Genomic DNA, 42,911 nt, shown 5'->3' on the forward strand with positions numbered 1-42,911 from the left:
CGGTCTCGTGGGCTCGGAGATGTTTATAAGAGACAGCTCCCTGAGGAGCGACCGAGCTTGCGAGGGAGCGTCACGAAGGGCCGCACCTCCACCCGCTGGTCGATTAGCCAGCGAGCCGCCAGGCGAGCCGGCGTATCGAGACCACCCCCGCACCATCTCCACGTCGAGCGCCTCACCCCCGAACACCACCGTCCGCACCGACGACAACGCATCCGGATCGACGAGCGTCGGATCAGTGAGCGCGGCGAAAGCCGTGGGGGTCTGCGACAACACGGTCACACCGTGTCGATCGATCACCTCGGCGAGGCGTCGCGGATCACGCACCGTCGCCTTGTCGACGGCGACAACGCTGCCGCCCGAGGCGAGTGCCGCGAAGATCTCCCACACCGAGAAGTCGAAGGTGTAGGAGTGCACCCAGCTCCACACGTCCTCCGGTGCGGTGTCCACCACCGCGAGGCCTGCGCCCAGCAGTGCCGCGAGGTTGTCGCGTGTGACGACGACGCCCTTCGGCTGTCCGGTCGAGCCCGAGGTGTGAATGATGTAGGCCCCGCCGGGAATCGGATCGGCGACACCGAGACCCGGGCCTGCCGACACCAGCAGCCCGTCCTCGACCACTGCGGCCGGTTCGGTGGCATCGATCAGCAAATCGATGCGTGACTGAGGATTTTCCGGGTCGATCGGGACGTAGACACCGTCGATCAGGAAAGTCGCGACCATCGCAACGACAGCGTCGGAGCCCTCCCGCACCAGCAAGGCCACCCGGTCGCCAGGACGTACGCCGACCTCCCGCAGATGGTCTCCCAGGAGTCGAGCGCGACTCACCAAATCTGAGTAGGTGATCTCCTTGACGCCGCCGACGACCGCCGTCGCATCCGGCCGGGTATCGGCGTACCGGAGGATCTCGGTGATGGGATCGATCAGCGGGGTGGTCCGCGGACGACGCTGCGGCGCGGCGGTCTTGGGTGCCAGGTCGACGACCAATGCATCGTCGTCGGCGTCGGCCATCGTCGCCACCACGGCGACGAACCGGTCGAGAAGATGCTCGGCTGCAACGACATCGACGTGGTGCTCGGCGACGGTGAGGGTGATCGCCAGACCCTCGGGTCCGTCGACGATGCTGAACTCGAGTGCGGTCCGCGCCCGATACGTCGGAAGTGTCTCGCCCGAGTCGATCACGTCCGCCCCGGACACGTCGGGTTGGTCGGCGTGGTAGGCGACGATGACGTCGGCGAGTCCGGTCGGCGCCGACGCCGCGTGCTTCATCGCGTCGGAGACGGACTTGCCGACGCGCGAGAGCGCGCCCGCGACCGGCAGATTCCGCACACCCTTGATGCGCAACGGCACGGTCTGCACATACATGCCGACCTGGTGCAGTTCGTCACTCGTCTCGCGGCCGGCGACGGGCATCGAGACCATGATGTCGTCGGAGCCGGTGTAGTCGCCCAGCGTCGTCGAGAGGGCAAGGCAGAGCGCGGAGTTGATGGTGGTGTCGGCAACGCGAGCTCGCGCCGCTGCCGCGTCGCGGGTGGCTGCGTCGACGGTGCGGCGCAGGTACACGGCTGAACCGCGGGTCAGCCCCGGGGTGTGCGGGTCGGCGGGCGCCGGCAGGGGCAGTTGCTCGGGAGCTCGACGCAGAGCGCGTGTCCAGTACAGCTTGCCGCCCGACGCTTGTGACTGGTCACGCGCGGCGAGGGTCGCGCTGAATTCGATCGGCTCGGTGTCCCAGGCGGGCGCGTGACCGGCGGCGCGGGCCTGTACGGCCTCCGAGAAGTCGTGCAGAATGATCGGCGTCGACCACTCATCGATGGCGATGTGGTGCGCGACGAGTACGAGTTCGACGGTGTCATCCGACGAGTCGATGACGGCACGCCACGGTGCGGCGACCGTGAGGTCGAAAGGCGTTGCGACAGCCCGTTCGATCCCGGCGGCGTCGAGCGTCGCGCCGGTGATAGGCGCTGTCGCACTTGCCTCGGCAACACTGCGCACGACCGCGATCGGTTCGCCGCCGTCATCGGGATAGATCGTCCGCAGCGCTTCATGCCGCGTCGCGACGTCCACCAGCGCAGCGCGCACCACCTCGGCGGTGATGCCGGCGGAGAGCGTGAGGTGGATGGGCAGGTGGTAGACGATGTCGACTTGCTCATCCCCCGCCCGCTGAGAACCTAGCCCAACCGATCCCTGAGGAGCGAGCTCGCGAGCGTCACGAAGGGTCCCCTGCGCCGCCCGATTGATCACCCAGAGTTCCCGCTGCGCCTGCGTCGGCTGATACCGAACAACCCCGTTCGACGACACGCGACTCGGTGCGGACTTCTCGATCACCGACGCGAGGTCACGCAGGGTGATGACGTCATGAAGATCCTGCATCCCGATCGTCACGTGATGCGATGACCCGAGGTGAGCAGCCAGCTGCATGAAAGCCAGTGAGGTGGTGCCCAATTGCACCAGTTCGTCGTCCATCGAGGGCCGTTCGACTCCGACGACCGCGGTGACCGCCTCGGCCACCGCCTTCTCGGTCGGTGTGTTCGGCGCGCTGTAGGGCTTGGGGGTCGACCGCGTGGTGGCGAGCAGGAGCGCTGTGGCGTCCCGGTCAGCGGCACCGTCGGCGGTGGACGGAATGGTGTCGAGAACGGCGATCTTGTCGGGCCAGATGACCTGCGGTACGACCGAATTGGCACGACGACGCACCGCGGCGGGCAGGCGTTCGCGATCTGCGTTGTCGTCGGCGAGGATTCCGATTCCGAGCCCCGTCGCCCCCGTCACCGCGACTGCCGCTTTCACACCCTCGACTTCACGGGCCGCCCGTTCGAGGTCGGCGAGATCAACCTTCACGCCATCGACGACGACCTGGTCGATGAGTCGGTGATCGACGACGAGTTCCCCAGTGGTGCCGTCGATGTGCCCGAGATCGCCCGTGTCCACACCGTCGACGAAGATATGGCCGGTCATCCAGGCCGGCACACGGTGTCCACGTGCATCCCGCACCTCGACGACGCTGGTCGAGTAGGCCGACCCGCCAGGCGACGTCCCCCCGCTGGTCGAGTAGTCCGAGCCGCTAGGCGAGGACGTATCGAGACCACCACCCCCCTCCGCAAACTCCAGATCCCCCACGAGCCGATCCGGCTCCTCCAGCAACGCCCGCGAGAACGTCCCGATCATCGCCAGGAACTGGCGGTGGTGCTCCTCGACTTCGGCCTGGGTGTACCGGTTCGGGTTGGCTTCGAAGCCCACCATGAGCGAGTCCGAGCCTGACTCGCCTGCCGAAGGATAGATATTGACGATCAGATCGTCGGCGAGTCCGGCGGTGAGGAAGTGAAAGGTCGCTTTGGCGTCGCCACATGCAACCTCGCGATCGAAGAGCATCAGGTTCAGCATCGGCCCAGAGCGCTCCTGCCCAGATGTCCTTGAGGCTCTACCACTCGTTTCGTCGGCTGCGACGTCGGCCCAAACGTCCTCACCGCGGAAGCGCTGATGCCGCAGCGCACCCATCAGAGCGGACTGCGTTGTGCGAAGCGCCTCCCGAATGCTCGCTTCGGCCGTCACGTGAGTCCGCAACGGGACGGTGTTGGCCATCGGAAGTGGTGTTGCTCGCAGTTCGCCGGTCGTCCTGGCGGCGACGGGGAACTGAAAGATGACCTCGTCGCCGACGGCGACACGGCTGAGGTAAGCGGCGAAGGACGCAGTCAGCACCGTGGGCAGTATCGTCGAGCATCGTTCTGCGGCCACCCGCATTGACTTCATCGTGACATCAGGCACTGCCGCAACAACTTCGCGACCAATCGCCACCGGTACACCGTGACGGTGTGCCAGGCTCTTTCCCAGCCCCACGCCGGCCATCGCATCCCGCCAGTAATCACGATCGATCCGAAATCGTCGCGATCGCCGGTACTCCGCGTCAGCTCGGGCAGGCAGCTCGAAATCGACTGGTGCGACCTCGGGTAGCGGCTCGCCACGAACACACGCCGTGTACGCCGCCAGTGCCTCGGCCAGCCGTTCTTTACCACTGAACCCATCGGTCGCCAGGTGATGTGCTCGGTTGTACACGATGAACTTCTCGTCTCCGAGAAGAAACAAGATGCCGCGAACAGTGCGGTCAACGCGCGGATCCAGCGCTCGCGCGTAGTCCTTGCGCATCATCTGGTGTGCGGTCGCCCACGGATCAGCTTCTTGCCGCACATCGACAACGTCTGCGACGTGGTGCAGCGATGGATCCCAGACACCCACAGGTCCGGTATCCGTCTCCTCGAACCTCAGTTGACTGAACTTCGCACGGCGCACCATTTCGCCTGTTACGCGTACGAATTCAGAAACATCGACGGGTCCATCGATCTCGACGAACTGCGCAACGTTGATCGGCACCCCTGGAGCCGTTTGCTGCATCGTCCAGAGCGATCGCTGGGCCGCGTCGAGCCCGAACCGGTATACGGGTCCTGAACCGCTCATGTTTTCACCTCGAAGTCACGCCGCGCCCCGCTCGTGGCGGACCGCAGTCCTCTACCGCCTGACGTTCCCCGCTCCGCTCGATTCCGCGATGTCGGTGAAGGATTCGGATGTCGAGGATGACGGCAATTCGGCTCCTTGATGCACCGGCTCGGCGGGCCGCACACTGTCCTGGCTCGCTGACGTAGACCCGTAGTACGCGTACGTGGCGGAACGCGCGTACTTGGTATCCGTCAATACAATCCCCGCCAGCCTGGCCTGGGCTCGCGCGAGACTCTCAATCGCGGACGACACGTACTTCGTCTTGCTTCGTCCCACACGGGCGACAACCAGCACCGCATCGACCGACTTGGACAAAATGACAGCATCGACAACAGGGAGAATTGGAGGCGAGTCGAGGACGACATGGTCGAACTCAGCGGCCAGTTCGGTCAGGCCCCGGATCATTCGCTCGGAATCGAGCAGTTCCGCAGGGTTGGGTGGCTGCGGGCCCGAGGTCATGACTGAAAGGTTGTCCACTGGACCTACCTGTAACAGATCACCCAGGGGTGCATCTCCGCGAAGCCAATTGGTCAATCCGATTGACACGGGAAGCTTCATCCTCGATGCAACCTGTGGTCGCCGAAGGTCCGCGTCGACGAGCAACACCGAGTTTCCTGCCTCCGCCAAACTTGCTGCCAAGTTCATCGCTGTGGTCGTCTTGCCTTCGCTACCAACAGCGCTGGTCACCAGAACAGTGTGAGGAGGATTATCGACATCGATGAACGAAAGGTTCGTCCGCAATTTTCTGTAGCTCTCGGCCGCAAGCGATGCACCGGCAGCGAAGTCGACCAGCTTGCCACCCTCGATATTCGAGTCGGTGGGCACCGTCGCGACAACAGGGAGGTCGGTGACGATCTCCAGATCGGCTTCACCCTTCACCTTGTCACTCAGACGGTTACGAGCAAACACAACAATCAGTCCCACCACGGCCCCGATCACCACACCCAGCAGCACGGTCCGAACCGTGTTCGGACTCACGGGTATCGACGGTTCCGCTGCGGGACTCACCATACTCAGTTTCACCAGAGGTTCCTGCGAACCCGCTGGCGTCTCGAGCTGCGCCACATAGCGCGTCAAAGCCGCACCCACACCATTCGCCAGGCGCGCGGCGAGCTCTCTATCGGAACTTCGGGCGCGAACATTGAGCAACACCGTATTCGGAGTCGTGCTGGCAGACACCGCGGTACGCGCGACCGCGACGTCGACTGGTAGATTTCCGCTGCCGATGGCCTCCCGCAGAACGACATCGGAGTTCGCCAGTTTCGTGTATGAGGCCACACGTTGTTCAGAAGCCAGCGATCCCTGATACGCGGCAGCAGTCGAGCTGTCATTGACTGTCGAAGAGATGTACATCGTTGCGGACGCTTGGTAGATCGGTGTCGCCAGAAGGCAATAGACCAGACCGGCGAGCGCAAACACCAGGGTGGAGATGGCAATGACCAACCACCCATCCCTCAAGACCCGCAGCCACGATGGAAGGCCTTGCCGGGCGTCTACTGTTGAAGTCTCATTCATTTCGAAGAACCGATCAGTCTCGTGGCGGCCGGGGTCGGCCGCGCAGATTTACATGTCGTCAGAGGGGATCGGACGGCCACAACACTCAGCAACCAACCGGACTCGGCAAACACACCTGGTAGCGACAAGCTGTCGCGTGACGTGCACCTCCAATCAATCAAGAGCCGACCAGACAGTTTCGAACCACAGTTGCGAACCTGCAGCATTGGGATGTACGCCTAACCCATCCGGAACGATCAGCGCTCCGAGGTCAGGACTTTTCGCGAATGCCGAGTAGACATCGATCACCGGCAGTCCACGACCCAACGCCCAGAACCTGATCTCTTCGACATTTCGGGCGGATCGATCTGATCGAGGTACGGTCGCAGCGTTCTGCAGCATCACGGCGATGGCGACATCGCTGCCCCATCGATTTCTGATCGTCTCGACGAGATCCTCCGAGTCGCTGGCGGCGGTACCGGGGTGTTGATTGTGCCCGAATGACAGCAGGACTATGTCAGGTCGTGTCGGCTGCAACGAGTTCAGATCGGGGATCGCCTGGCCGGCAGACGAACCCGCCACCGAGCCGTTCCAGATGGACACCTTCGGTCCGTTCGCTCCGTAGGTGTACGGCTGAAAGAAGAACCTCGAACGCTCTTTGTCCCAGAGGTGCAGATCCACCACCCGGTGAGCCGCGAGCGCCCTCGCCCACAGACCCACCCATTCGTCGGAGGTGTTACCGGTCGAATCCCCCAGCACGCTTACGGTGAGGCCGGAAGAGGACGCCATCATCGCACGTATATCGGTCAGGGACGCCTCTGCGCGCGGCGCCACCTCAGAATTGCCAGACGTACGGCCGGCGAGGACCACACACCCGGCCACCACACACGCCAGCAGCGCCAAGACAATGCCGATCACGATTCCTTGCCGCCCCGATCGCCGAGATGACAATCGGGCACCGAGCTCGGACGCGAACTGTGCAGGTGAAATCAACGCGCTGCCCTTTCAACGCCCTCTTCGCGGCGATCTCGCTCCGCTTCAGCCGCGACGTGCGGCTCGGGAATGGCGATGGACTCGTCGATGAGCCGAGCAGCAGTATTCACAGCACTGGCGTGTGCCTGGTGCGCCTCTGACAGCCGATCGGCGGAGATGCCGGCACCCGAGGGAGTCAACGGACGTGTTGGGATCACCCACGCTAGTGCGTCGGTGAGTTTGGTGTCGCCCGAGGACTGGTAGACAACCGGGATCGCGCCTTCACGCGCAGCCAAGATGGCCACGTGCAGCCGGTCGGTGACGCACACAGCGCCATGCGCATAGGCCGCAACGAGCGCGGTCTCCTGTTCGCGATGCGACACGCCGCGCTTCCACTCAATATGGTCGGCGCCGAGCCTGCGCGCGAGTCGAGCGTTGGCCGCTGCATCCGACTTGACCTGCGTTGCGACAACTATCTGCAAGTTTGCCTGTGACGCAACGGACTGAATAGCTGATGCGAACCAGGCCGGCAGTTCTCTGTCTCCCCGAACCGAAACAATCAGCGTGCCGCTTCCTGTGCCGCCATGAGTCACCTTTGCCCGACGAAACGCCAGATCGGGAACAAGCCGAGCCCGACGGCCCAGCCGCCGTTCTGTCCGGACATCGCGGGTCGTGTATCGCGTTGCCGCACGGCACAAAGCTCTCTCGACACCCAAGTCAAACCGAGATCCGCCGACCACAGCGCGACCCAGGACGAGAACCGTACCCCCGCGAACGTTGATCACGCCTGCGAAGGCTGCGAGCAACAAGTGCTTCAGCCTACGTCCGATCGACTGCCCGAGGAACGCCGGCCCGGGTGCGACGACAAAGACAGTTCGATGCGAGCTCACGACCGATGCCGCCAGTGTCCGCACGAAATGGATTGGGTCAGCGATTGTTTGCGCATCGGGGGTGTCTGTGAGCACCGACGCGATGTAGTCCTCGGACATGTGCCCCACGTAGACGCACAGTCGGGCGTCCGGGTATCGCGCGGACAACATGGCCAGGCATTCACGCCGGATGACTACGTCACCGATGTTCCCATCGGCTGCCGAAATGCTGACGAATATCGTCGCTTCAGGCATTGACGCCCCCTTCCTTGAAGATCGACCCGACAAAGAGCGCCAAGAGCAGAGCCTGGACCGCGAAGGCGATGCAAAGAACGACGGCCGCTGTGACAGCTCCCAGACCGAACCCACCTACGAATCCGAGACCCACAAAGGTGGCCGCACAAGAGATCACCGCGACGGTTGCAACCAGATTTGTGTGTCCCCAACCCTGCAACAGGGAACTGAACTGCGATGCCATACTGGCGAAAACCAGTCCAACACATATTATCTGAATGCAGGGGACCGCGTCGACATAGCTGTCACCCAGGAACATCGGTATCACAAACGGACTCAACGCTGCGATGGAGGCGAAGACAATCGAGCTTAGTGCGACGACCAACAGCACAGGAGCGAGCAACGCTCGGGCACCAGATCGGCCTACCCGACTGGCGTGGGGCATCAGCACCAGTGCGAACGACGTCGGGATGATCCGGAAAGGTGAGACCAACCGGCTCGCGGCACCGTACATGCCCACGGCCAACGCGCTGGCACCGGTGACTGCAAGTATGGCCACGTCGAAGTTCCTGAGTTGAACTGCCAGCGAATTGATCCAGAAACCGCGACTGGAACGATAGGTCGCGACGCTCCATGACAAACCGAGAGCACCTGGCATGTGGCGCTTGTTGCGCCAGATCACGAGCGGCAGGACGATCGCCGAGCCGGCGAGCAGGCCGACTGCTGCACACAACGCGGTGTTCCCCGATTCGGCCACTGCCACTACGACGACGAGCAGGGCAACCGATCTACGCGCAATCGTCGCGATCGCGTTCTCGTATACCCGTCCGTCCGCCAGAGACAGACCAAGCCATGACTCCACATAGTTGTCCACGAGGCCCCACGCCACGAGAACTCCCACGAAGGCCGGAACGCCGAAGATCATTCCGAGCGAAAGTGCCGCAACGGTTGTCAGCATGAGCGCGGCAACGGTCACACACAGACTCATTCGGAGCGCGACTCTGGCGATGCCGTCGTCCACGACTCGCTCGGCCGGATCACGATCTCTTCCTGCTGCTCGCCTCGACACGATCGTCTGGACGAGGCCGAAACCGAACAGCGCTTGCAGCACAACGACGACTCCGTAGACGGCGGCGAAGGAGCCGAACGCTGCAGGCCCGCTGAGTCGCGCCACCAACGCGAACGTCACGGCTTGGAGAGCTGCGCCCCCAAGTCTGCCGACGCCGACGATCGCAGCCTGCCCGAAGACCCTTGAGCCCTCTGAACGTGGAGTTGCGGTATCGACCGCGGAAGGAGCTGTCATGACGCTCTGGTGCTTCGCTCGTTCGATGCGGCAGTCACCAACTCATGTGGGCCGACGTCGCGTGCGACGACGGCATTGGCTCCCACCACTGCGTTGTCACCGATGCAGACCCCGCGCAGGACGATACTGCGCGCGGCGATCCACACCCGGTCGCCGATGTGGATCGGTGCGTTGTCGAATTCAAAACTGGGCGAATGCCTTTGGTGACTCCCGCTGCACAGCAGGACTTGCTGAGAGATACAACAGTCCCGGCCGATTCGAACGGCCTCGAGATTGAGAATCCACGCTCCCTCACCGATCCAGCTGTTGTCCCCAACAGTCAGTTTCCACGGCCAGTGGATTCGCACATCGTGTCGGATCAGCACTCCGTTGCCTATAGAAGCGCCGAATGACCGGAGCACCCGGACCCGTACGTCCGAGGGCACCCACCACAGCGACAAAGGCGTGCGAATCGCCATCCACAGCGCCTGGATCAACACGTTCCGACCCTTGTCGTATCCGGTTCCCGCGAAGTCACCGAGGCTCAGTTCGGGGTGGGTCATGACTGGACCTCGGTCAACTGGCTCACGCTCAGATCCTTTGTCGGCCGGCGGAAAGCGCTGATGAGGGTCTCGAACCGAGCGATCGCCGACCCTTCGGACAATTCTGATCTGAAGTATTCGCGGCCTCGGTCGCCGAGGTCTCGCTGGGTCCTCGGCGAGGCGTGAAGGTCTCTCAGAGCTGCGACCAGACCCTCGGGATCACCTGGCGCAACGCGAATACCAGCTGCAGAGCGCGAAATCTCGTCGGCTGCCGGGGTGTCCTCGGACGTCGCGGCGACGACCGGGCGACCGGCGAAAAAGTACGACGTGAGCTTGCTCGGCACGGCCATGCCCCTCAAACCTGGCGCCTCGTTCAGCAACAGCGCATCTGCCGATGCGAGCAAAGCAGGAAACTCGTCAGTCGGGACAGGGTCGTGGAACTCGATATTGATCGCGCCTGCGGCTGCCCTTTCGATCGCTGAGCGCTCGGATCCGTCACCAACGAACACGAACTTCATATCGTCGTAGCCGGCCTCCCGCGCAGCCTCCGCCGCTCGGACCACATTCTGCAGGTCTTGCTTCTTGCCCATATTGCCCGCGTGGACGACGACGAAGTCGTCGTCCACCCACCCTTGGCTCGCCCGATACTCCGCTGCGTCTCCGGCGCGATCGCAGCCGTCTACATGCGTCCAGTTCTTGACGACCGACACACGACCGCGGTCGACCGCGAGTTCGCTGACCAGATGCGCTTCGAACGAGTCATGAATAGCCACTACCGCGTCACTACCGCGCAGTCCCCAACTCTCAACGGCGGAGACGAGGCGCTGCAGGCGCGACGAGTTCGAGACCCCGGTCTCCCGAATACCGAGTCCGTAGAAGTCCTGAACCCACGCGACGATCGGTGTCGGTTGTCGGGTGAGTCGACCGCGCGCCACACACGCCAAGAGCGACGTCAGAGCGGGACTGATCACGATGACGACGTCCGCCTTGCTGATCTCCGACGACATCATCGCGCGCACAGCGAAAATCGCTTCCATCACTATGCGCGTAGTAAATCGTGGGGTGGAGGGAACATAAGTCCGCAAGCGCTTGACGCGGACGCCAGAGACCCGCTGATCGAGGGTCACCCCCTCGTAGCCCTCGTACACCCGCCACTGCGGGTAGTGCGGGTAGGTCGTCACCACAGACACCTCATGGCCGGCCCCCTGCAGACCGCGCGCCAGCGATTCCGCATACGGCGCGATCCCCGTGGGTTCCGGACTGTAGTTGAGCGCCACCAGACACGTTCTCATCTCAGCGCCCCCAGCTTCTTGCCCTCAGCAACGGCCACTGGCGGATATCGGGTTGCGCGCAGCTCGTCGAGAGCCACCGAATGCTGTATTCGAGTAGCGTCGTCATCGAATCGTTCACCGATCTTCCGCGCCGGCACACCGACATTCATCGAGTAGTCGTCGGTGTCGGTGGTCACCACCGATCCCGCAGCGATCACGCTCCCGCGCCCGACGGTCACACCGCTGAGGATCACCGCCGAAGCCCCGACCCAGACGTCGTCACCGATCGTGACCTTGTCCCGAGGCATCTCTTCGCGGTCACCCACCCAGGTGGACAGCAACATCGGCACACCGACCTGATCGATAGCGTGATCATCACGGCCGACGATGTGCACATTCATGCCGATCATGACGAAGTCGCCGATTGACCCGTCCACCTGCACAACCGATCTCGGTCCGATGCTGACGCAGTTGCCGATACGCAAAGCGTGCGGCGCCGAGATTATCGCGCCACGCCCGGCGTTGAAGTCGGCGCCCAGCGTGACATTCGTCGAATCAACGGCAAGTCCGTTCATCACCCCCTTGAGCGACCGACGAACGAATCCCGGGAGTCGCGACCGGCTGCTCATTGTTCGAACCAATCAACGACGCCTGACTCCCGGGCCGACAAGTGAGTGTTCGGGCTTTCGGTGAGTGCGGCGGCAATGCCACCTGCCATTGCCTCAGCTGAGTAGAACGATCTCATGTACTCGACGAGTTGGCCTCGAGCAGTCTCGGTGATCGATTCGGCCTCTTCCAGTACGACGTTCATGGCGAGGCTCAAACCGTCTATCGTGTTGTCCTCATATGCTTTCATCGCGCCGGTCCTCACGAGTTCGATCTCCGGTGCATGAGGCTCATTCCGCGAGAACAGAATCGGTACGCCGAAGCTGAGACTCTGCGTGGCATTCAGACCGATGTATCCCGGAGACAGAGCGCACAGAGCTCCGGCGTAGATCCGGCGAACTGCAGCTGTGCCGGTGACCGTCCCGTGCAGAGTGACCGACGCCCTTACCTCGTCAGCCAATCCGGATAGTTGTGCGGCCAGTACATCCGCCAGTTCACCGGCACCGACGATCTCGAGTGTGTAACCCCTGCGCCACAGTCCAGATTGCTCAAACGCCGGGACAAGCTGATCCACGTTCTTATCCGCCACCAGCCGACCGATATAGACAAACGATGTCCGCTTCGTCAGCGCATCGAGCACCATATCGGCGCTGCCGTAGAGAGCGTTTGGCGCAGTCCATACAGGTTGTGTGGGAATCTCCGCACGAGCCGCGTCGGCGCCATCGTAGTCGTAGGCGATGACGCCGTCGGCCAGTCGACGCATGAACCGACGCAATGCGGCGGTGCGTGCTCCGGCTCCCGCTCGGGGGTGAAGGTGACCCCACACGAGGACCCGGGCGCCTTGCAATCGTCGGACGATCAGAACGAGCCAAGCGCTCAGACTCCGCGGATTGAGATCGATGACGCACACGTCGGCGCCCAGGACGGCACCCTTGATTCCTGTTGCGAGAAAGCGGCCGCCGACAAGCTCTCGACGTTTCACCTCTGAGTAGAGCTCACGGGGAATCCCAGTCCGTACCGTCGGGTCGAGCGCGTAGGCCGCGGCGACGATCTGCACACGGTCGCCGAAACGCCGATTGAGGATGTGCATGCACTCAGTCCGGTACCACGGCACGACTGCCAGGTAGAGCACGATGGCACCGCGGGAATCGACACCGGTCCGGTTCATCTCATGTGACACAGTCATGTCCGGACGACCGCCTTATGCTGCCGGAACCATTCGACAGTCTCGGCGATGCCATCGACGATGGATGTGGACGGCCGCCAGCCGCTGTTCTTGAGTGTGCTGACGTCGAGGACCTTCCGCGGTGTACCGTCCGGTCGTTCGTTGTCCCATCGCGTCTCACCGCTGTAGCCGACGGCATCTGCGACCATCTGGGCCAGCTCCGCAACAGTGTGATCCTCACCTGTCCCGACGTTCACCTGCTGGGGTCCGTCGAACCTCTCCAGGAGGTGTAGACAAGCTCGAGCCATGTCGTCGACGTGAAGCAGCTCACGCCGTGGGGTGCCAGAGCCCCAGTTGATTACGTACGGGTCGCCGTTTTCCGCGGCCGTCGTGTACCGACGAATCAGGGCCGGCAGCAGGTGTGAGCCGTCCGCCGAGAAGTTGTCCTCGGGGCCATACAGGTTCGTGGGCATCGCCGAGATCCAGGGAAGACCGTACTGTCGGCGCACCGCCTGCACGTGCAGGATGCCGGCGATCTTTGCGATTGCATAGGCATCGTTTGTGGGCTCCAGAAGCCCGGTCAGCAGCGAGTCCTCGCGAATGGGCTGCTCCGCAAACTTCGGATAGATGCACGAGGAGCCCAAGAAAAGAACTCTGGGAACGCGTATCTCGAGCGCAGCGTCCAGAACATTGGTTTGAATCTGCAGATTCTGCGACAGGAAGTCCGCTGGATATGTGCTGTTGGCCATGATGCCGCCGACCTTGGCCGCCGCTAGAACCACAACGTCAGGAGCGGTCGACTCGAAGAAGTCGAAGACTTGTCCGCGGTTCGTCAGGTCCAGCTGGTCGTGCGTCCTACCGATGAGGCGAGTGAACCCTTCGCCCGCCAGCAGCCGCCAGATGGCAGAGCCGACCAGGCCCCGATGTCCGGCAACATACACCTTTGCATCTGGATCGAGAATCGGCGTCGCGCGCATGGAATCGTCCCGGTTGTCACTCACGGTCACACCCAGTTCGTCAGGGCCGGCTGATCGATCCACGCCTTGCCTTCGCACTCAAGAGCAGCGATGTCGGCTTCCACCATGATCTTTGCCAGGTCGTCAGCCATCACCGACGGCATCCAACCGAGCTGGCGTGCAGCCTTTCCCGGGTCCCCGATGAGAGCGTCGACCTCTGTCGGACGGAGGTACCTGGGGTCAAACCGCACATGCTCCTCCCAGTCCAACCCGGCATGCTCGAACGCGGTCGCAAGGAAGTCCCGAACAGAACAGCGTCCGCCGGTGGCCAGCACGTAGTCGTCAGGCGCGTCGGCCTGGAGCATGCGCCACATCCCCTCCACATACTCCGGGGCGTAGCCCCAATCACGGATCGCGTCCAGATTTCCCATGTACAGGTGCTGCTCGATACCGGCTTTGATGCGAGCTGCCGCACGGGTGATCTTTCTCGTCACGAAGGTCTCACCGCGTCGGGGTGACTCGTGATTGAACAGAATCCCGTTCACCGCGAACATCCCGTACGCCTCGCGGTAGTTGCGCGTAACCCAGTACGAGTACACCTTGGCCGCCCCATAGGGCGATCGCGGATAAAAGAGAGTGTCCTCGTTCTGCGGTGGCGGCGACGCACCGAACATCTCAGAACTCGACGCTTGATAGAACCGGCACTTGACTCCGGCCAGCCGGACTGCTTCCAGCAACCTGATCGACCCGATACCTGTTGTGTCGCCTGTGTGTTCCGGTTCGTCGAAGCTGACCCGAACATGCGATTGAGCAGCCAGGTTGTACACCTCGTCAGGGTCGATTGACGAGACAAGGGTGACCAAGCGGGCGCCGTCACTCAAATCGCCGTAGTGCAGGAACAACCGGGCCCCCGCCTCATGCGGATCGACGTACAGATGGTTGATTCGCGACGTGTTGAACGTCGATGATCGCCGGATCAGACCGTGGACTTCATATCCCTTGGACAGTAAGAGTTCCGCGAGGTACGACCCGTCCTGGCCGGTGATGCCGGTGATGAGAGCTTTCTTCATGATTCTCCTCGAGTAAGCCTCGTGACAGCAAGGCGCACAGCTGAATTGTCAGGCCGGGGCGCTCAGACTCGGTACTGCCATCCGGCATCTGACCATCGCGCCGGATCGAGACACATCCGCCCGTCAACGACGATTCGTTGTCTCACCTGTTCACCCAGCTCGATCGGATCCAGCGCGAGGAACTCTCTCCATTCAGTGAGGACCAGGACGACATCGGCCTTTTCGCACGCATCGAACGCAGTGATGGCGTAATCGAGTGTTGGGAACAGTTTGCGCGAGTTGTCCATCGCTTTCGGGTCGTACACGGTGACGGATGCGCCTTGGAGCTGGATCTGACCCGCGACATTCAGGGCGGGCGAGTCCCGAACGTCGTCGGACTCGGGTTTGAATGCCGAACCCAGAATGGCGATACGCTTGCCCAGAAGCGAACCGCCACAGACCTCGCGGGTCAACTCCACCATCCGCGTTCTGCGTCGCATGTTCACGTTGTCGACCTCGCGGAGGAAGCTCAAAGCCTCAGCCGCCCCGAGTTCGCCGGCCCGGGCCATGAAGGCGCGAATGTCCTTGGGCAGGCAACCCCCTCCGAACCCCAGTCCGGCATTCAGGAACTTTCGTCCAATACGTGCATCGAAACCGATCGCATCCGCGATCGATTTGACGTCTGCACCTGCGGCATCACACACCTCCGCGATCGCGTTGATGAATGAGATCTTGGTGGCAAGAAAAGCGTTGGCCGAGGTCTTCACCAGTTCGGCGGTCGGCGGGTCGGTGACGATCAGCGGGGTCCCCTCATCGAGGATCGGACCGTAGATCTCACGACAGGCGGTCTCAGATGCGCCTCCGGCGAACATCCCGAGTACAAGACGATCTGGATGCAAGGTGTCCTGTACCGCGAATCCTTCTCGCAGAAACTCTGGGTTCCAGGCGATTTCGACGTCGACGTCCTTTGCCAGTTCATCGGCTCGTTCGGACAGTCGCTGAGCCGTACCGACCGGAACCGTCGACTTGCCCAGGATGATGGCGTCACGCGTGAGCAGCGGGACCAACTCTTCGATCGCAGCGTCGACGTACTGTAGGTCCGCGCTGTATTCACCCTTCTTCTGGGGTGTGCCCACCGCGATGAAGAAAATATCGGCGAAGTCGGCCGCCTCAGCGTAGGACCCGCTGACGGTGAGACGTCCGGAGTCGATGTGCCGCTTCAGCAGTTCCGGTAGTCCCGGCTCGTAGAAGGGGACCTCTCCGGCCGCCAACTGCGCGCGCTTCTCCGGGACGATCTCTACGCCCAGCACATCATGTCCGAGTTCCGCCATGCAGGCAGCGTGGGTGGCGCCGAGATACCCGAGACCAAGAACGACCATTCTCATCAGTAAGCCCCGTCCTTCGCCACGACTGCTCGCACCGTCTTCCAGAGGATCAATGCGTCCTGCATGATCGACCAGTTCTCCACATAGGAGAGGTCAAGCCGTACGGACTCCTCCCAGGAGAGATCAGAACGTCCCGACACCTGCCATAGGCCGGTCATGCCCGGCTTCACCAACATTCGACGCGCGACGCGCCCGTCGTAGCGTTCGACCTCATCGGGCAATGGGGGCCTGGGGCCGACCAAACTCATCGTGCCGCCCAACACATTGAAAAGCTGAGGCAGTTCATCAATCGAGTAACGGCGGATGAAGGCACCCACGCGGGTCACACGCGGATCGTCACGCATTTTGAAGAGCACGCCCGCACCGTCGTTCAGGCTTCGCAGATTGTCCTTGAGGGAGTCCGCATCCTGCACCATGGACCGGAATTTCCACATGGCGAAAGGTCTGTTGTTGATGCCGACGCGGGTGGCCCGGTAGAAGACAGGCCCGCGTGAATCGAGCTTGATCGCCAGCGCGACAGCAGCCAACACTGGAGCAATCGTCAGCAGTATCAACGCGGCGCCGACACGGTCGACAATTGCTTTGCGCAGCCTGTTGGCGCCTTCATAGCGTGGCTTGTCGATGTGCAGCAGGGGCAAGCCGGCGACCGGACGAAGCATCATCCTTGGACCAGCCACATCCGTCACACCAGGAGACACAAGCATGTCGACATCCAAACCTTCGAGATCCCACGACAGACTCTGCATGGCGTGATGGCCCAGCGCCTCCGCGGAGGTGACCGCGACTGTTGTAGCGCCGCATTCGGAAACCGCTCCGCACACGTCGTCGAATGTGCCCAGCACAGGGACATCGATCCCACCGGCAGCTATCGACTTGCGAGGACCGGCGTATGCCTGCGTACATATGCCCACCACTCGATAGCCGAGCGTCGGCTGCTGAATCAGTCGTTCCATGACAGGCACAGCCGATCTGGGTTCCCCGACCACCAATACCTGCTCGAGGTTCTGCGCCCTGGCACGCTGTCGGCCCAATCGTTCACGCCAGACCCATCGCGACAACACGAGGCCCACAGTTCCGATCGGAAGGGCGAGTGCCAGGAATCCACGCGCAATGTTCAAGCGGAACAACAGATCCAGCATTGCGAGCACTCCGAATACCGACAGGCAGGCCGTGGCGACACGGCTATACTCCTGCGAACCGGAGCCCACGACGCGACGATCCAAAGTGTGGAACGCCCTTAGGGTCAACACCCAAGACACACCCAGCACCAGCGATACCAGCGCCGCCGGCGCTTGGATCGCCCCGTTCGGTGTCGTCGCGCTATCTGCCCCGAACCGAACCACTTGAGCGGTGGTCAGTGCGACGGCCACCACGGCGATATCCGACCACGCAAGCCGCACAATGTACCCGTGCATCCAGTTGCGCGAACGCATCTGGGTGCGACCGGCGAACCGCAGCCGTGAGGTGGCTCGGCCCGCCACACCGTGCTGTGGAGCATCTATAGCCCGACTGTTGACCACAGCTCTACCTCCCGACGTGATGCCTGCAATCGAATTACTAGCCAGAGAACGCGCTACAAAACCGAAGATGTGAACTCGACATTCGCAATTCATTGGCGTTTCGAGGCCGCTTCGTGACCTGAACAGACACTGAGAGACTAAGTCAGGTTGAGTGCTTTGACAACTTGAAAATGCCGCCGCCACCAGCGGCAACTCCTAACAGACGTTGAGTTCACAACCATTGTTGCGAAAGTTCGTCTGCGCAATTCTCGAGCGCACGCATGCCGCGGGCCGCCGCTCACTCGGCCACCCGAAATCGATGTAGGTCGTTCTGCAGGATCGCCGACATAGGTTGCGCAACAACATCATTTGAGACCTCCGAGTATCCCGACCACCTCGTCGACGCGTTACCTAAAGCCGCACCTGCGCAGAGGCCGCGCCAGTGATTCAATTCGGAACGTTGCAACAGGCCTTGAGATGGCTAACCACGGATCCGTAATCGAACGGAAGAAGTTCGACTGAACCACTGCCTAAAACAGTCGAACTCATGATGTGCTCCAGATCTCACAGAATAACGATGCAGTAACGTTGCACCGAACCAGTGTGGACATAAGAATGAAACGCACGTTTCACATTCCTATCCACAACTCGCAACGATTGTTGAGAATTCTCGAAATTCTGATGCTCAGTTTGCAGAATCGAATGAATAGGGAATGATGTCGCCATGAGCACCCACGGGCCCGGCCGATCGATAGCACTCGATGCCCCCCGACACTCGATCACGGCCCGCGGATCACGTGATGTTTGGTTGATGGGCGCTTGGTCCGTGATCGCGTTTCTACTTCCCATGTATCGACAGCTCCCGGATGCCGCACGAGTGCTTTGGTTCGCAGGCGTTTTCTCGCTGATCGTCGGATCCGCAGTGTTCCTGCGCCTCGCACGACCCCTGTTTCCCGGGGTGTGGTTGTTTGCCGGTCTGGCGAGTGCGATCGCCGTTTTGACTGCAACCGACACCGCAACCATCCCGGAGAACGCCTTCGTCGGAGCTCAGCTGTTCGCCGTACTCGGGTTGGCCGTGTTCGTCATGACAGCAAACGTCCGGAGATCTCGAAATTTCGTCGCGGCATTCTCCCTGTCCTTCCTAGCCGGCCAGAGCGCATCATCGCTCGCGGGAATAGCACAAGCCGCCGGGTTCGATGTGCTGGGAATCGAGACGGTCCAGGGACGAGCGGCCGGCCTTTCGTCGCATCCCAATGTCCTGGGCTTGATGTCGTCGATCGCAATACTCGTCTGCCTGACCATGCTGCTCCGCGGAGCACCACAACTCGGAACTTCTTTTGCAAGAGTTGCTTTGGGTGCGCTGACCGTGGTCAACGTCGGCGGACTACTGTCGACAGGCAGCCTCAGCTCAATGATGTCGGCCGGCATCGGAGTACTGGTCACCGTCGCGGTCATGCGCGATCGGATCAAGCACTTCGTTCTCGCGGTCGTAGCGACCGCAGCAAGTCTGTGGTTCGTGGCTGAATTCACTTCGGTGTTCAATACGTTCCGGTCGCCGGCTGACCGATACCTCCAGGTCACGGGTCAAACAACGGCCGACAGCACGTGGGACATACGGAAGCTGACGTACGAGTACGCGTGGCAGTCAATCAAAGAAGCGCCCCTCTTCGGCCGAGGGTTGCCCGCCGAGTACGGTGGCACGTACGACGGTATCACGTTGACGCACAACATCTTTCTTCGCGCTTGGTTTCAGGGCGGTGTTCTTCTTGCAATTGCTGTCGGCGCGATCATCATCGCGATCGCAGTCGCGGCGATCCGAGCAGTGGTCCGCAAACAGCACGGAGGTGCGGCCGGCGTCCTCGTGACCATCGCTGCGTTTGCGCTCACCTCCGCATTCTTCGAACAGCCTGACTACTGGCTCCCCGCAATCGTCGCGTGGGCTGCGATCTCTGTCGACAGTAACGGCCTCCAGCCACCACAGCGGTGGCGGCAATCAGATGTCCACGTAGGTGTCCGGGAATCGGTATCGACTCGTTCGAAGGCCAGGAGCGCGGGCGATCTCGAGACGACGAATTGATCGCAGCGCACTCAGAGATCCTGTCTCCGTCGCTACAGTTGCTCACGGATTCCGTGGTCGGCAAGTCTCGCACCGTCGCGAATTCAACACTCGGTGGCGTTGGAGCCCCCGTCGTTCCGCCTACCACAACCGCACCGCTGAATGTTCGTTTCTAAGGCGGCCGTGCGGATGCGATCTGTCGACCCGACGCAGTCTTTCGCAACATTGTGTGCTCTCCTCATCTGTCTCGTTTGGTGCGTGACACGACCCGGTCGTCTGTCGTCTGCGGCGCTGTCCGTTTGCGCGATTGCTTGGATACTCTTCAACGGACCGATCGAGGGGCGAATCCTCTGGGTGTTGAACACCAGTCACGGTTTCACCGTGTCCGACATTCTCTCCGTGGTTTCCCTTGCTGTCGCGGCTTGGGCTTTCTGGAGCTCCCGGGATAGTCGGGCGTGTAGCGAGGGCGACCACCGCTGACGCTCCTGTTCAGCGGCGGTCGACCCGAACCTCCCGCACCGACAGCTCCGGAACGGTCCGATCCGACGCAGCGATCTCTGTCCTTGAGGGAAACTCGAAGATTGCGATGATCAGCTGCATCGGATAGTTGGGCGACTGATCCACGGAGTCGATCACCTCCCCGTCGAGCAGAAAGCTCACACCGTCAGCCCGCCAATCGACGCCATACGTGTGCTCCCGCGCAACATCGATCGGGGTACGAGGCGCCGAGAACTCCTCGCGCAATGCAGGATCACGGAACGCATGCACTCCCCGACCCAACTCGACACTCGGCATCGGACTGGACTCGACCGACGATCCGAACACCTCGACGAGGCAGATCTCGCCGCATCGATCCGGGTGGTCCTCAAGCCCGATCAGCCACGCCGAGAACATCGATTCCGGTGTCAGCGTCGCCCGGCACGTCACCTCGACCCGCCCATGGTGCGGCGTCAGACCCCACAGCGTGGGCTGCGCTTCCCGCACAAGCTGACCGCTTCTGAATGGTTGCTGCCCCTGCATACTCCCCACCGGCCCAGACCAGTTGCCGCTCTGGATCGCCGACACCCGCAGCGGTGGATCATGATCTCCGGCGCACCACACCGGATGCTCCGGCGGGATCGCGAGCGTCAATCCTTGGGCGGTCGTTGACCATTCCGCGCGGGCGGCTGCTCGTGAACTCCACGCGGGCAGATACGCGGCGATCCACCGAGTCGGGTCGAGGCCCGCACGGAAATCCTCGACCCCCGACGTCGGGCCGTAGGCCTGTGTAGACACGCAACTCAGTCAACCACCCGGGACCGAGCTGCACATCTCACGATCGACGAGCAATCATCACTCACGGTGGCCTCGGCTGCCGGTATCGTCGCGGCATGGCATTGGCGGCGAGCGGTCTGATACGCGCGTTCGGTCGGCATGTCGCCGTCGCGGACGCCGACGTCGAGCTACGAACCGGGTCCATCACCGGTCTCGTCGGCCCGAACGGCGCAGGTAAGACGACCTTGCTGCTCATGCTCGCCGGGCTACTGCGCCCGGACACCGGCACCATCACGGTGGACGGCGTGCAGGTCGATCCGCCGCGACTACGGTCGATGGTCGGGTGGATGCCGGATGTGTTCGGCACCTGGGACAGTCTGACTGCCACGGAGATCCTGACCACGTTCGGCAGGCTCCACTCGCTGTCCCGGGCCGATGCCCGCAGTCGCGCCGCAGAGCTTCTCGACGTGGTTCACCTCGGCGAGTTCGCCGACCGTCCCGCACACGAGCTGTCCCGCGGCCAGAAGCAACGGCTGGGGTTCGCGCGCACTCTGGTCCACAGTCCCCGCATCCTGTTGCTCGACGAGCCGGCATCGGGGATGGACCCGCGGTCCCGGGTGGAGTTGCGCGATCAGCTCCGCGCTCTCGCCGACGACGGGTGCGTCGTACTGATCTCCTCGCACATCCTCACCGAACTGTCGGAGATGGTGGACGACGTGATCATCATGACCGAAGGGCGTACCCGGCCGACCGGTGAGCGCAGCAGCGTCGGACATCGGTGGCGCATACGCGAGGCCGGCCAACCGGCCGCGTCGGCGGCGACGATCACATTCCCCGACGAACAGGCCGCCGCCCGGCACCTCGCCGAGTTGATCTCCGCCGGACGGCCGGTGGCCGAGTTCGCCCGCATCGACACCGAACTCGAGGACGCGTACCTCGCGCTCGACGCCGATAGGACATGACGATGACCACCGCTGCCGATCACCGGAGCCATGTCGAGCCGGGGCCACCGTGGACAGGGCGAGCACGCCGATGGTGGTCTGTCATCGGAGTCCTCGTCGGCCTGGAGCTTCGACAGCGGGTGCGCACGACCCGCTGGAAGGTCACGTTGGCGCTCTCGTTCGTCGTCATCTCCGCTGTGGTCTTCGGCTCGATGTTCGTCGCCCTGAACCCGTCAGGTGCCTCGTACCGCGAGTGGGCGCAGAACCTGTACGCCGTGGTGATGGGAGCCCTGCTGTTCCTCGGTATCGTCCTGGCGCCGACGCTGACCGCGACAGCGATCAACGGCGACCGCAAGGACGCCACCCTGGCCGTCGTGCAGGCCACACCGATCAGCAACTGGCAGCTGGCCATCGGCAAGCTGATCGGCAACTGGGTGTGCTGCCTGGCGCTGATGGTCGTCGCGTTGCCCTACCTGGTGTGGGCGATCATCGCAGCGCCGTACGGGGCCGGACGCGGGATACTCGGTGTCGTTGTCTGTGGCCTGTTGTTCGCGTGTTACTGCGGTATCGGACTGGGATTCTCGGCACTGACGGCACGGCCGGCGGGTTCGGCAGTCCTCACGCAGGCGACCGTGTTCTTCCTCCTGTTGGGGCTGCCGGCGCTGTTCGGGCTGCTCTACACGACGACGCAACAGGATCACGAGGTGACCCGCGCGCGGTACACCGCGCCCGACGGTTGGTCCGAGAACACCGAATGGACGCAGCCGACCTGCCGTGACGTCGAGTCGACCGAGAAGTTCGCGCACACCGAGCGCATCTGGTGGTTACTGGCTCCCAACCCAGTGCTCATCCTTCCGGACGTCGTTGCGGGACAGGACAACCCGCAGGTACGCATCTGGGACAGTGGGCACCGTCCGCCTGGCCCCACACTGCTCACCCCGATCGCGGAGGCGTTGTCGGCGGCACGCATGGGTCCCTACATCGATGCGCCGCGATGCGGCGATCAGCGAGCCTGGTTCAGCACCTCCGGTGACAGCAGTCCCAGCAGGTTCTATGCCGGGGAGACTGCGCATCAACATGCCCGTATCGGGGACAGTTGGTATCTGGGCCTGCTCATCAACATGGCGTTCGGCGCAATCGGCCTGACCATCGCTGCACGCCGGTTGCGGGTGCCGGCTCGAAAACTCCCACGGGGCGTGCGGATCGCCTGAGCGTGTCATGGAGGGCCGAAAGGACACGCTCCATCGCACCAGGGAACCGTCGCTCAGCGCCGCAGCAGTCCGCCGTCGACGACGTGTTGACTTCCGGTGATGTACCCGGCGTCGTCGGAGAGCAAGAAGGCAGCCATCGCAGCGACTTCGTCCGGCGTCCCGGTGCGTGCGAGGGGAACGTCGGCCAGAACACCCTGTTCGAACGTGGTGCGCACCTCGGTGGTCATGAAGTCGCGGAAGTTCGTGTCGGTGGCGCCGGGGATCAGGGTGTTGACGCGGATGGACCGCGGGGCGAGTTCCGCCGCCCAGCACTGTGCTGCCGCAATGAGCCCGGCTTTCGTCGCCGCGTACAGCGACGTGCCCGCCGCTGCCTCGTACGCGGAGGTCGATGAGGTGACCAGCACCGCCGCACCGGGATTGAGCTTCGGTACAAGCGCGGCGAGCTGTAGAAACGGGCCACGGAGGTTGACAGCGATCAGAGCATCGAACGCGTCGGCGTCGACCGCCTCCACAGGGCCTACCGTTGCGCGACCGGCGTTGAGCCACAGCCCGTCGATTCCGCCCTCGACCGCACGTGCCAACTCCTCACCCGCCTCTCGTGACGACGCATCGTTGGCGACCACGGTGGCATTCGAGATCTCGGCCGTCACGGCGTCGAGCCGATCGACGTGGGTTCCGGTCAGCGTCAGACGCGCCCCTTCGGAGGACAGCCGACGTGCGCCGGCTCGTCCGATTCCGCTCGTCGCACCTGTGATCACGATGTGCTTGCCGGCAAATCGTCCGTCGGTTCGTTGTGCCATGGCGTCCACAGTAGGGACGGGCATCGCGAGTTGCAGCAGACCCGAGAGGCCGCAGACGCGACGACCACCGACTCGATCAATGCGACCCTGACGAAGAAGCTGTCCCCGACCCGGGTTAGTGCACCGACCGTTCTTCGTGCCACGGGGTGTCCAGTTGTCCCCCACACTGGTGACATCGCTTCCGCCTGCTGCGGTGGACGTCGATGCACGATGCGCCGCAACAACTTCTGCCGTGCATTTACTCGAGTGTCATCGGCGCTCATCGCCTCTATCGTGGCTGGTATGTCCTCGAACTCACGCGATGAGGTGCTCGACCGGGGCGGGTGGCGGTTGCTTGCCCGGTGGATGCGACCCGAAGCCGCCGTTCTCGCCGTGGCATTGATCCTCGGCCTCGTGACTGCTGCCGTCGAACTGATCAGTCCACTCGTCACACGAGAAGTGTTGCAGAGAATGAACTCTCACACTCCTGTCACCGGTGTGGCCCTTCTGTTGGTCGGGGTTTTGGTGATATCCACCGCGATCGGATACGTGCAGATGGTGATGCTCGGATCGTTGGCCGAGCGGATCGTACGATCAGTTCGTCGCTCGATGTTGGCGTCGCTGCTACGTGCGCGCATAGGCGCCACCCGCACCGCCGGTGAGATGGCCTCACGCGTGACCTCGGATACCACTTTGATCCGCGAAGCAGCCACTGGAAGCGTCGTGCAGTTCGTCAACGGGATCATCGCACTGGTGGGCAGCCTGGCGTTGATGGCCTACCTCGACGTGATCCTGTTGGCCTTCACCGCCGCGGTGATCATCGCTGGCATGTCCTTGGCACTGCTGTTGATGCCGCGGCTGTCGCGCCTGCAACAGCAGGTTCAGGAGCAGCTGGGTCAGCTCGGCGAACGGCTGGACGGCACAGTGCGCGCCATGCGCACCGTCAAAGCGTCGCAGGCCGAGGACCGAGAATTGGCAGTCCTCTACGACCGCGTCGACGACGCCCAGACGCTCGGAGTCCGAGCCGTGCGGGTCGAAGCAGCCGCCGCCATGCTGACCGGCTTGGCGGTCAACGTCGTATTGATCGTGGTGTTGGTCGTCGGTGCGTGGCGTGTGTCGACCGGAGCACTCGACGTGCCCAGTCTGGTCGCATTCCTCCTGTACGTCTTCGCACTGACCTCCCCGGCCGGGATGATCATGATGAGCGTCACCACCATGCAATCAGGCCTGGCCGCTGCGCGCCGTATCGACGAGGTGACCGGTTTGGATCGAGAGAGCGATCCAGACGACTCACGCGACGATCACCTCACCGACCAGGCCGACGTCCGAGCAGTGCTCGAGCTCGAGGACGTGACCGTGCGCTACCTGCCCGACCAACCGCCCGCGCTGAAGTCCGTCAGCATGGCCGTCCCTCAACGCGGCCACATCGCTCTCGTCGGCCCCTCGGGCGCAGGGAAGACCACAGTGCTCTCGACGCTTTTGCGGTTCACCAATCCCGACTCGGGACGGATTCTGCTCGACGGCATTCCCTATGAGCGGTGGACCATCCCCGCCGTGCGTTCGCAGATCGGCTACGTCGAACAAGACGCCCCGCTCGTGCCCGGCACCGTGCGAGACAACATCACTCACGCAGCACCGTCGACGTCGGACGACGAGGTATGGCGCTCACTCGAGGCCGTTGCCCTCGACAGACGGGTTCGGTCACTCGCCTCCGGTCTCGATCACACCATCACCGCGTCCACGCTGTCCGGGGGCGAACGTCAACGCATCGCCGTCGCTCGCGCCCTCGTAACCCGCCCACGGGTTCTGCTCCTCGATGAAGCCACCGCTCAACTCGACGCTCTCACCGAATCCGCAATCATCGGCGCGGTACGCGAACTGGCTACTGATGGTGTTGTCGTCACCGTTGCTCACCGCCTGTCCACGATCATCGACGCAGACCATATCTTCATCTTCGAAGACGGCTCCATTCGCGCCACGGGAACCCACCAGGAGCTGCTGAGCACCGATTCGCTATATCGCGAACTCATTGAGGCACTGCAGATATCGTCCGCGACAGCACCCTGATCGCACGGTCGCTATCACCCAGCGCTGAGGGAGTGAAGCCGTGAGGCGAGCGACACCCCGACGCGTCTGCTAAGGGAGGGCACCGATGGCAGCGCTATCCACAGAGCTCCGCTGCCGCACGAATGTTGGCCGGCGTCGAATCGGAGTACACCGACACAAAGTAGGCCTGGGAGGCGCCCGGAACATTCAGTCTCGAGCCAGTAGTCTCGCACCGGTGGATCAAGCTGTGACCGTCGAACTCTGCCTTGGACAACAAACGCTGTCCGTCGCATACGCTCGTGGCATCAGCGCCGGTCCTCACTGAGAGATAGACGACTCCTGAGTCGTTGCTTGCGTATTCGCAGAGCAACACTCGAACAGGCGACAAGTACATCGGTCGCGATATGGTGGGCGACGCGGTCCCACCCGGGCCAAGCTGCCAACGACCGCCGGTCGAAGTTTCGGACGTCTCTGATATGTCTTCGGCACATCCAGACAAACCTGCGACGACGATGGCTCCAAGCACGACACACACTCGCCGCCACGTTCGGATCATCTGCAAACCGTACCGGGTACTGCTCTCGGCCGGACATATGACGACGATTCCGGACGTCGCCTGCAGCAGCATTTCGGTCGGTGTCCGTCGGTGGTGCCCGTCCGGTAGCTTCTTCCAAAGCGATGCAACTGCCACGGAGGGAGGCCTCGTTCTCGCGCTAAGACGCACCCGGAGTCGCGAACACGAACAGTGCCATGAACGCGATGTTGATGAAGAAGGCAGCCTCAACGAGGCTCACGGTGATGAAAAAGGGTGTCATCAGACGGTTTTGGGCCTCGGGCTGCCGCGCGACACCTTCGATGAAACGCGATCCGGCGAGTCCGTTGCCGATTCCCGCGGCGATCGCGCCGCCGGCGAGGATGATCGAACCGGCGAGCAAGGCGTCGCCGACGAGTGCTTCACTGGCCATGGCAGGTTCTCCATCCTGTTGACATCAGGCGTGAGTAGGTGAAGTCGGCGCCGACAGCAGCGTCTCGATGATCCGGCAGGCAGCCGTCGTCCCGTCTTCCGATGCCAACTCGTCGGCCACGGTAAGCGCGGAGCGGCGATACTGGTCGTCCCTGGTAGCCGCCGAGATCGCCTCGGCGAGAACCGGAGCCGTGACACTCGTGCGAGGCACCGGAGCGGGTGCACAACCGAGACTCTGCAGACGCTGCGCCCAGAACGGTTGGTCCATGATGCCAGGGAGGGCGACGGTCGGGATCCCGGCACGTAGGGTCGCCGCGGTTGTTCCGGCGCCACAGTGGTGAACTGCTGCCGCCGTCTGCGGGAGCAACCAGGAGTGCTCGACGTCGCCGATGGTGAACAGGGTGTCGTCGTCCCCACCGTCGAGGTGTGCCCAACCGCGGTGAATGACTCCACGCCGGCCGCTTGCGCGCAGCGCATCACGCACGATCGCGCTAATCCGATCGCCGTCGCTGATCGCGGTACTGCCCAGACCGATGTAGACCGGAGGCGGTCCATCGGCGAGGAAGTCGACGAGCCCGGCGGGCGCCTCGGGTGCCTGCCGCTCCACAGGCCACCAGTAGCCCGTGATGTGGACGTGGTCGGGCCAGTCGTCGGGCCTGGGCACCACACGAGTGCTGAACCCGCACAACTGAGTCCATTCTCGCTCGAGGCGACGTCGGCGGCTGCGGAGCGACTCGGGTGGCAGTCCGAGAGTGCCTCGCAGATCGTCGATCAGCGGCGCGAACAGCTTCTCGCCGGCACCGGCCAGTCGCCAGGCGGCGCGGTTGCCGAGACGGCCGTATGATCGGGTGCCGAGCGCGGGTGGTGCGAAATCGCCGGTGACGTACGACGGTTGGAGCACCAGCGCCGCACTCGGACGACCGACGGCTTCTGCCACGTGCGATCCGAGCAGCGTTCCGACCGGCCCGCCAAACAGGACGAGGTCAGCGTCCTCGGCGGCCTTGGCCATCGCCTCGCCGACGCCCACCAGGTCCTCACGCATACCGACGATCGCCTCTTTCGAGGGCTTGAGCTTGCGTCCGTCGACCATCGCCTGCCCGTACTCGGACGAGTGGGTGTCGGCTTCGGTGTCGCGCGGGAGCAGCCGGAAGTCGAATCCGGCATCGGTGACCATCGCTTCGTACGGCTGCTGGGCCGCGATCGCGACCGTCGCGCCGAGATGGTCCCGCAGACCCGCCGCGAGACCGGTCATCGGGGCGACGTCGCCGCGGGTTCCGAACGCCAGGATGGTGATTCGTGGGCTCATCGTGCTACTCCGATCGCTGAGATGATGAGTTCTGCCAAGGTCGAGGTGTGGTCGAGAACGTCGTAGGTCTCGTCGCGCGCCAGCTCGGCGACGGCACCGTCGAGGGCCGCGCGCAGGACGTTCTTCAGGACCGTCGGATCTGCTGTCGTGACGAACTCGCCGTCGCGGATGCCGTCCGCGAGGATGTTCTGCGGGTCGAGCAGCGCGAACTCCGGAGGCACACCGGACTCGTCGACAGAGGCCTGCACCACCTGATCGAACCGGCGGCCCGCGCTGTCGCGGTAGCCGACGGAGATCTCGTAGAGGGCGATGGCATCGCGACGATGCGTGTCGAGGAACTCGCCGTTGGACGCGATGTAGGCCCGCAGACGGTCGGTCGCCGTTGTCGCAGCCATGATCTGCGGGATCATCACCCCTGCCGACGCCCCGAACACGGCTTCGACGATCGCGGCGACGAGATCATCTTTGCCGCGAAAGTGGTACAGCACAGCACTCTTCGCGATCTCGGCGCGCTCGGCGATCTTCGCCAGCGATGCCTGGGGGTAGCCCACCTCGGCGATCAGCTCGATGGCACAGGCGACGATCTGGCGTCGTCGTGCTTCGTCGGCGAAAGTTCTCGCGCTGCTCGATTCTGACCGCATGGTCTAACTCTAGACCGATCGGTCAGAGGTGGCAATGCCGGCGCAGAGCCTCCCCACCGCGTTGAGCGCGTGTTAGCCTGCAGTCATGTCGAGTCTGCAGAAAGGCGCATGAGGCGCCCTCGTCGTTTGCGGGTCAGGGTGTACGAGGTGTCCATCGGTGACAACGCTCTACCACCTCCCCGCATAGGTACGGTCACCGATTTCCCGGTCAGCTTTGACGAAGCCGGCTCCCCATATGCGCCCGGTCGGCGTCGGGACGCCGAGATCATGACCATTCGCGGCGAACTCGAACTCCGCGACACCGAACCGTTCGAATATCGCGACGACGACAGCGGAACCGCACACTGGATGTGGCAGGGACTGCTTCGCGGATACGGATGGACGGCCACGTGGACCGGCCCACGCCCGCTGACCGGTCCGGTCGAGCTGACCGGCTACTTCGGATCGTCGTTGAACCACGACGACGAGGGGCGAGTACGCGGACGCATCACAAGGGTCCAGATCATCTCGCAGGTCTCCCGATGTGTCGGCGACACAATGAAATTGGCCGATGACACGGCCTGCCGCTACCGTGAGGTCGAGCTCGCACCGTTTTCTCACCACGATGCGGAGCCCTGCGACATCGGAGGCGTTCAGTATCGCGACATCGCGACCTTGATCGATCTCGATCTCGACGATGTGCCGCCGAGAACGCTGCGTCCACAGGTACTGCCGGGCCACGTGTCCTCGGCCGACGCTGCGGTGTGGGTCGCCGACTCCGAGTTGCCGATCGTTGCCCGGATCGACACGACCACCGATCACGCCACCGAGTACGTGCTACCGGGCCGGGGTGACACCTATCGCCGCGTCGCCGCCACCCCCTCCGGCTGCTGGGTGACCGGACGAGATGCTCTGTACCGCATCACTCATGGCGCCGGCGCCTCCCGAGTGACGGACGACGGCGCATGCTCGTCCGCCGTCAGCGGTGAGACCCTCCTCGCTCAGCACGTGTCCGGCGGGTGGATGACCCACACACCGGACGGGCCGCCTCTTCCCGTCGATGTTCCTGCCGACGAGTTGATCGGCAACGTCGGTATCGACAGCAGCACAGGCGACTTCATCTCCCTGATGCGCTGGGCAACAGATGGGGGCCGATGGCTGCGCCTGGTTCGTGTCTCACCGACGGGGGACGTGCGCGTCGGTCCGGGGTTCGCTCCTCCCGACCGGCGCGGCGGCCGGCCGTTCTTTGCCGAAACACGAGGCTTGCGCATGTTCTACGGCGGCGTCGTGGTCACGATCAACGACGACCTCACCCTCGGCCCACCTGATCGCCTTCCCAAAGAGCCCATCATCGGGGGCGCGTTCGCAGATCGCGCATGGATACTGACGTTTCGAGCTCGACGATTCTCAGACGATCTCAGTACGCAATGGTGGCCACTTCCTGCGCCCATCGACCCGAGCACTCCCCTACCCAGCGACGCACTTCTGACGATTCTCGATCCGACCACGCTGACCCCGCAGACCAGTCGCTTCGTCGACCAACCCCGTTCGGTCGCAGCGCAACCGAGGGACGCCTGGATCTGCGATCGAGGACGGTTGCTCCGCATGTCCCTGGAGCGAAAGGATTCCGACGGTGAGGCCGCCATCGACGACATCGACATATCCACACTGATCACCGAATCCATTTCGCCGGCCACCACCATCGCGCCATGAGCAACGAACGCACCGCAGGGCACACGAACCGACTGTTGACTGTCCTGGTCGATCACATCGCGATCGAGGACGGTCAGATCGAGCCCCCTGAAGTCGGCGCCGTCGCAGCGTTTCCGCTGAGATTTCAGGAGATGCCGTCGTCGGAACCTGACGTCGTCACCGTCCGCGGTGACCTCGAACCCGATCGACGCCCGGTGACTCAGCTGAGGGATGGCCCGATGTGGTCAGGTCTCCTGCGGGGCGACGGCTGGACAGCCACATGGGACGGTCGACGACCACGAACTGGACGGGTCGAGGTGACCGGCCAGTTCCTCGGCGTGATGGGTATCGATGCCAACGGATGGGTGCGCGGGCGGGTGACCAGCGTGCAGGTGGTCACGATCTTTTGGAAACGCGTCGACACCAAGTGGCGGTGGGAACCCATCGACGGACGCCGCGAGTATCGGACGGTGGAGCGCTCGCCTCATTTCTTCACCGACGAGCGCATGTTCACCGACAACCCACCACCGGTCTCGCGCCGCGACATCGGCGTCCTGATCACCATGGATCTCGACGACGTCGCCGAATTGCCGTTGCGCCCACCCCTGGTTGCCGGCGACCTCTCGGCCGGCGGCACCAGCGTGTGGGTCCTCGATCGGCAGCTCCCCACGGTGACCCGCTTCGGCGACGACGGCATCCCTACCGTGCATCACCTGCCCGGCCCCGTCACCGTTGACCGCCGCGTGTGGGGCACGCCCACTGGATGTTGGGTCAGCGGAGCGGACGGCACCTACCGGGTCGGACTCGACGACGAGATCGGTGAACGAGTGAGCACCACCGGCGGGAGGTGCGGGGCTGTCGTCGGCGATCGCTTCCTCGTCTGCTCCACCAACGGACCGTGGCGCATCCACACTGCCGACGCGGAGGTCGTCGATATCGACAGGCCCACAGGCTCACCCGAAGGAGCCGTGGCCGACGGCGACTCCTTCGTCGTCCTGTGCAGTCGCCGCATCGGAGACTCATATTCCTACTGGCTCATCCGGATCGCCGTGAACGGGACAATCGAAACCGGCCCGGCGCTTGCTCTGCCCGACAAGCCCCATCCATCTGGCCCGACCCTGCTTCCCGGCCCACTGACCATCGCCCGTGACGACACTTTCACTGAGGTGACCGCCGGACTCGCCCTCGCCGAGAGTCGACGTGTACCTCGTAAGTTCCTCCGGGCCGGGGTTGTCGGCGACTACTTCTGGACCGTCGGGCATCCACCCGACAGGACGAGCCGATCGTGGTGGCCCCTGCAGGGACCGACCGCTTTCGATCGCAGTCGCGGACAGTTCTGGCTACTCACCATCCTCGAGCGGAGCAGCCTGGCCCCGGTGCACACAGCGGCGGTCCTCGCCCCGCAGCCTGAGGTGGCCGAGGGCAGCGCCGAGACCATCTGGCTCACGGCGGCAGGCGAGGTTCAGATGATCAGGTCACTCGGCGGAACAATGGTGTGGCCGGAACCTGCTCCGCAGCCCGAGGATTGAGAGCTGACAGCTCCAGACATGGGCGCGCCCCGGCATTCTCGGGGCGAGGGTGCCGGGGCGCTGTGGCCGCCACCGCTCGCCTCGTCGGGGGGAGGACGCAGGACCGCGGTGATGGCGGCGGTCGCCGGGGACACAGGGGGACGGTCCGCCGGGCGACGCGTTCAACCGTACCTGCACGGAGTGCCAAAAGCCCACCGGGGGCGCATATCGATGGAGATGCTCTCGTCGATCGTGACGCTCGTACGAAGTCGTCCCGGGTTGAATGCGGCACGGCATTCAGTCCCTACACACCGCCGCATGAGGGTCACGTGAGAGCGCCGGAAAGTGGATAATCCACTTTGCGGCGCTCTGAGGTGACTTTCATGCGGCGCCCAACCGCTGAAGTCGGAGATCAGACCGTCGCGCCGGGGTCGAGACGCCGGCGCGAACGGTCCGAGGCGTCTACTCCAGCACGAACACCGGAATCTGGCGATCGGTTTTCGTCTGGTACTCCGCGTAGGGCGGGAATGCGGCGACAGCCAGTTCCCACCAGTGCTCGCGCTCCTCGCCGGAGATCTCACGGGCAGTCAGGGTGCGGACTTCCTCGCCGTCCTGGGCGATCACGGTCGGGTTGGCCTTCACGTTGTGGTACCAGGCCGGATGCTCCGGAGCGCCGCCTTTCGACGCAACCATCAGGTACTTCCCGTTCTCCTCGACGCGCATGAGCGGAACGTATCGCTGCTTGCCCGACTTCGCGCCGGTCGTCGTGAACAGGACGATGGGGCGGCCCTGCACCTGCACCCCGTCGGTGGTGCCCTGCTCCAGAATCTTCTCGGTCTGCTGTCGTACCCATTCGGTCGGGCTCAGTTCGGCATGCTCAGTCACAGGTGGCGCAGCGATGGTGCGGATCGATTTATTCCCCGACCCCGCGGACCCGACCTCACCTCACAAACTCCTGCCGGCGCGGCACCTGCTTCCACAGGATGGCAATCCGCCGGTGGTCAGCACGGTCGACGATGACGGGAATCGACTGACCAGAGCGGGGGCACCGCTTGGCCGGCACGGTGGTATCGAAGGTCACCGACGTGATGATCGGCCCACTGATCGCTCCGATGATCCGCGCCGAATACCAGGCCGACTCGACAGCCGAGTCCGGCTGGGCGCACACCTTCACCCGCAACATCGCACGCACCGGGTCGCGCATACGGCGTATCCGCCACCACGTCGCCAGTCCCATGGTCGTCACAGTAGCCGTCGTCCCCGCGTGCACCGGTAGCAGGATTCGCAGGTGAGTAGCGCAGATGTCGGCACGCTGACGTCGGACGCAGATATCCTCAGACGATCTGGAGACTCCCGGATGCGCCTTCTTCTACTCACCGCGCGGCGGAGGTTTCATGGTCCTCATCGCGACAGTGCTGATCGTCGTGGCCGCCGCGGCCATCGTCCGGTCGGCCGCCTCTCCGCGAGGCGCGCAGAGTCGACGCGAATCTCTGATCCTTCACGTGTCGGCCGCGGTGGCAGCCCTCCTCGCGTGCGCGTTCTCTCCCGCGGTCATCACGTTCTGCTGTGCCGGGATCATTCTCGTCTGCATCGTGATCGTCGTACGTAGGCAAGAGCCGTTCCACAGCCGCTTGTCCGATCAGTGAGGCATCCAATCGCCGCGGCCGGTTCGCGCTCAGTATTTCGACTCGAGTGTGCCCAACCGACCGCCGGCGCCGCCGAGGTCGGCACGTGCCCGGTCCCAGCCGGCGGAGTCCTCTTTGAGTGCGTCGTCCAGGAACGCGGTGACGGTCTCCCGCACGAACCGCACACGTCCGGGGTTCTCGTCGGTCGTCTCCGAGACGTCGTACCCGGCGATCCCGCCGAGCGAATGCTCTCCGCCGACGACGGTGAGCAGGTGCTTCGTGTCGGGGCCGTCGGTATACGGGTCGGTCATCCAGTCCGGCCCGCGGGTGGTCAGCGGGGAGTCGTCCTTGTCGCCGGCGATCACCAACATCGGGCGTGACATCTCGCCGAACACCGCGTTGACGTACGGGAAGTGCTCGCGCGCCATCGGCGACAGATCGCTGCCGCGACCGGCCGTGGCGATCAGTACACCCGCGGCGATCCGATCGTCCGCGCAACGGAATTCGTCGCCGGTCTCGGGGTCGATGACGCCCGCGCCGAGCAGCAGCGCAGTCGTCTGTCCGCCGAACGAATGGCCGACGGCCGCGATCCGTGTGGTGTCGGTTCGCTCCGGGAGGCCGACGATGTGGCCGAGCACGTGGTCGAGAGCGTCGAGGACGCGCGTTGCGTCGAGTGCCCGCTGTCGCCAGATCTCGCCCCGGAGCGGGTGGTCGTCGGGCATGCCGACGCTGCGTGAGTCGAGGTAGGTCGGCTGCACCACCACATAGCCGCGGGAGGTCCACCAGTCGACCAGCGGACCATAGCCGTCCATCGACTCGCCGTACCCATGGGAGAAGAGGATCACCGGCAGGTTGTCGCCGGCCACGGGTGCGGAGACCCGAACGACCAAGTCCGCGTATCGCCCGGAGGTGGGCACGGACACCGGCTTTACCGACAGGATCGGCGCATCGCTGGCGACGAGATGGGTGGTCGGTGCGGTCATGGTCAGTCCTCCACGGAGTCGGCCGGCATGTCTCAATGGTTGCCACGGCAACCATATCGATACTTGGTTGCCACGGCAACCATTGGGCTAACGTGGACGAGTGGCCTCTCGTACCCGTGCGCTGAATCGATCCGAGTCCGACCTCTGGATCTCGATCACCGTCCTGTCGCAGTTGTTCACTCCGACGATGGACCAACGGCTGCGCAGCGTCGACCTGACGCTGTTCGACTTCGGATCGCTCATGTCGCTGGCCGACGCTCCCGATAACGCCCTCCGGATCAGCGAGATGGCCGAGCGGACCTACTCGTCCCTCCCCCGGATGTCGAAAGTGGTGGCCCGACTCGAGCAGCGCGGCCTGGTACGCCGGGCCCGATGCCCGGACGACAACCGAGCCACCACAATCGAACTCACCGTCGCCGGCCGCAAGAAACTCGCCGAGGCCCGCAGGATCCAAGTGACCGCGGCGCGCGAGATCGTGCTCGACCGGCTGTCGTCGGACGAGATCGATACGGTTGCACCGATTCTGCGGCGACTGGTGAGCAGCCTCGATCCAGACGGGCCGCTGACGGAGTAGCGGGTTGATCGGTTGTTGACATGGGCGTCGGGCGTTCCCCGGCTTCACCCATGTGGACGACGAAATCAGGCCGGGCATTGCACTAATCTGAGCACCACGCGGCACCGGCGCCGACCAATTCTGTTCTTCCGTCAGCAGGAGTTGATCTCACATGAAGCGCGCTTTTGCCATCGTCGTGTCAACCGTAGGTGCACTGCTCGTCTTCGGCGCGGCACCGGCGTCCGCGATCAGCTGCGAGCCCGTGACCGGCGGGCCCGCGCTTCCTCCGGGCTACTTCTTCTTCGGAAGCCTCGGTTGCGTTCTGCAGTTGTGAGACGACCGTCCGAGATGCTCGCCAGGGATAGCTGACATGAGGGTCACCGCTCCGCACGCCATGACTGGATTATCCAGACGTCTGCTGCTGAGCGGTGATGCCGGCGGCAGGCGCACTGTCCAAGGGCGTGCGGATCGCGTGACCGAGCCACCACCTCCGATCACCCCGAGCGCATGACGGATCATGGGTGCACAGAGGACGCTCGCGCCGCAATCGACGCGCATGGTCGGCGTCACCGTCTACGGTGTGACCATGCCGACGAAGGGAACCGTCCAGATCTGGCACCAGCAATCGGGTTGGGGTGTCATCGAATCCGACGTCGCGCCACATACGTGCTACGCGACATCGATCTCGCTGCGCGTCGAGGCAGTCGCCGATGTGGCGGCCTCCCCTTTGTTGGGACTACGACCCGGCACTGCAGTCGAGTTCGAGTTCTCTGCCGCCGAGCCGCCGATCCAGGGGTGCGATCAGATAGCGCACCTCGTCTGGCCCGCAGGCGCCGCCGCTCCGGAGCCTCGGCGTGCCGCTTACTCGGGCAATCTGTGGAACAGCGTGGGAGAGCCGGGTTCCGACGGCCTGACCACCATGCGCCAAGTCGTCATCGATCCGACCGACATCCCGTCGGTGCTGCCACCGGATCTTCCGACCACGATCGGAACAGTCCGACTCTGGCACGACGAGGAAGGCTGGGGTGTGCTCGATTCCGACGCCACTCCGGGCGGAGCCTGGGCTCACTTCTCCGAGGTCGCCGGCAAGGGTTTTCGGACTCTGACGCCCGGACAGGTGGTCGAGTTCGACTACGAGAATCACGGCCAAGACGGATACAACTTCCGGGCGAACAACATTCGCGGTCAGTGAGCGGATGGCCGTCGCTCCTCGACGCCGGAACGCACACACGCGCGTGGTATCGGATCGACCTCAGCGTCTGTAGAACTCGGCGATCGTGCCGAAGGCGGCTTTCGGCTCCCACGGCATCTGCGGGTAGGCAACCCCGTTTCGGCCTTCGAAGACTTTGACGATGCCGAGGCTGGCAAGGTCCAGATCATCGCGGGGATCGCCGTCCGGCCGGTGAGGCAGGTTGTCGAGCGCGAAGAGGAAAACGAAGGCGCTGTCGACGCCTTCGCTGTCGAATACCTCGAGCAGTTCATGGAGGTATGTCGCCTGACCATCCTCGTCGCGCTCGACGACACCACTCAGGCGGACGGGCGCACCGGTGTCCGGGTCGTTCTCGATGATCTCCATACTGCGCGGAGCCATATCACCGGCACCACGCCATGTTGCGGTGCCGAAGCCGGTGATGGCGACGGGTTTCGGCTGCTGGGCCACGAGGCTACGCACACTCGATCGGAAGATGTCGGCGACTGCTGCGGAACGAATGAGCTCGAGGGTCACGATATCGAACAGGTCCCAGTCGACGGCTTCGAACTGGATGGCAGCGTAGGTCACCGGCCCCTGAAAGCGTTCCCTGATGTGCGCGACCGCAGTGCCGAGAAACGCGTTGAGGCGCGAACCCAGTTCCGCGAACCGCTCGTCGCGCCCTTCCGGATCGGTCAACAGCCGCTCGAGCCGCGCGCTGACGTCGTCGCCGTCGATGAATCCGCGGTTCATGACACTGAGCTCGACGCCGGCGACGAACACGATCTCGGCGCCCTGCGCCCGAAGCCTCTCTGCCCGCTCCGCGCAGGTGGCGAAGAGGGTCAGAATCTGATCGGTCGTCTGTTCCAGGGGATACGGGGAGAACCAGACCTCCATCCCGAGCTCGGCTGCGACATGTGCGGCAATCTCCAGACGGTCGGGGTCGCCGCCGACGATGTGGACCGCGTTGCAGTTCAGGTCGTCGCGGATGACTGCCAGCTCCTTCTCGACTCGCCACGGATCGAAGTGTTCCCGAGAACTGCTGTCGCCACGTATGAACCCCGTGTCATACGTCATGCCTCTGCCGCGCATGTCTGATGTTCCCCCTCTGCCATCGGCTGTGCTCACCGTGGACCCTACGGAGGATACTGCGTGCACGCAATTTTGCGTACACGCATAAATTTGGGATGGTGGAGAGATGACCACGCACGACGTCGGGCGACGCGAACGGAACAAGCAGGCCACACGAGTGGCCCTGCGCGACGCTGCCTTGCGCCTCGCGATGGAACACGGGCCGGAGAATGTCCGTGTCAGCGACATCGCCGACGCAGCAGGTGTCTCGCCGCGGACGTACAACAACTACTTCTCGAGCCGGGAACAGGCGATCGTCGATGCGGTCACCGCCGAGCGCGAACAACGCATCATCAGCGCCATCCTCGGCCAGCCCGCAGAGACCGGCCTCTCCGACGCAGTACTTCGCGCGATCGTCGAACACTACGCCGACCCCAGCGACCAGGCGCAGGACGTGCTGCTGATGATCACAAACAATCCAGCGCTCCGCGCTTCGTATGTCGACCGCGTCGCGGTGAGCGAGGACGTCCTCACCGACGCGCTCTTCGAACGCGCCCCCAACATGGATCCGCTGACGGCGCGCGTACTCGCCGCGAGTGTGGGTGCGGCCGTGCGAGTGGCGGTCGGGGTCTGGCTGTCGACACTGTCCGGCCCTGCATCGAGCGCCGGCCTCGTCGTGCCCACCGGTCCACTGACCGATCAGCTGCAGGCCGCGTTGGCCGCGCTGGCGCCCGCAATCGACTCTGCGACGAGTCGGGCACGACCACCGAACTCTCGCTGACGAATCGACGGAAAGCCCGCCGGCCTCATCGCTGATCGCGAACCGTGGGCGTGCGCCTACTGCGCCGTGTACTCGGCAGTGCAGTCGAGGTTCGACGTCCACCCGTTGGCGGCCGTATTGCTCACGGCGGCAACGACGGTGATCCTGCCCGATCCGACCTGCTGGGTGGGCAGGGTGATGGTGGTGCGGCCGCGATCGATCTCGGCGACCGCGTTGCTGTCCCAACCACCTCCAGTGCGACCAGTGTCGAGGTTGGCCCAGGTGACCGAAGCCTGCTGCTTGTACGCCACCAACGCGTCCGAGACCGTGTGGAAGGCGAACGTCGTGGCGCCGGCGCCGGCCGACTCGACATTGACCATGCTGAACTCGGCGCGCGTGGGATGCATCGGATCCGGATAGGTGATCGAGCACAGCGGCGTGCTCGACGGAGCCGCGTTCGCCTCGCCCGACGCCTCGGTGATGGCTGCGCCGCCACCGAGGGCAAGCAATACTGCGGCAGAGAGTGTGGCGACCGGTCGTGGATTTCTCATCAGGGTGTCAACCTTTCACGAGTGGTGTCATACGTGCTGTCGCCGAGCCACCGAGAGGTCGTTACCGTTGCTAAACACAATCGTCCGACCGAATGACCACGCGCCGCATCGGGGCGGCCCTGCCTGCCCGTCGATCGATCGAATTCTCGATGATGCACGAGCGTTGTCAGCCTGCACGCGCTAGGGTTCGCCGAGCCCGCACATGTCGCGGGCGAGGACGTGGGAGATGAACTGACGTGCCATACGTGGGCCTGCTGTATCTGGTGATCCTGGTCATCGCCTTGATCGACATCATCAACACCGACGACGCCCTCATCCGAGGGATGCCGAAGATCGCGTGGGTGCTGCTGGTCGTCGTCCTCCCGTTGATCGGAGCCTTGCTGTGGCTCGCGTTCGGTCGCCCCACTGGCGAGGAACGTCGCCGACCCGCATCCGGCGCGGCGTCTGCGTACCCGGAGTACGACCGACCCGGGCGGTTCATTCCGGCTGACCCCGAGGCAGATCGCGAGTTCCTTCAGCAATTGCGTGATCGTGCCGAACAGCAGCGCCAAGCTGCGCGCGAACAACAGCGCCGAACCGATGACCCTGAACCCGGAACCTGACGTCGTTGTTGGTCCTGGTCACCGATCCTGTCCGAGACTGCGTGCGGACATCCTGCCCAACTCCACGACCCCTTTGGCGACATGCTCGGCGACAGCCGACGGGTCACCATCGAGTCGACCGCGCAGATTTCCGGTGCGCCACAGGGTCGCCAGGCCGTGCGACATCGCCCACCCCGCGACCACCACACCCGTGATGTCCTCGTCGGGAGATGCCGACATGCTCGCGCGAGCCGTCTTGTAGAGAAGGTCGAACGCGGCGTCGCGAGCCTCGCGAAGGCCGGAATCGTCATCACGATAGAGATCCGGCCGAAACATCACTTCGAAATGACCTGGGTGCGTCACCGCGAACATCACGTAGGCGACCACGGTTGCCGAACAAGATCCGACGCGCACGTTTTCTGCACGGTGGGGCATGCCAGTCGAGTGGCGATCCGGGTCGCACCCGTTCGCACTAGGCGAGGGCGGGGAGCGGTCGGCGGTGGGAGCACCCATCGAGATCTCACAGCTACGGCGTGGCACGATCATGCTGTGTCCTCTCGGCGGCAGGCGATTCTCTGGGCGATCGAGGCGGCAGCGACTCGCGACGGGATGTCGCTGGACCCCGGACAACGGCAACTCGCCGGCCGACTGGCCGACCTCGATCCGCACCTGTCCCACTGGTCGTCCAAACGCACGCCGACATCGAATGGTCTCTTCGTTCATGGGCCGGCCGGACGAGGGAAATCGTGGCTCGCCAACGCGTACTTTGATGCAGTACCCACTCATCGCAAGACGCGAGTGCATTTTCACAGCTTCTTCGACGAGCTTCATCGCCACATTCACCACCACCGCGACGAGGATCGAGCCGTTCAGAAGGCACTCGACGAGGTCATCCGCGACTGCCGCCTACTCTTCTTCGATGAGCTGCACGTGCATGACTCCGGTGATGCGCGGCTGCTGACCCGGCTACTCGAACGGGTCTTCGCGCGACGGATCGTCGTGGTGGCCACCTCGAACTATGCGCCGGATGACTTGTTGCCAAACCCCATCTGGCACCACATCTTCGAGCCGGGTATCGCCCTCATCAACGCGCATATGTCGACCTTCCATCTGACTGGATCAATCGACTACCGCACAGCCGGCGGCGGACGAATCAGCGGCTTCGCCGCCGGCGACTGGACGACCGACCCCGTCACGATGCCCAAGCGCTACGACGGCACCTCCCTCGCCGTTCGGGACCGCCACTTTCCTGTCCTCGCAGCACGTCCCGGCGAGCTATGGGTCACCTTCGCGCAGGTCTGCAGTGCACCGATGTCGAACATCGAGTATCTGGAGTGGGCGCGAACCTACAGTCACTGGGTGGTCGTGGACATTCCGCTGTTCGACGACATCGATGCCGAGGCCCAACAGCGCTTCATCAATCTCATCGACGTCCTGGTCGACATCGACGTCCGCGTCACCTTTCACTCGTCGCATACTCTGCATCGATTCTCGGCCGCGGCAAGCCGACGACCGGATGCGTTCCGTATGCAGAGCCGGATGCAGTTGCTGGGAGTCGTCAACCGCCTGACCTGATCGCAATGGTCGACGATCCTGGCCGAAGCCCGCCGTGACGTTTCTTCGTTCGGAGATCAAAGGGCAACAAGACGTTTCATACGTGCACGGTCAACAAGACGGTCGCAGCGTGCTGCCGGATTCCGAGCCAGGGCGACGACAAAGCCTCCATCGCCACGGCGATGTCGGAGGCGTCGATCGAGTACATGCGCGTCGGCGACAGTTGTCGCACAAGGTCGTCGTGAACCCACGGATATGTCGCACACGCCTTGTCGAGCACTCGATAATCCAGTGTCAGTGTCCCGTTCTTGGCGGTACCCAGGAACGGCGTCAGGATCACCTCGCTGATGGCCGCGTCAGGAAATATCGCCAGCGCGTCCAGGACCGGGTCGAGATGACCCAGCCACGACAGCGATGCCGCCGCTCGGATTCGAGTTGCCTGCGCCACCGAGCAATCACGAACGCATGCGGTCAATGCTCCGATGACCTCGCCGTCCCCGACGCCGACGGCGTCGATGACGTCGCACCACAGATCGGCGTTCTCCTCGCCATCGGCGACGAATCGTCGAAGCTGTACCGCGGCGCGCACGGCAGCGACCGTTCCACAGTTCGCAAGCAGGCCGGCGACTTCCGAACGATTGAGTACCGGGGACGGGCCCGTCAGCATCTCAAACAGTGCTTGGACACGGGCGTCGGGTGTCAGCGCCCCGAGATGACGCGTCAATTCCACACGGTCTCGGACCTCGGGATAGTGCGCAGCCAGAATGTCTTCGGTGACGCTCCGAGCCAGCAGTTCGTCTGTTCCATCGACGGCCGCGACGTGGAACCCGCTGCGGACCCACCCTCCGTCGACGACGCGAGTCGTGGCCGTTCTGCACGCACCGACGACGACGTCGCGAAATCTGTCAACCACCGCGTTCCACCGTCGTCCGCCGACCCCCGCTTCGATGGTGAGGCGGGCGGCCCAATCATCACCGATGCGCGACACCGGGTGCTGATACCGCCACATCTCCGGTCCGCCGGACGTATCACCCTCGGACTCGACGTCCGCCGACAGGCCCGGCCAGAGGATGAGTAGGTCACGCAGGTAGAAATCGTGGACGGCCATCCGTGCAAGGGGCACCCCATACTCGCAGCGGGCACACCGCGCACAGTTCTCGATCTCGTCGACCAGAAACTGCTCGAGCGCACCCCAATCGACCCTGTCGACGTCGGCGACCATCACACGACCATACAGTCAATCGCACATGTGTCTACTCAAAGACGCCGACATCCTGCCGTCGTGCTCGGTCAGGACTTCGGCGCCGGGGTCGCCCATCGACGCAGGTATTCCCTGAGCGCCTCGCCCGCACGCGGAGGCTCGCCCGGGTCGGCGAGGAAGGACTGCACGGTCCGCAGCATGTGCTCGACGAGCTCATCGAGGTCCCGCCGGGTCCAACCGTGCTCGGACCACTCGACATCGAACCCGTCGACGATCGATCGGCCCAGCGTGCGCGCAGTCGACGATGTCACCTCGGGCAGAAACCGGCCGTGGGCGTCGCGGCTGAACAACAACGCGAAGCGCGGGTTGGCGCGGATCCGTTCGAGCGTCACCGCGATCCCCTCCACGATCGCCACGTCAGGATCAGTCAGCCCGCGAAGCGAACGAGACAGGTCCTCCAGGAACTCGTCCACCGCGAAGGCCACCGCCGAGCGCAACAGCGCGTCGGTGCTGTCGAAGTATCGGTAGACGGTCTGCCGGGTCACCCCGACTTTCTGCGCCACCCTCAGAATGCTCGGCTCGGCCAGCCCGGAATCGATCAGCTCGCCGGCGGCGCTGAGAATCCGCCGGACCGCATCGTCATCCGACTCCGGCGCCCCTTTC

At 63.8% G+C, this 42,911-nt stretch carries 39 protein-coding genes; 13 read left to right on the forward strand and 26 right to left on the reverse strand.

Annotated elements, in window-relative coordinates; all coding sequences use genetic code 11:
* The 13 genes from EEB19_RS24140 to EEB19_RS24200 all read right to left on the reverse strand — a co-directional run.
* Positions 1–4,440 (reverse strand): condensation domain-containing protein (locus EEB19_RS24140; RefSeq protein ID WP_187589863.1); only part of this gene is annotated, 4,440 nt, incomplete at its 3' end.
* A 51-nt stretch (positions 4,441–4,491) separates the two neighbouring features.
* Positions 4,492–5,994 (reverse strand): polysaccharide biosynthesis tyrosine autokinase, encoded by a 1,503-nt coding sequence (locus EEB19_RS24145; RefSeq protein ID WP_262365888.1) that lies wholly within the window; start codon positions 5,992–5,994, stop codon positions 4,492–4,494.
* A gap of 153 nt (positions 5,995–6,147) precedes the next feature.
* Positions 6,148–6,891 (reverse strand): SGNH/GDSL hydrolase family protein, encoded by a 744-nt coding sequence (locus tag EEB19_RS24150; RefSeq protein WP_187589865.1) that lies wholly within the window; start codon positions 6,889–6,891, stop codon positions 6,148–6,150.
* 71 nt (positions 6,892–6,962) lie between these two features.
* Positions 6,963–8,069: a polysaccharide pyruvyl transferase family protein gene (locus EEB19_RS24155; protein WP_187589866.1), complete on the reverse strand. Its 1,107-nt coding sequence runs from the start codon at positions 8,067–8,069 to the stop codon at positions 6,963–6,965.
* Positions 8,062–9,351, reverse strand: coding sequence for a lipopolysaccharide biosynthesis protein (locus EEB19_RS24160; RefSeq protein ID WP_262365889.1), 1,290 nt, complete (start codon positions 9,349–9,351; stop codon positions 8,062–8,064). The genes EEB19_RS24155 and EEB19_RS24160 overlap by 8 nt, the downstream gene beginning before the upstream one ends.
* Positions 9,348–9,830 (reverse strand): DapH/DapD/GlmU-related protein, encoded by a 483-nt coding sequence (locus EEB19_RS24165; RefSeq protein WP_316245485.1) that lies wholly within the window; start codon positions 9,828–9,830, stop codon positions 9,348–9,350. Before EEB19_RS24165 ends, EEB19_RS24160 begins: the two co-directional genes overlap by 4 nt.
* A 59-nt stretch (positions 9,831–9,889) precedes the next feature.
* Positions 9,890–11,149: a glycosyltransferase family 4 protein gene (locus EEB19_RS24170; RefSeq protein WP_187589869.1), complete on the reverse strand. Its 1,260-nt coding sequence runs from the start codon at positions 11,147–11,149 to the stop codon at positions 9,890–9,892.
* Positions 11,150–11,160: 11 nt separating this feature from the next.
* A complete protein-coding gene (locus tag EEB19_RS24175; protein WP_262365890.1) occupies positions 11,161–11,772 on the reverse strand; it encodes a DapH/DapD/GlmU-related protein in 612 nt (203 codons plus the stop codon).
* Positions 11,769–12,935, reverse strand: a complete 1,167-nt coding sequence (locus tag EEB19_RS24180; protein WP_187589870.1) for a glycosyltransferase — start codon at positions 12,933–12,935, stop codon at positions 11,769–11,771. The genes EEB19_RS24175 and EEB19_RS24180 overlap by 4 nt, the downstream gene beginning before the upstream one ends.
* The gene (locus EEB19_RS24185; RefSeq protein ID WP_187589896.1) at positions 12,932–13,891 is read right to left on the reverse strand and encodes a GDP-L-fucose synthase; all 960 of its coding nucleotides are present in this window, start codon (positions 13,889–13,891) and stop codon (positions 12,932–12,934) included. The genes EEB19_RS24180 and EEB19_RS24185 overlap by 4 nt, the downstream gene beginning before the upstream one ends.
* A 26-nt stretch (positions 13,892–13,917) precedes the next feature.
* Positions 13,918–14,940, reverse strand: a complete 1,023-nt coding sequence (gene gmd, locus EEB19_RS24190; protein ID WP_187589871.1) for a GDP-mannose 4,6-dehydratase — start codon at positions 14,938–14,940, stop codon at positions 13,918–13,920.
* A gap of 62 nt (positions 14,941–15,002) precedes the next feature.
* A complete protein-coding gene (locus EEB19_RS24195) occupies positions 15,003–16,304 on the reverse strand; it encodes a UDP-glucose/GDP-mannose dehydrogenase family protein (protein WP_187589872.1) in 1,302 nt (433 codons plus the stop codon).
* Positions 16,304–17,737: a sugar transferase gene (locus EEB19_RS24200; protein ID WP_262365891.1), complete on the reverse strand. Its 1,434-nt coding sequence runs from the start codon at positions 17,735–17,737 to the stop codon at positions 16,304–16,306. Before EEB19_RS24200 ends, EEB19_RS24195 begins: the two co-directional genes overlap by 1 nt.
* Positions 17,738–18,614: 877 nt before the next feature.
* Between EEB19_RS24200 and EEB19_RS24205 the strand changes: the two genes are divergently transcribed.
* Positions 18,615–19,880: an O-antigen ligase family protein gene (locus EEB19_RS24205; protein WP_187589873.1), complete on the forward strand. Its 1,266-nt coding sequence runs from the start codon at positions 18,615–18,617 to the stop codon at positions 19,878–19,880.
* Positions 19,881–20,348: 468 nt separating this feature from the next.
* Here EEB19_RS24205 and EEB19_RS24210 read toward each other — a convergent pair whose 3' ends face one another.
* On the reverse strand, positions 20,349–21,134 hold the full coding sequence (locus EEB19_RS24210) for a glycoside hydrolase family 16 protein (RefSeq protein ID WP_187589874.1): 786 nt from the start codon (positions 21,132–21,134) through the stop codon (positions 20,349–20,351).
* Between the two features lie 95 nt (positions 21,135–21,229).
* Here EEB19_RS24210 and EEB19_RS24215 point away from each other — a divergent pair, with 95 nt between their 5' ends.
* Together EEB19_RS24215 and EEB19_RS24220 are read left to right on the forward strand one after the other, a co-directional pair.
* Positions 21,230–22,075, forward strand: a complete 846-nt coding sequence (locus EEB19_RS24215) for an ABC transporter ATP-binding protein (RefSeq protein ID WP_187589875.1) — start codon at positions 21,230–21,232, stop codon at positions 22,073–22,075.
* 2 nt (positions 22,076–22,077) lie between these two features.
* The gene (locus tag EEB19_RS24220) at positions 22,078–23,265 is read left to right on the forward strand and encodes an ABC transporter permease (RefSeq protein WP_187589876.1); all 1,188 of its coding nucleotides are present in this window, start codon (positions 22,078–22,080) and stop codon (positions 23,263–23,265) included.
* A 53-nt stretch (positions 23,266–23,318) separates the two neighbouring features.
* Here EEB19_RS24220 and EEB19_RS24225 read toward each other — a convergent pair whose 3' ends face one another.
* Positions 23,319–24,065, reverse strand: coding sequence for an SDR family NAD(P)-dependent oxidoreductase (locus tag EEB19_RS24225; protein ID WP_187589877.1), 747 nt, complete (start codon positions 24,063–24,065; stop codon positions 23,319–23,321).
* Positions 24,066–24,347: 282 nt separating this feature from the next.
* Between EEB19_RS24225 and EEB19_RS24230 the strand changes: the two genes are divergently transcribed.
* Positions 24,348–26,111: an ABC transporter ATP-binding protein gene (locus EEB19_RS24230; RefSeq protein WP_187589878.1), complete on the forward strand. Its 1,764-nt coding sequence runs from the start codon at positions 24,348–24,350 to the stop codon at positions 26,109–26,111.
* A gap of 692 nt (positions 26,112–26,803) precedes the next feature.
* Here EEB19_RS24230 and EEB19_RS24235 read toward each other — a convergent pair.
* Genes EEB19_RS24235 through EEB19_RS24245 form a run of 3 tightly spaced genes read right to left on the reverse strand, consistent with a single transcriptional unit; the run spans position 26,804 to position 29,001 of the window.
* On the reverse strand, positions 26,804–27,055 hold the full coding sequence (locus EEB19_RS24235; protein ID WP_187589879.1) for a F0F1 ATP synthase subunit C: 252 nt from the start codon (positions 27,053–27,055) through the stop codon (positions 26,804–26,806).
* A 24-nt stretch (positions 27,056–27,079) separates the two neighbouring features.
* A complete protein-coding gene (locus EEB19_RS24240) occupies positions 27,080–28,360 on the reverse strand; it encodes a glycosyltransferase (RefSeq protein ID WP_187589880.1) in 1,281 nt (426 codons plus the stop codon).
* A complete protein-coding gene (locus EEB19_RS24245) occupies positions 28,357–29,001 on the reverse strand; it encodes a TetR/AcrR family transcriptional regulator (RefSeq protein WP_187589881.1) in 645 nt (214 codons plus the stop codon). Before EEB19_RS24245 ends, EEB19_RS24240 begins: the two co-directional genes overlap by 4 nt.
* Positions 29,002–29,148: 147 nt before the next feature.
* On the opposite strand from EEB19_RS24245, the gene EEB19_RS24250 reads away from it, so the two are divergent.
* The gene (locus EEB19_RS24250) at positions 29,149–30,693 is read left to right on the forward strand and encodes a hypothetical protein (protein WP_187589882.1); all 1,545 of its coding nucleotides are present in this window, start codon (positions 29,149–29,151) and stop codon (positions 30,691–30,693) included.
* Complete coding sequence (locus EEB19_RS24255) at positions 30,690–32,201, forward strand: hypothetical protein (RefSeq protein WP_187589883.1); 1,512 nt, start codon at positions 30,690–30,692, stop codon at positions 32,199–32,201. The genes EEB19_RS24250 and EEB19_RS24255 overlap by 4 nt, the downstream gene beginning before the upstream one ends.
* Before the next feature lie 441 nt (positions 32,202–32,642).
* Here the strand turns inward: EEB19_RS24255 and EEB19_RS24260 are convergent, their stop codons facing one another.
* Positions 32,643–33,065, reverse strand: a complete 423-nt coding sequence (locus EEB19_RS24260) for a nitroreductase family deazaflavin-dependent oxidoreductase (protein WP_187589884.1) — start codon at positions 33,063–33,065, stop codon at positions 32,643–32,645.
* Positions 33,066–33,120: 55 nt separating this feature from the next.
* Positions 33,121–33,384, reverse strand: a complete 264-nt coding sequence (locus tag EEB19_RS24265) for a hypothetical protein (protein ID WP_187589885.1) — start codon at positions 33,382–33,384, stop codon at positions 33,121–33,123.
* Positions 33,385–33,574: 190 nt separating this feature from the next.
* On the opposite strand from EEB19_RS24265, the gene EEB19_RS24270 reads away from it, so the two are divergent.
* Positions 33,575–33,826 carry a hypothetical protein gene (locus EEB19_RS24270; protein WP_187589886.1) on the forward strand — a complete coding sequence of 84 codons (252 nt, stop codon included), beginning with the start codon at positions 33,575–33,577 and terminating at the stop codon, positions 33,824–33,826.
* 29 nt (positions 33,827–33,855) lie between these two features.
* On the opposite strand, the gene EEB19_RS24275 is transcribed toward EEB19_RS24270, so the two are convergent.
* Positions 33,856–34,788 carry a chlorophyllase gene (locus EEB19_RS24275; protein ID WP_187589887.1) on the reverse strand — a complete coding sequence of 311 codons (933 nt, stop codon included), beginning with the start codon at positions 34,786–34,788 and terminating at the stop codon, positions 33,856–33,858.
* 100 nt (positions 34,789–34,888) lie between these two features.
* Between EEB19_RS24275 and EEB19_RS24280 the strand changes: the two genes are divergently transcribed.
* From EEB19_RS24280 to EEB19_RS24290, 3 genes are all read left to right on the forward strand, one after another.
* Positions 34,889–35,362 carry a MarR family winged helix-turn-helix transcriptional regulator gene (locus EEB19_RS24280; protein ID WP_262365892.1) on the forward strand — a complete coding sequence of 158 codons (474 nt, stop codon included), beginning with the start codon at positions 34,889–34,891 and terminating at the stop codon, positions 35,360–35,362.
* A 151-nt stretch (positions 35,363–35,513) separates the two neighbouring features.
* Positions 35,514–35,675, forward strand: coding sequence for a hypothetical protein (locus tag EEB19_RS24285; RefSeq protein WP_187589888.1), 162 nt, complete (start codon positions 35,514–35,516; stop codon positions 35,673–35,675).
* 183 nt (positions 35,676–35,858) lie between these two features.
* On the forward strand, positions 35,859–36,533 hold the full coding sequence (locus EEB19_RS24290) for a cold-shock protein (RefSeq protein WP_262365893.1): 675 nt from the start codon (positions 35,859–35,861) through the stop codon (positions 36,531–36,533).
* Positions 36,534–36,593: 60 nt separating this feature from the next.
* Here the strand turns inward: EEB19_RS24290 and EEB19_RS24295 are convergent, their stop codons facing one another.
* Positions 36,594–37,658 carry a hypothetical protein gene (locus tag EEB19_RS24295; protein ID WP_262365894.1) on the reverse strand — a complete coding sequence of 355 codons (1,065 nt, stop codon included), beginning with the start codon at positions 37,656–37,658 and terminating at the stop codon, positions 36,594–36,596.
* A gap of 70 nt (positions 37,659–37,728) precedes the next feature.
* Here EEB19_RS24295 and EEB19_RS24300 point away from each other — a divergent pair, with 70 nt between their 5' ends.
* Positions 37,729–38,382 carry a TetR/AcrR family transcriptional regulator gene (locus EEB19_RS24300; protein WP_187589889.1) on the forward strand — a complete coding sequence of 218 codons (654 nt, stop codon included), beginning with the start codon at positions 37,729–37,731 and terminating at the stop codon, positions 38,380–38,382.
* A 56-nt stretch (positions 38,383–38,438) separates the two neighbouring features.
* Here the strand turns inward: EEB19_RS24300 and EEB19_RS24305 are convergent, their stop codons facing one another.
* Positions 38,439–38,912 (reverse strand): hypothetical protein, encoded by a 474-nt coding sequence (locus EEB19_RS24305; RefSeq protein WP_187589890.1) that lies wholly within the window; start codon positions 38,910–38,912, stop codon positions 38,439–38,441.
* A 236-nt stretch (positions 38,913–39,148) separates the two neighbouring features.
* On the opposite strand from EEB19_RS24305, the gene EEB19_RS24310 reads away from it, so the two are divergent.
* Entirely contained in the window at positions 39,149–39,514 is a 366-nt protein-coding gene (locus tag EEB19_RS24310) for a PLDc N-terminal domain-containing protein (RefSeq protein WP_187589891.1), read from the forward strand.
* Positions 39,515–39,532: 18 nt separating this feature from the next.
* Here EEB19_RS24310 and EEB19_RS24315 read toward each other — a convergent pair whose 3' ends face one another.
* Positions 39,533–39,907, reverse strand: a complete 375-nt coding sequence (locus EEB19_RS24315; protein WP_262365895.1) for a TetR-like C-terminal domain-containing protein — start codon at positions 39,905–39,907, stop codon at positions 39,533–39,535.
* A 135-nt stretch (positions 39,908–40,042) separates the two neighbouring features.
* Between EEB19_RS24315 and zapE the strand changes: the two genes are divergently transcribed.
* On the forward strand, positions 40,043–41,068 hold the full coding sequence (gene zapE / locus EEB19_RS24320) for a cell division protein ZapE (protein WP_262365896.1): 1,026 nt from the start codon (positions 40,043–40,045) through the stop codon (positions 41,066–41,068).
* 76 nt (positions 41,069–41,144) lie between these two features.
* Here the strand turns inward: zapE and EEB19_RS24325 are convergent, their stop codons facing one another.
* Both EEB19_RS24325 and EEB19_RS24330 read right to left on the reverse strand, forming a co-directional pair.
* Positions 41,145–42,269, reverse strand: a complete 1,125-nt coding sequence (locus EEB19_RS24325) for a hypothetical protein (protein ID WP_187589893.1) — start codon at positions 42,267–42,269, stop codon at positions 41,145–41,147.
* Between the two features lie 68 nt (positions 42,270–42,337).
* The coding region (locus EEB19_RS24330; protein ID WP_187589894.1) for a TetR/AcrR family transcriptional regulator at positions 42,338–42,911 on the reverse strand (574 nt) is incomplete at its 5' end.

The sequence above is a fragment of the Gordonia sp. OPL2 genome (assembly GCF_003797825.1).
Taxonomy (GTDB): domain Bacteria; phylum Actinomycetota; class Actinomycetes; order Mycobacteriales; family Mycobacteriaceae; genus Gordonia.

What these genes read in the sequence shown, in the direction of transcription:
- EEB19_RS24145 (WP_262365888.1), bottom strand. Translation starts at nt 5,994, where the DNA reads ATGAATGAGACTTCAACAGTAGACGCCCGGCAAGGCCTTCCATCGTGG.
- EEB19_RS24155 (WP_187589866.1), bottom strand. Translation starts at nt 8,069, where the DNA reads ATGCCTGAAGCGACGATATTCGTCAGCATTTCGGCAGCCGATGGGAAC.
- EEB19_RS24160 (WP_262365889.1), bottom strand. Translation starts at nt 9,351, where the DNA reads ATGACAGCTCCTTCCGCGGTCGATACCGCAACTCCACGTTCAGAGGGC.
- EEB19_RS24175 (WP_262365890.1), bottom strand. Translation starts at nt 11,772, where the DNA reads ATGAGCAGCCGGTCGCGACTCCCGGGATTCGTTCGTCGGTCGCTCAAG.
- EEB19_RS24180 (WP_187589870.1), bottom strand. Translation starts at nt 12,935, where the DNA reads ATGACTGTGTCACATGAGATGAACCGGACCGGTGTCGATTCCCGCGGT.
- EEB19_RS24185 (WP_187589896.1), bottom strand. Translation starts at nt 13,891, where the DNA reads ATGCGCGCGACGCCGATTCTCGATCCAGATGCAAAGGTGTATGTTGCC.
- gmd (WP_187589871.1), bottom strand. Translation starts at nt 14,940, where the DNA reads ATGAAGAAAGCTCTCATCACCGGCATCACCGGCCAGGACGGGTCGTAC.
- EEB19_RS24195 (WP_187589872.1), bottom strand. Translation starts at nt 16,304, where the DNA reads ATGAGAATGGTCGTTCTTGGTCTCGGGTATCTCGGCGCCACCCACGCT.
- EEB19_RS24200 (WP_262365891.1), bottom strand. Translation starts at nt 17,737, where the DNA reads ATGCGTTCGCGCAACTGGATGCACGGGTACATTGTGCGGCTTGCGTGG.
- EEB19_RS24205 (WP_187589873.1), top strand. Translation starts at nt 18,615, where the DNA reads ATGGGCGCTTGGTCCGTGATCGCGTTTCTACTTCCCATGTATCGACAG.
- EEB19_RS24215 (WP_187589875.1), top strand. Translation starts at nt 21,230, where the DNA reads ATGGCATTGGCGGCGAGCGGTCTGATACGCGCGTTCGGTCGGCATGTC.
- EEB19_RS24220 (WP_187589876.1), top strand. Translation starts at nt 22,078, where the DNA reads ATGACCACCGCTGCCGATCACCGGAGCCATGTCGAGCCGGGGCCACCG.
- EEB19_RS24225 (WP_187589877.1), bottom strand. Translation starts at nt 24,065, where the DNA reads ATGGCACAACGAACCGACGGACGATTTGCCGGCAAGCACATCGTGATC.
- EEB19_RS24230 (WP_187589878.1), top strand. Translation starts at nt 24,348, where the DNA reads ATGTCCTCGAACTCACGCGATGAGGTGCTCGACCGGGGCGGGTGGCGG.
- EEB19_RS24235 (WP_187589879.1), bottom strand. Translation starts at nt 27,055, where the DNA reads ATGGCCAGTGAAGCACTCGTCGGCGACGCCTTGCTCGCCGGTTCGATC.
- EEB19_RS24240 (WP_187589880.1), bottom strand. Translation starts at nt 28,360, where the DNA reads ATGAGCCCACGAATCACCATCCTGGCGTTCGGAACCCGCGGCGACGTC.
- EEB19_RS24245 (WP_187589881.1), bottom strand. Translation starts at nt 29,001, where the DNA reads ATGCGGTCAGAATCGAGCAGCGCGAGAACTTTCGCCGACGAAGCACGA.
- EEB19_RS24255 (WP_187589883.1), top strand. Translation starts at nt 30,690, where the DNA reads ATGAGCAACGAACGCACCGCAGGGCACACGAACCGACTGTTGACTGTC.
- EEB19_RS24265 (WP_187589885.1), bottom strand. Translation starts at nt 33,384, where the DNA reads ATGCGCGACCCGGTGCGTGCGATGTTGCGGGTGAAGGTGTGCGCCCAG.
- EEB19_RS24270 (WP_187589886.1), top strand. Translation starts at nt 33,575, where the DNA reads ATGGTCCTCATCGCGACAGTGCTGATCGTCGTGGCCGCCGCGGCCATC.
- EEB19_RS24275 (WP_187589887.1), bottom strand. Translation starts at nt 34,788, where the DNA reads ATGACCGCACCGACCACCCATCTCGTCGCCAGCGATGCGCCGATCCTG.
- EEB19_RS24285 (WP_187589888.1), top strand. Translation starts at nt 35,514, where the DNA reads ATGAAGCGCGCTTTTGCCATCGTCGTGTCAACCGTAGGTGCACTGCTC.
- EEB19_RS24290 (WP_262365893.1), top strand. Translation starts at nt 35,859, where the DNA reads ATGGGTGCACAGAGGACGCTCGCGCCGCAATCGACGCGCATGGTCGGC.
- EEB19_RS24300 (WP_187589889.1), top strand. Translation starts at nt 37,729, where the DNA reads ATGACCACGCACGACGTCGGGCGACGCGAACGGAACAAGCAGGCCACA.
- EEB19_RS24305 (WP_187589890.1), bottom strand. Translation starts at nt 38,912, where the DNA reads ATGAGAAATCCACGACCGGTCGCCACACTCTCTGCCGCAGTATTGCTT.
- EEB19_RS24325 (WP_187589893.1), bottom strand. Translation starts at nt 42,269, where the DNA reads ATGGTCGCCGACGTCGACAGGGTCGATTGGGGTGCGCTCGAGCAGTTT.